The organism is Aliikangiella sp. G2MR2-5 (assembly GCF_015687155.1).
Classification (GTDB): Bacteria; Pseudomonadota; Gammaproteobacteria; order Enterobacterales; family Kangiellaceae; genus Aliikangiella.
This window is the reverse complement of the sequence record NZ_JADPQF010000002.1, coordinates 519045-576715: the sequence shown is the minus strand read 5'-3', so window position 1 is coordinate 576715 and position 57671 is coordinate 519045. Positions and strand designations below refer to the sequence as shown.

Sequence of the window (57671 nt, the reverse complement as noted above, 5' to 3'; positions counted from 1 at the left end):
TATCTGTTAAAAGACAGCATTGAAAGCATCGAGTCGATTGACGGCGATATCGAGCAAGATGTCACCAAAGTTACTCTGGAACAAGCCAACCGCTATGTGGAATGCAAGGACATTATCACGCAGATAACCGTTAAAGGGGTATTGTTCTGTGTGTGCTCGGTCATCCCGTTTTTCTTATTGATGGCCATGGCTCAATCCAGTCAAATGAATCTGAATACAAATACAGCGACCGTTTCCGGGATTGTGATTATGTTGGTCATGATTTCATTTGGTGTCAGCTTTTTTGTCAGAACCAGCCAGTTTACCAGCGAGATGGCGAAAATCGATGATGAGGAGTTTGAGCTTGAATATGGCGTTAAAAGTATTTTTCAGGAGAAGCTACAGCAATTTACTGCGATCTATCATCAGAAGCTTTCGATCGGAATTGCCTGTTTTATCTTGAGTGTCGTACCATTTCTACTAGTGGTTTTCACTTCAGGAGAAAGTGGCCTTATTTTTATGATGCTATGTGTCATGTTTCTGATGGTGTCAGCGGGACTTTATGTTGTTATTCCGGTCACTTCGACGCACAGTGCCTATAGCAGCCTGTTAAAAGAAGGTGATTTTCATCCCAGAGAAAGAGAAAAATATAAACAGGTCGAAGCCCTGGCTACATTTTATTGGCCCCTTTTAGTTGCAATTTATTTAGGGTGGAGTTTGTGGACCATGGATTGGGGAGTAACCTGGATTGTATGGCCTGTGGGTGCGGTCCTTTTTGGGGCGCTTGCCGGACTTATGGGGATGTTGTCGAAGAGTAAGGGCTGATTGGATTAGACCAAGACTTCTGTGAAGGGGGAATGTTATTTCCCCCCTTCTTTCTGATTCTGATTAGGCGACTTCCTCGTGTGAACTGGGTAAGACGCTTAAAATAACTTCTATTGATTTTTCATCTGTTAACAGCACACAGCATTATGATTAGCTAAGACACCATTTGGAAAGCGGTGCTCATAAAGTATCGCATTATCATGAATATTTCTGATATAGACTTGAAAGCTTGATGGCATTGGAAAGTTTAAATAGGCATAACCTGCTCCGTTGGCATATTCATCGGCATCATAATATGCAATAACTTCATACAAAACTTCATTACCCGCATTTGCTTCGACAATATCTCTCATTACACCTTCAATATCTGCATGTAATGACAAATTTGTGCCGTCAGTTAAGGTCACCAGGTTTCTCTGATCATTTCCATCACCACCAAATTGTCGTGCAATTAAATGCCCTCGATGGTGATGATGGGGATGCGCGCCTCCACCCCAGCCGGGAGGATGAATTGCCGGGTTTGCAGGAGTGCCGGTGCCAATGTCTGCACTAGAAATTATGGCTGAAGCCATATGAGGCACGTGAATACCATGCAATGTCGCGTCTACATAATTTAAATTCCGCATTTTAATATATCCCTCTTTTGAATTTCCGTTTTTCGTTACTAGAACTCAAAATAATCTAGACTAAAAAAGAAGACATTGCTGTGAGTTAACAACAATTATCTCTAAATCGGCTAGCTATTGACGTATTTATTTGTCATTGAGATTTGAACATGTGAACTTGAACATGAACAAATGTGGATGTGGATGGAAATTAAAACAGAACTACTAATCTGATATTGTTCAATATGTTTGTTCAGTGAATTTATTTCAGCTTACTCATCAATTCCTCGTATTTCACTATTGCTTTTTTTAGTCGCTTTCTTCCTTGCGGCAAGTTCTCCTTGAATTTTTTTTAGTTTGAGTTCTTGGTCTCGCTTCCTTTGTATTGAGTTGTGCCAAATAAGACCGATTGAAAATCCGAAAACACTGATGGCCATCCAGAAAAGCATGAGTTTGATTCCTTTGATATGATGTTCGTCGCTATTGCTATTTGATGTCTTTAAAGTGGATAGTAAATTGATGGCTAGTAAATAAATTGGGTTATGCGAAGCTTGTCCAACCTTCCATGCTGCAATACTAAATTCCACTTAACATTTTTACTACCCAGTCGCCCCAGACTTGCGATCGAAAAACAGTGTAAATAGAGGTCGCTAAAAGAACAAATAGTCCCAGTGAAAAAAGAGTGCTCCAGTGAAGCCGACGCTCAGTTTTCCAGTCATAGGTAATGATTGATAGATAAATTAAAAATATCATGATTAACATTGCGTATCCGGGCAGTCCCAGAAGATGAATAAAACGATTTAATCCTTCGGGCATCATTTGAATGGCGGCAGCCAGCATAAATCGTTTGTGGTGTGTCGGCGTACGGACATTCAATATCCCCATTACGAAAAGTATTGCAAATATGGCCCACTGAAGAAAAGTACTGCCAATTAATCCACCTGCTCTGGTGCGTGCAATCTCATCGGAAGGATTAAACATGCCGATATCCACCAGACGTTGGTAGAGATCGAGCACCATAATCATACCAGTGACTATTATCGCTATTACCAGCAGCGCACTGAGTTTACCGAGGCGTTTGTGTGTCGCTAAATGACCGGATCTTGATAACCTTAACTGATTAAGGAGTAACAGGTACCAGGCGGCGCTGAATGTTCCGTGTAAACCTATCCATAAAGTAACCCGTCCGAGGTTTTCTGGGTTGACGATCCAGTTAACAATAAACCCGCTAAATACAAAAACTGTGATAAACAAGGCTAGACGCAGGAAAAAGTCTGAATCTTGAGAGGGGGGGCTACTAATGGATAAATCTATTTTATTTATTGTTGTAAGCATAAAAATTGTCTGTTTTTCTTACTTCTACAATGTGAAACGCAGTTGGATATGGATACCATTTCTAGTGTTCTAATTTTCTTGAAATATATGTTAGTTTAATTGTTTTTGCGAATTCTGAAATAATTCAAGTGCTTTAGGATAAGCCTCCAAAAAACTACTTGTCGAGTTGTCTTCCTTTAGTATGGCTTTATATACTTCATTAAATGGATAAAGGTCTTCTAAGTTGCTCCAGCCTTCAAAGTTTACTGAACAATTGTCATCGCCCCCATGAGCTTTCAATATCTTACTTTCTGCTTCGGCTAGCATGTTAGCAAAAGCGTTAAAATACTTAATGGTTTCCGCATCACCTTTTAGATTATACAAGGCTCCAATTCTTGACTTAATTTCTAAGTCTGCAGCGTTCACAATTGAATTATTAGTAGTTAACCATTGAATAAGTTTATCGTTATTTTTCAATTCTGCGCAGGCATCCATTTTATAAAAAATAAAGCTTCGCATGGCTATTGCATGCATTTCAGCTTGGTACTGACTGGTTCGTGAATCCCTTCTATAATCAAAAGGCTTAGGCTTTTCAATATAAGTACAGCCTTCTATAGGAACCTCTCTCTGCTCTAATGTCCAATATTTACCTCGCCTCTCTTTAGAATGTTGCGCCGAGAAGTAATAAGATGTACATGGCTTAATATCAATAGACATGCGCTTTGATGTTATAACATCATATCTGGAAGTTTTAGTTGTTGCTACTTCGAATAAGTGCGGGCCGGGATCAAGCGTGACTCTTTGCTTTTGATGTTGGTTGGTACCGTCAATTGAAATGAATACTACCTCATAGCTTCTTGGATCGGTTTTATCACTTTGATCGCCATAAACTGTTGAATTAGGTTGCTCTTCAGCAAAAATTGCCATTGATACCAATAGCAGTCCAATCATTAAAAATGGTTTCATATGGATTTGTTTTCCTGTATCTAAATTAAATCTATTCCATACTCTTAATAAAATCATTCGCCTCTTTAATCGAATCATTCATCTGCTGGATCAGTCGAGAAACATCCGTCTCAATCCCTTTCAATTCATTCTTGATTGAAGAAACCGCTTTGGCATTCAAGTTATGCTTTAAAAACAACACCTGATCTTTAAATACATTCAACACAGGTTGCATGGATTTCTCAACGCGGCGCATGGTCTTAATCATTCGCGCGTATTGCCTTTTGGTTTCTGTTAAAGATTGCTGGCTTTGTCTTTTTAGTGACGCGCTGGTGTATTCAGAAAGCTCAGCTTCCCACTCATCGAACAACGCATCCGATACGCTTTCAACATTATCAATACGATTGGTCACATCTTCAGCGGCTTCTTTGGCAGCAATGTATTCATCATTTAACTTGTTATAAACAGACTCCAGCTCGCCACCATCAAAATGCACAACGCTTTTAAATTGTTCAAGTGCCGATTGAAACTGTTCTTTGGCTTCTTCCTGACTGTCTCTGGTTTTCTCAACGCGAGAAACCAGAACGTCTCGTTTATGAATGCCTACTTTTTCTAAAGCGCCGTAGTAGGCTGACTGGCAGCCTGATAACAGAGTGGTGAATAGAATGATGCTCAAGAATACTGCTTGATTTCGTTTGTTCATTTTTTTATCCGACAACGTGTAAATTTCTAATTTAAAACCTTAAAGAAAGACAGCTTAATCCACCATCCAGTTTCTGAAACTCTGAAACATCGACTTCCCGAATTTTATATCCAGTCTGTTCAAGTTTCGCTTTAGTTTTGGGAAAACCATTCGGTGTTAATATGGTATCGTTTATCCATACACTATTGCTCGCATAGGCTTCATCGTTATCGATTTCAATCATATCGAACTTCTGAAATTCTTCTTTTGCAACAAACTCACCGGTCGCGAGTAACTTATTATTCTCAAGATAACTGAGGCCGGTTTTTAAATGCAGCATCTCGCTCATTTCCACCATCGAGCCTGACATGCCATATTTTTCCAGATAGCTGATCATCTGTACCGCACCTATTTCATTGGTTCTGTCGGAAAGGCCAATATAAAAATGATCACCCACCATCATAATATCACCGGCTTCAACTGTTCCCGGCGCTTCAATAAATTCTACCTTGTCGTAAAATTCTTCAACAGCGGGGATCATGGACTCAATTTCACCTTTACGTGAATCTGCACCGGGATTTGTGATGATGGCGCAATGCGGGGTCATTAGAGCGACGTCTTCGACAAAACAGGAATCGGGATAACCTTCATCCGGCGGCAAAATGGTGACGTCCAGACCACACTCGATAAGCGCCTCAATATAATCAGCATGTTGCGCTAGCGCCTTTTCGTAGATTGGTGCACCCAGGTTAGCGCTGGTGATGCCTTTGACCATCTCATGGCAGGGAGTTCTAACAATGGCTTTGGTAAACATTCAGGGATCCTTATTATTGAGTATTCAGTTAGTTTTTCCCACTTAAAGGGAAGGGCGTTAAATGACTATACCGAAAAATTGTCTCTTAATACTTTACGAATTAAATTTTGAAAATGAAGCACGCCGGTTTCTCGTTTCATACAAAGTCGGCCCGCTTCATAGCTGCCGGAATTTAATCCTATCTGCACCTTTTCGCAGATCATAATATCTTCATCCTGAACTTCATCACTAAACTCACGGTCTTGTGCGATCAGCTTTTTCGTTTGTTCAGAGTCTAAATCACAGTAGTAGTAATCGAAGACGACTTTGGTTTTATCATGACCTACCGGCAAGATAATATTGGTTTGCAGGCGACCCGGTAAAATATTCAGCATTAAGTTCGGAAAGATACAGTAGTAATGAGCTTTACCTTCGCCATAAAAATTATTCGGATTGTCCTCGCCTTGCCGGTCGAGCGGACTGAATTGATAGCTGTACCACTGGTCCAGAATTGTATCGTAACTTCGATAATCCAGAAGTTTGCTCAGTCCGGGGTGAACATGGGGGAGGTGATAACCTTCCAGATAATTATCCATATAGACTTTCCAGTTGCAGTCAATCACATATTCATCACGATGACTAAAAGTCATCTTTTTTAAATCGATTGGTTGAATGCTAGTTGCTATCCCTTTTAAAACCTCTGCTAGCGGGGGAGGATTGTCTTTGACACTAACAAAAATAAAGCCTTCCCATTCCTCTACCAGCGCCTGTGGTAAATGGTGTTGGCAGACATCAAAGTTGGGAGTGGAATTCATTTCCGGCGCGCTTCGTAAATCACCATTCAGAGTATAGGTCCAGCCATGATATTTGCAACGCAGCACTTTATTATTACCGTTTTCCGTAGCCACAGGTCCTGCTCGATGTCGACAAACATTGTGAAAGGCCTTTAACTGGCCTTCCTGATTTCTAACAATGACCAGGGGCACGCGACCGACTTCACAGATCACCTGATCTCCCGAATTTTGGAGTTGGTCTTTGTGCGCTGCAAGCTGCCAGTTGGCTTCAAAAATTGCCTGGTATTCGAGTTCCAGATAACTAGCGTCGGTATAGAGGCATGCCGGTAAAGTGTGCGCATTGTCTTCTTTCGCTGGTTCGAGATGGTTCAGTATTTCTGCGTTCAAGGTCACGGCCTTCTCCCTGATCCTCTCACTAACCCTCTCTGAGCGGGAGAGGGTTTAGTTATGGATTATTCAATGATTATATTTTTATGTAGCATCAGCGGAAACTTCTTCTGTTGCTTCCTTTTCGTCCAAAAGGGCAGGCTGGGGGATCACTCCAATCCACTCACCGCTTTAATTTCCAAAAAGTCTTCGAAGCCATATTCACCCCATTCCCGGCCATTACCTGATTGTTTGTATCCACCAAAAGGCGTATTGAGATCTCCTGATTGTCCGTTTACATTAATATTTCCAGCACGAATTTTTGCTGCTATCGAGCCTATGCGTGCCATATCACTTCCCTGAATATAACCTGCGAGACCATAAGGTGTATCGTTTGCTATCGCGATAGCTTCTTCGTCGCTGTGATAGGAGATAATAGAAAGTACCGGACCAAAAATTTCTTCGCGGGCGATGGTCATATCGTTGGTGACATTGGCAAAAACAGTCGGTTTAACAAAGTAGCCTTTGTTCAGTCCTTCCGGTTTACCGACGCCACCACAAACCAGCTCGGCACCTTCGTCAATTCCTTTTTGAATAAGTCCCTGAACCTTTTCAAATTGAACCTGGCTAACCAGAGGTCCCATAGTGGTTTCTTCGTTCGCCGGATCGCCGACGATGACACGACTGGCCGTTTTGCTCGCAACTTCGCAGGCGACAGCCATTTTATCGGCCGGTACCAGCATTCGCGTCGGAGCGTTACAGGACTGACCGGTGTTATTAAAAACTGAAAATGCGCCACGTTTAACTGCCGCTTCAATATCCGCATCATCAAGAATGATATTGGCCGATTTTCCACCCAGCTCCTGAGTGACCCTCTTTACTGTCGGCGCTGCATTTTGTGCTACCAGAGAGCCCGCGCGAGTTGAACCGGTGAAAGACATCATATCAACATCGGGATGACTGGAGAGGAGTGTACCCACTCCGGGGCCATCGCCATTCACCAGATTGAATACGCCGGCAGGTACCCCCGCCTTATCCATAATTTCCGCAAAGATATAAGCTGACAAAGGTGCAATTTCTGACGGCTTTAATATCATGGTGCAGCCGGTGGCAATTGCCGGAGCGACTTTGCAGGTGATCTGGTTCATTGGCCAGTTCCACGGAGTAATTAAACCGCAAACTCCGATAGGTTCTTTGTAGATGTGGCTATTGCCCTGGGCATAGTCAAACTGGAACTCTTTTAGTACGCTGAGAGCTGTCTTTAAATGACCAAGCCCCGCACCGGTCTGAGCTTTAGTGGCTAGATTTACTGGAGCGCCCATTTCTTCGCTGATGGCTTCTGCGATATCGTTATAGCGATTTTTATATTCGTTAATAATATTTTCGAGTATTTCTATTCGGTCGCTTTTTGAACTGAATCCATAGCTGGCAAAGGCTTTTTTTGCCGCTGAAACTGCAGCGTCGACATCGGCTTTATCGCCCAGGGAAATTTGTGCACAAACACCTTCCGTTGCGGGATTGATCACATCTAGAGTCTTGTCGGCTGAAGGTAGGACCCATTGCCCGTTAATATAAAATTTTCGATAATCTCTCATTGATATTGGCCTGGATAGATTGAATCTGGTTAACTATTTTGTACACCAAGTTAGCGCTATTTGTCTTGCTAATCAAGCAAACGATCTTTTGACAAAGATGTCATTGGACGGTAGAACAAAAAGAAGAACAAACGCTGAGCAATAATTAACTTAATCATTTGGGATGTATCGATGAGTGAGCAGACAACTGGTGCCCGCAATAAAAAGCAGATAGGCCTCTGGATTGCAACCGCACTGGTTGTCGGCAACATGATAGGCTCGGGGATTTTTCTCCTGCCTGCTTCACTTGCGCCATACGGTGGTGTCAGTATTGTCGGTTGGCTTGCTACCACTTTTGGTGCATTGATGACGGCCCTGGTATTTGTCCGTTTATGTCGTCGTTTCCCAAGGCAGGGGGGGCCTTATCGGTATGCTCTCGAGAATTTTGGACCCCTGGCAGGATTTATGGTTACCTGGTCTTACTGGGTATCCATCTGGTGCGGCAATGCCGCAATTTCTGTGGCTACAGTGTCCTATGCGAGCTATTTTTTTCCGCAACTTTCTAGCAGTCCGCTGCTTGCTATTAGTTGTTCTCTGGCGCTGGTTTGGTCAATAACTTTGCTAAATACCCTTGGTGTCAGAAAAGCCGGTATTTTTCAGTTAGTGACCACGATTTTAAAGTTACTTCCTCTCTTAATTATTGGTCTTGCGGCATTCTGGGTTTTTGACGTATCAGCTTTCAAGCCTTTTAATCCCTCCGGCGAATCTCTTCCTGATGCTATTAATGCGACCGCAGCACTGACCCTTTGGGCATTTCTCGGACTCGAATCGGCGACAATTCCAGCTGAAAATGTGAGACAGCCGAAGAAGACGATTCCTAGAGCAACACTTCTGGGTTTCTTGATCGCAGCAAGTGTTTATATTGCGTCACAGGTTAGTCTGATGAGTGTATTGCCGTCTGATGTGATGGCTCGCTCGGAAGCGCCTTTCGCTGACGTTGCACGTGTTCTATGGGGAGACTGGGCAGGTAGTTTGATTGCATTGGGAGCTCTGATTAGTTGTATTGGCGCACTTAACGGCTGGATCCTGTTGCAGGGGCAGGTGCCAATGACCGCCGCTCGCGATAATTTAATGCCTTCGATATTAAAAGATACGCGGATCCCCGGAGTTTCAATTACGGCATTGGTTTTTTCAAGTTTGCTGATTTCTTTTTTAGTTATTGCGAATTTCAGTGAAGGGATGGTGAGTCTATTCACATTTGCGATTTTGATTTCTACATTGGGTATCTTTATTCCATATCTATTATCGGTTGCCGCTAGCATTCGTTTGACAATCATGGAGTGGAGTGAAAAAAGAAATTACATTTCGCTGCTTTTCTCGGTTTTTGCATTAGGCTACTGTTTGTGGGCCGTGGCAGGAGTCGGTGTCAAAGCAATGCAGTGGGGAGTGGTCTTATTGTTAGCGGGTTTGCCTATTTACTGGTTGGTAACTCGGAGAAGTTAGCCAAATCTTTTCTTTATGGGCGATACTTTGCTTTCAGGCTGCGCCAGCTTGTGCTCCACGGGGAGCTTAGCCATTTTTTGAAAATCCACCAGTAGGATTTTATTTCCTTTTCTGGCTCTTCGGTTTTCGCTTTTACTTCCTTTTTTCTGCTTTCTGTTTTCTGCTCCGGCTCAGGTTGCTCATCTACTTTTTCCTGAGTCTCACGGTTATCTTCTGGAGGCGTTCTTTCGTTGACTTCACCTGAATCATAAGACTCTGTTTCCAAAGTAACAATCTCAAAAACATTGGGGAGCGACTTTACAGTGCCTCCTCTATCCAGATGCTCAAGATTTACCAACATAGCCTTGTTAACCTGTTCTAGCTCCTCTTTCATCGGCTCCGGTAGGTTGGGTTGTAGAAGAATGGCACTGGTATCTTTGATAATTGCCTGGATTTCTTTTCTAACCTGCTTAACACACTGAATTTCCTTTTCCTTAAGAAAGGCTATCTGCTCATTGACAGTCTCCTGTTGGATAGGCAATTTGATCGGAGCAATTGCCATGCCTCGTTTTTTTAAAATAAATCTTAGTGCCAGAGAAGTATTGGTACGCCGTTTGAAGTCGTCGATAAACTGACCAAAGCTTTCGATATTGATATTTTCCAGTTCACTGTCGCGTAGTTTGTTGATATCGATTTTGGCAAGTTTCAGAATCTTGTTAACTGAACTACCGATTTTCTTTTCAATAGTTTCTAACTTATGGAGTAGGCCTGTGGAGTCAGTATCCTTCAATCGCTTCTCGATGGCAGCAAAATAGCTTACTACTTTTGCTGGAAATTCCTGAGATGGTTTAGCCGCTAAAGCAAGCTCACTGAGAGCACTTTGCTGGTTCTCTACACTTGCAGCAATTTTGATTAAGCTTTCAAGAGCTCTTCGCTTTTCGGTGATGGTACTGAGCGCATCAGAGTGGCTGAGTTGACTATCGGCGTTCATATCCCTGCTTTCTGCAATCTGAATTTTTAATGTTTATTAACATAAGAATAGGCAATGAATTAGGAATATGCCGAAATTCATCACTTTTCCTGGGTTAGTTATTAGCCTGTTAGTTGCTTTTTAGCGTCAGTCGCTCAGAGTCTGGACTTTTCTGTAAACAAAAAGAGTGCATTTTGTATTGATTAAAAGTTGAATAAAAATTTAATTTATTGACAGGCGTTACAAAAAGTTTCATTTCGCCGCTTTTGAAAAGAGCTATTACATCCGGCAACACCTGTTTACCTCAAGCTTTGTATACTTTAACTGTACGAAATCTGCCAGTACGTCAATTTATTAAAATCAGTTTCCAGTATGATTGTTCGGAGGTCGAAAATGAAAAAGCTAATTCCAGTTGCTTTGGTTGTCTTTAGTGGTCTTGCCGTTGCCGGTGAAGATGTTGTTTATACCAGTGATGAATATTGTGCCAAACAAGGAGTGAGTCAGACAAAGCACGATAAACAGTATTTAAAAGCCTATTCTGAAAAGCTTGGGTTTGAACACTCAAAACGATTTTGTCGTGAAGTAAACAAGGATAATCGTATTGCACAGTCTAATAGAAAGGATAGAAAGTGGGAGTATGCTTTTAACAAGCCCTACAGAGGTTCAGCTATCAGACTTTCAAAACGACAAATCGAAAAGCTTAAAGCTGCGGGAGTGGATTTTTCCAATATATAGCTTCAAAGTTTGCTTGATAAAAAAAGGGCCTGAATTCAGGCCCTTTTTTGTTGTTCAATAACGCTATTACAGAGTAATAGTGTTGGAGCAAGCGGTTGTAGAGCCTTCTTCACAGATAGTGAAAGTGTAGGTATTACGCTTATTCACACTGTAAGATACGCTACCGTCGTTAGCCGTTGTACCGTTTAGGCTACCGTTTACATAAACATCAACGTTTGCGCCTGTTGCACCGTTCCAGTTCAATGTGATACTACGACCATTTCCTGAACGTGAGCCACTTAAAGTGATGTCTGCTGCAGGTGGCTCGCTGCCGTCGCTTACAGATACCGTCTTTGTGCTGGTATGAGTCGCACCTTCGTTGTCAGTAACAGTCAGGCTAACTGTGTAGTCGCCGCTCGCGGCAAATGTATGGTTAGCCGTTGCGGTTGAAGCGCCAAAGCTCCAGCTGTAAGAAACGATATTGCCGTCACTATCTGAACTCGCACTTCCATCGAAAGAACAGCTTAGGTCAGTACAAGAGAAGTTGAATGAAGCGACAGGTGCAATGTTTCCTGTTGGAGGGTTGCCACCGCCACATGCTTGAGTTGCCAGGTAGTCAGAAGCTGCTTTCGCTTTAACGATACCGTAACCGAAGTAGTCGTCGCGACCTGCGGTCCCTTGGTCTTCTGCTGTTGCTTTCATCGCTTCGCGGATGTCAGTTCCAGTACAGTTAGGGTGATTTGACCAGATCAAGGCAGCCATACCTGAAGCTGCAGGAGTCGCCATAGAGGTACCGCTCATGTATCCGTAATCGCTTGCGCCAACTTTTACTGTAGCAGAGTTAGCTGCAACGATTGCTGCGCGGTCTTCCAATGCTGCACCAACGGCTGGAATAGTAGTCGCGTTGGTATCGCCAAGTGTTCCGTAAAGCATGCCAGCTTCATTGTTAATAACAATAGCACCCAGACCACCAGAATTTTCACAGTTTTGAACTTTGTCGTGGAAGGAAATGTTGCCACGGTCAATTACACAGATTTTTCCGTTTGCGCCATTATCTGTCGCTTCGGCTGTACCCATGAAGTAAGTGCTGCCAGAAGCTTCACCATTGTTTTCCATAGCTGAAGCTGCGAAACCTGCTCCACCGGCTGTCATTGAAGCCATAGAAGCGCCGCCTGAAGGGTAGGTTGATAAAGTATCTACACCACCGGCAGTAACTTCAACACCATAACCGTCGTGGGTTTCAGTGGTTGCATTTTTACCACGACCCGAAGATTTTGTATTTGAAGGGAACTGAGAAAAGTCTGCGATATTGTTGTTAGCGTCATTTGCACCAATCATCATTACAGATTTGTAACCTGCTGGGTATGAGCGAACATTGTTTCCGTCATTACCTGCAGCGGCGACAACCAGACCGCCGTTATTAGTGAAAGTATTGAAAGCATTTTCTTCAGTGCTGTTGGCTCCGCCGCCGCCGAGGCTCATGCTGATGATATTAGCGCCTGCATTAGTACATTTTTGTGCAGCAACAGCCAAGTCAGACGAGTAGCCCCATCCAGAGTTGTTAAATACCTTGATAATGTGCAGTGGCACGCCTGGCGCCATACCAACTACACCAAATCCGTTGTCAGCAGCAGCAATAGTACCTGCAACGTGAGTTCCGTGCGGACCACCGTCTGCATTCCAGTTGCCTGTACCTGAATCGTTATCACCAGTGATTACAGACCAGTCGAAATCGTAGTTCTTACCACCGGTTTCACCTTGAGAACCAGCGATACCTGAGTCGATGATACAAACTTTCATACCTGGCTGAAGCGTTAACTGATCAGCCTGAGATTGATAGACTGCATAAGGAGTTAATTGCTGTACTGTCGCGTCACCCGCATCGTCATTGTATAGCGCCATAGGGTAACGACGTACATCTGCTTCAACCGCCTTGACGTGAGGGTTGTTCATCAAGCCTTTGACTTGAGCCAGATCCATTCCACTGAATTCCGCTGAGAAAAAGCCTTGTCCTTCAGTTTTGAATTCTGCACCCAGTTTTTTAGCTAGTGCTTTTACAACACCCTTTTTAGCTGCATCTACCTGGATGATATAACGATCGTCATCTGCCATTGCTGCGCCGGAAGCGCCTAGAGCGATTAATGTCGCCGCTGATAGTTTGGTTAACTTAGATACCACGTTCAGTCTCCTGATTCTTTTATAAGTTTTGAGAGTTAATGCCGGGAAGGATTATTATTAGAATTTGACTCTAAAGAAGCAGGCGCTGAAATTTATTATTAGGATTTGGATCTCTACAACGATACTACTACTACTGAGCCCCTCCTTAAGCGTTGCCCGATTATTAAGGATAATTCTCAATTTGCGATAGCTGAGATCCGACAAATATTGCTAAAAATCCGTCAAAATGTACTTTTTTGTGTAATATTTACATGTTTTTAAAGGGGTTTTTTAAAAAAACATACTTTAATAAGAGTCGACGATAGTCTTTCGAAAAGATACTGAAGATAGAAAAAAGTGCGTGTAATAATAAATAATTTGATGGAAAGCAGGGTACAAAATCCGACCACCAGCGAGGGATGGCTGTCAGATTTTGTATTCGAAGTTAACTTCTACTTGAATGACTGCTGAAACTGTTTCGGTGTCATTCCATAAGTTTCCTTAAAGCATCGGCCGAAATATGATTGAGAGGTAAACCCGCAAGACTGAGCAACCACGCCAATCTGTTCACCTGTTTCCAGCTGGATTTTGGCCTTTCTCAGTCGATATTGCTTAAGTGCTTCCAGCGGACTGATACCGAGTACGGATTTAATTTTTCGCTGCGACTGGCGCTCACTCATTGCTAATTGACTTGCCAGTTCAACCATTGAAAAGTTGGTATTGGTAAAGTTCTTTTCAAAGACATCTTCCAGTTTTATAACAAATTTGTCTTCAACTGGAGGTGCAGAAGCTTCTCCACTTTGTTGCCATTGCATACTTAGTTTTTGCTGAAGTTTCTGGCGTGAGCGTAGTTGATTTTTGACCCGCAGAGTAAGCTCTTCTGCGTCAAATGGTTTACTCAGATAGTCATCGGCTTCGGCTTCCAGTCCCTTTATTTTACTATCGGTATCACTTCTTGCCGTTAGTAGAATAATCGGTATGTGCGAGGTCATATCGGTTTTTTTCAAGGTTTTGAGCAATTCAAAGCCGTCGATACCGGGCATCATAACGTCGGATACAATGATATCCGGTAAGTAGTCCATTGCCAGTCTTACCCCCTCTTCGCCGTTATCTGCTAAAAGACAGTGGTGGTAAGGCGAAAGGATATCATTGATATGGGATAACATATCGGGATTGTCTTCCACAATCAGCACTGAGTTTTCTGACTTTTGCAGTGGCTTGCGGTGAATTTTTGTTTTAGTTTCAAAAACCTCCGACTGCATACTTTGTTGTGTACTTTTTGACAGCATCATCGGCTGGACCTGCACTTTATCAGCAAGCTGCCGATTGTCGCTCTGTTTGATTGTCAGCGTAAAGCAGGTGCCTTTACCCGGAGTTGAGTTGACTTCAATTTGCCAGCGCATAGCCATACAAAGTTCATTGACTAGCGCGAGTCCTATTCCCACTCCCTGAATATTTTGTGTGGCCTGTGAGTTAACACGATGAAAACGATTAAATATTTGCGAAAGCTGGGAAGATTCAATTCCAACTCCGGTATCGGTTACGCTAATCTTAAAATGATCACCTAGTCGGCTGAGCTCGATTTTTACGCTACCGCGATTGGTATATTTGAAGGCATTGGATAGCAGGTTAAACAGAATTTTCTCTGCTGCCTGCGAATTGCCTTCTACCCAGGCTTCTTCCGGTAGTTTGTAGCTAAACTCTAGTTGCTGATTTTTAGCTATTTCTTCAAACGAGTGACAAACAAAACCCAGCAGGCTGGAAACATTTATAGTGGAAAGCGGGATAGGATCATTGGCAATTCTTGATAATTCCAGCAGCTGTTCCACCATACGGATCATCCGCAATACGTTGCGTTTTGCTGTTTCAAGTTGAGACTTATCTTTATCGCTTTGCTCGTGACTGAGCAAGTTATCAAGAACTCCGTTAATAATGGTTAAGGGCGTTCGGAATTCATGGGAAATATTCTGAGTAAACTGGTCCTTTAGTTGTAACGCTTCTTCTTCGGCCTGTTTTTGTTCACTGATATTAATTAAAGATACTACCAGGTTGCCGCTGGCCCCTCTTTTATCGTGTGACATAGTGACGTGAACCGGGGTTTTTATCTCGTCTTTGGCAATAATATTGGCTTCGATTTCAATTCCGCCTTCAGACTGGGTCAACTTCTGTCTGTAGCTTTGATACGTAAAAAAGCGATTAAGCTCCCCATCAGCTTGAGTAACCTCTATAAAGTTATTGCCAACAAGTTCGTCCTGAGAAAGAGCAAGTAATTGGCAAGCAGCAGGATTACAGGAAAGTATTCTGCCACTTTGATTCAGTGTGAAAATCGCATTGTGTGTTGTTTCCAGTATCGCCTGATTAGAGGCCGCCTGCTCTTTAAGAGATAGTGCTTGTTGTTCCATTCGCTGTTTAAGTGCCGTTAATGCGTGAGCATTCTGGTTCAGTCGACTTTTAAGGTATTTCTCAGATTGAATATAAATATAAAGTTGTACCGCGCTAAGTACCAACATAACGGTAATCCACAGATTGAATACTGATAGTTGGGTAGCGTTGAGAGGGCTAAACCATTCAGGATTTGTAGAGATTAGTTTTTCTAGCAAAAAACAAATCATCACGAAGAGAACCGGGCTGTTTAAAAAATGGCTTCTTGCCGAGCTCGAATCGATGGTTTTTTCGGTGGAGGCACTAATTTTAATATTCAATCCGGCAATTGCTGCGAAGTAGGGAAGATACCAGAGCCAATCTATCCAGCTGCCACTGACAAGCATCAATCTTTCGGCGTAATGCAGGCTTTCAACAAGATCTGCAGCTAACCAGCCGATTGAGGACAAGGCTAATAGAGCATAACCAATCCACAGCGATTTGCGGCTATACCAGGCGAGAAAAATCCAGCGAATAAAAACATAACAATCCATTAGCATATAGAATACAAATGAATATTCTATTTCGCCTTGTTTCAGATTAATTCCCCGGGAATGGGTTAGAACAAGAAAAATAAACGCACCGAGAACAAAAGCGAGGCTTGAAGCCCAGATTACCAAACTTGGAATCGATAAAAGTTGTCGTGCTTCAGTATAAGTTTTGACTTCGATTGCCGCTATCATCAAAGCGTAGTAGAGAAAGTAAGCTATGGCATTCAAGGTTTGTTGGGTAGGCCCTGCAATTTCCGGCCACAGAGTAACTTTGAGTAGACTAACTGAAAACCAGCTGAAAAATGCAGCGCCGAGTAAAAGCCAGTATATGGGATCGACCAGAGTATTAGATTGGCGAAACTCTTTGCCGATAGATAACAATATGATTAGCAAGAATATCGCATCCGCATAATAGTGGCTAAAATCTTGTAGCTGATCTTTATCTGCCAAAGGTAGCAGGTAGATCAAAAACAGCGAAACAGCGAAAGCAACCGTTATCACTCCAAGTAAGTGAGAAGAAAGTAATTGCCTGACCGAAGGAAAGTTATTGTTACTGTTATGGTTCATATGAATCTTTCGTTTATATATTATTATCGTTTTTGGCCATGAATGATTATAGCCAAGTAAAGCTGATTGTTGCCCGGCTAAATAACGCTTTTCAATTTCCCTATTGTTACTCCTTTCATAAAAAAAGCCACCGGTATAAGGTGGCTTAAATAGTGACATGCTTACTTTTTAATTGTTATAACAGGAATCTGAATATTGTTAAGCATTACAGATGAATAATCGGGTCTGGGTTGCCGTCAGGATCGTTTCCTGCGTTGCCTGAAGAACCTGGGTGCCCATTACTCATCATAACAACAGCACAAGCTGCTGGTGATGCCATTGACGTACCTGACATGGTCGTTGTGCCACCGCCTTTCTTAGTGGATAAAATGCTGACACCTGGAGCTGCGTAGTCGACTGGCGGATTGCCATAGTTAGACCATGAAGCGAGATTGTCGTTAGAGTCAGTCGCAGAAATGGTAAAAATATTGTTCCCGTTAGCGCGTGCCGGAGAGTGATTGTTTGCGTGATCGCCATCATTACCGGCTGCCAGAACAAAATACGCGCCTGAACTTTGTGCTGCGTTCTTGACTGCATCATCCAGATCGCTGCTAACGCCGCCACCAAGACTCATATTGGCACAGTCGCCCGGGCTCGCATTGGCAGCAACATGGTCAATGCCTGCGATAACACCGGAAATTGAACCCGAGCCACGTGAATCAAGGACTTTAACAGGAACCACTGTGGCATTGGCGGCGACACCGACAACGTCAATATTGTTGTCTATCGCTCCGATAGTGCCGGCTACGTGTGTTCCATGTCCATTGCCGTCGTTTACACCAGCATTTCTGCCTTTGGTGAAGGCTGAGAAACCTCGTGAAGCGTCAACATTTAAATCTGCGTGGGCAACATCAATACCGGTATCTATAACCCAGGCAGTGCGACCTGTGCCATCGACAGGTCCACCAACACGAGTAACGCTCCATGGTTCCACCTGTGCAGTACTACCGCCACCACCATTTCCTTTTCCAGGAGGAGGTCCTGGATTCATAAAAACAACACCATCTGGAGTCAGGCTTTTTACAGACAGTTCATTTTCCAGAGCTTTGCTGGCTGCGGAGCATGGCATGGTCATGGTAAAACCTTTTATAGAATGCTTATAGGTATGCTTTAGAGAAGCATTCATATTGGCAGAGCGATTTGCCTTCATTAGCATGCCTCTTGCCAGCCCTGATACTTCGTTAGCATTCACTGAGTCGTCCAGACGAACAATACACTGGTTATGTATATTGGCTAGTTCACTGCTTGAGTTCGTTGGCTGGTTTCCGTTTGCCACTGCAGAGAGAGTGACTCCTGCTAGTGCCATCCCTACTGCGCTTGCGACTATTGTTATTTTCATTGAAATGCTCCCTTTTTCAGTCCTTGTGAGTAAGAGCTCTATTTTTATCACTTTTATTGAAATACTAAATAGTAGAGATCCGACAAAAATTGTTTGAGATCCGACAAGCATGCAAATAAAGCTCAAAAATTCGCCATTTCAAGGGAGATTTACTTTAAAAATTGGCTAAAAAACGGTAATCTTTACGTCATATTAGGACTGAAAAACAAATTAATAAAAATATCTCCAATTGATATAGGTTATGTTATCTTCGAATTTGAAAGATTAAATGGAAGATTAAATTGCATATTTTGGTGAATTATTTACAAATTAAGCAATTGAAGTGCATTTTTTGTTGTTTGTCGCTAAACTAATATTCAGCTAGGGATAGAGATTATAATAAAAACAGATAAAAACCTAGTAAAATCAATAAGATATGACGGGATTAAATGTAGTGTATATTTAGCTGTTGTACTTATGACAGAGGTGAATGATGAATTTTATTCAACTGAAGTTAAAAAAACACTCTGCTGCCAAGATTAGTTTTCTAGTCGTTACTGCATTAACTATCTATGCAGTGGTAGTTGAATGGTCAAACTCTCAGGCAACGAACGCTAAAAGCGCTTTGAGCTATATTGTTCAAGGTGAAGGCGCTGCACGGGCTGTAAAGTCGACGGGCGCTCAGCTAACGCATGATTTAAAACTAATCAATGGGGTCGCAGCCAATCTTACTGCGCAGCAAGTAGCACAGCTTGAATCACAATCTTTAAAAGTATCGCCTAACAGTACTCTTGAAAGCACTGGCTGGGCTGTTGGTCAGCGCATTTCTTATACACCTGCTTCGGCCAGTCGCATGACTCGGGCGAGTGAACTTCATGATGCTCGAATTTTTGGGGATGGCGTCACTATGGTGGTTCTGGATAGTGGTGTGAAGAGCATGAGTGGAATTCGTCAGGATGCATATGGTCGGCATCGAGTTTATGGAACTTATAATGCGATCAATAACACTGTCTCCAACAATGATGATGAAGAGAGTGGTCATGGTACGCATGTCGCAAGTGTCGCACTCAATAGTGAGCGTGATTTGGATGGTGGTTTTTATGGAATTGCACCAAATGCTCGCTTGATAAGTGTCAAGGCTTTTGATGCTTATGGAAAAAGTAGTTATGCAGACGTAATTAGAGGCATTGAGTGGTCTATCTATTTTCGAGAAAGATACAACATCCGCATTATGAACCTTTCATTCAGTGCGCCGGTAAGATCTTACTATTGGGACGATCCTATCAATCAAGCTGTTATGAAAGCCTGGCAGGCGGGAATAGTTGTCGTAACCTCAGCCGGTAACAGTGGTGCTACTGCAGGAAATATAGGTGTTCCCGGAAATGTTCCATACGTAATTACTGTTGGTGCTGTTACTGACAACTATACTCCCAGCGATTATAGCGATGACAGATTAGCAACTTTTTCATCCAGCGGTCCAACCTATGAGAGATTTGTAAAGCCCGATGTAGTCGCGCCCGGAGGTCACCTGATGGGACTGATGGAGTCTAAAATGCAATTGGCGACCGAGCATCCTGAATTTCATGATGGCGGTAAATACTTTACCATGTCTGGTACTTCGCAAGCGGCTGCAGTTGTCAGTGGCGTTGCAGCGCTAATGCTGAGCGTTAATCCCGGTTTGACTCCTGACGACGTTAAGTGCCGTTTAATGGCTGCAGCAAAGCCAGCGCGCAATGAAGATGGTTCCTGGGCATACACACCATTTCAGCAAGGCGCAGGACAGGTTGACGCGGTTGCAGCAATTAATAGCACTGCAACTGGGTGTGCTAATGTCGGGTTGGATATTGGCAAAGACCTTGACGGCTCTGAGCATTATGCTGGCACCACTATGATTACCAATGCTGGTGAGTACTATATACGAAATCACGAACAACTAACCTGGAGCGGAGACTATTCTGCAAAGGGCGTTACATGGTATGACACCAGCCCCTGGTATGATACTAGTCCCTGGTATGATATCAGCATGTGGAACGACACCAGCCCTTGGTACGACACCAGCCCCTGGTACGACACCAGCCCCTGGACCGATACCAGCCCCTGGACCGATACTAGCCCCTGGACCGATACCAGCCCCTGGACCGATACTAGCCCTTGGACTGATACTCATGTAGATATTAACGTATGGGTTGACCAAGAGTAGAATTTACTCAATAAATCTGCAAAGATAAAGCCGTGTTTTCACGGCTTTTTTGCTTTTCTGAAGTAGATCTATCAAATGAAAATAAAAATAACTCTTAAAAATTTTTTCCTGTCACTTTGTTTGTTCCCGACTGCATTAGTTGCTCTGGACTTTGAAAATACAAATTTTCAGCATATATCGACAGAGCATGGACTGTCTCAAAAATCGGTTGAAACTATCTGGCAGGATTCCACCGGTTTTTTATGGATAGGGACACAGGAAGGTTTAAATCGCTATGATGGTACTCAAATTAAGACCTATCGGCATGATGCTAACGATAAAAGCAGCTTGTCTCATGATCTGATCCGCGATATTAAGGAAGACGCGAGTAAGAATTTGTGGATTGCAACAAGCGGAGGTCTAAACCGCTTTATTCGTGCCAACGAAAAGTTTGAAATGTTTTCATTAAACACACCCGAAGGTAAAACAATCACCAGAATAAATAAGATCTATGTCGAGTTGAATGGTCGTATCTGGATTGGCACCGAAGGAGGAGGCCTGTTTTACTCTGAGGGTGTAGATCGCAAAGTGACATTCAAACAATATGAGCAAATTCCAGAGTTAAAAAATGCGAGTGTTAAGGCTGTTTATAGAGATTCCAGAGAAAGGCTCTGGGTTGGTACCGATCGAAATGGAGTCTATCTTATTGATCGAGATTTGATTCGACAATTTGTTAGTGATGACAAGGTTGATGATGCTATTTCTCACAATCAAATACGGTCAATAACTGAGGATAGTAAAGGGAAGATCTGGATTGGAACACGTGGCGGAGGTCTTAATGTTTTTAATGAAATTTCCAAAGGATTTACTTCATTTAAAAACAAGGCAAGTGATCCAAACAGTTTGAGCCATAACCGAGTCTATCAGGTATTTGAAGATTCCAGTCAACGCCTCTGGATCGGTACCGATGGCGGAATCAATATTTATAATCGCGAAGAAAAAAATTTCTGGCGCATTAATCATCGCTCCTCTCAACGTTCAGGGTTAAGTCATAATCGAGTACTTTCGATATTTGAAGATCAAGGTGGGATTCTGTGGTTTGGAACCTTATCTGGTCTTAATCAATGGAACCCGCATACGGCGGCATTTCAGCACTATAGAAAAATTATCGAGCGTGCGAACAGCCTGAATAACAATACAGTTTACGCATTTGAAGAAGATCCTGCCGGCAATATACTGATAGGTACTTTTGGAGGAGGGTTAAATATTTTACAACCATCCAGTGGCCAGGTGACCCCATTGGAGCAACGCACAGAAAATCTTCTTAGTTCCAGAAGAATAATGTCTTTGTTGGTTGATCGGGAAAAAAATATCTGGGTAGGATCAATTTCTAATGGTATTGAAGTTCTTGATTCCAGATTTCGTAAAATGGCTCATTACAAGCACAATGATACGGATAATTCGAGTATTTCGGGCGACGCTATTACAAGCCTAATGCAAGATCGTGAAGGAATGATCTGGGTGACGACTTTTGGATTTGGCCTAAACCAGTTTGATCCGAAATCGAAGCGGTTTAAGTATTTCAAACGCTCGCAAAATAACAGTCCTCATATTAATGAGAAATTATTTTTTGTAATGGAAGATAGTGACGGCTATTTATGGGTAGCGAGTGATGGAAGTGGTATTTCAAGGTTTGATAAATCATCAAATGAGTTCACGCATTTTCTACATGATGATACACGACGTAACTCATTATCGGGCAACAACGTGCTAACCATTTTTGAAGACTCTAAGGGGCGCTTCTGGATAGGTACTCTGGGTAATGGATTGAATAGATGGGAGCCGGAAAATAGGCGAAGAGGTGTAGACGAGTTCAAACACTATGGCGTTCAAAATGGATTAAATAGCAGTACAGTATACGGCGTGGTTGAAGATGATTCAGGTGCTCTGTGGATTAGTACTACCAGAGGATTAAATCGTCTAGACACAGAAACCGATCGGATTGAACATTTCAACCTTGCCGAAGAAATTCATCACAATGAACTTAATCAGGGTGCGGCTTTAAGAGCTTCCAACGGAATGCTCTATTTTGGTGGTACTAATGGAGTAAGTGCTTTCTTCCCGCAGAGTATTAAGAAAAATCCGCACGCTCCATCTATCGCTTTAACCAGAGTGAGTAGCGAAAACAAAGTACTGTATTTTGATAAGCCACTGAATGATTTGACCGAAGTTACATTCACGCATAAAGATTATCTGATTTCATTTGAATTTGCCGCGTTAGATTTCGCTCAGCCGGAAAAGAATCAATATAAGTACAAATTGGAAGGACTTTATGACGACTGGATTGATACTCAAAACTTTAACCGCGCGACATTCACTAATTTACCCAGTGGTAGCTATGTGCTAAAGGTTAAGGGGAGTAACAATGATGGTGTCTGGAGTGAAGAATCTATCAATCTCAGAGTGAATGTTCTTCCTGCGCCCTGGTTTTCATGGTGGGCGTTTTCTTTGTATGCGTTAGGGTTTTGTGTGGTGCTTCTACTTATTATTCGCACGCAGGCAAAGAGACTGGCTAATCAGGAAGTCTTCCAGGATATGGTTACAGAGAAAGTTGCGAATAAGACGGCTTTACATGAAAAAAACAATCGCTTTCTGCTTTCTCAGATTGAGCAAATGAAACACAAGGTTAGCTTTGATTCAGAATCAGGCTTACCTAATCAGTTAATGATGAGTGCTTTAGTTAGTCATAGTCTTACTACGCTTGACTTGATGGCACAAGGTGAAAGACTTCTATCCTGGAGTCTTCAGATATCTATTATCGAGCTTGAGTCGAGTTATGCAGAGACTGAAGAACAAAGTCGGGAGCTTTCACGAATTTTTAGTCAATTTCAAAGCAAATTTATTGGAAATGACAATAATCTTGAAGTCTTTCGCTGGGGTAAAAATGCGCTCGGAATCGTCGCGTTGGTTGAGAAAAAATCTCGCTTAATGACAATGGAAACCTTCTGCTTAAATCAGCTACAAAAATTACTTGGTAGCGATGAGGCATTTAGAAGCGGGTGTCAAATGACTATTGTCTCCGTTAAAGCTCCTTTTGAAGGAGTTCAGCATGAAAAGTTAAACGGAGAAAGTCTGCTAATGTTAATTGAACATCTGCTACAACTAATTAAACTATCCGGCAAAGAAATATCGTTAAGAGTTTGTGGCGTTAATCAAAATATTAATCAGGCTAAAATGCGGCAAATAATGGATGCCAGTTCGCTAGAAGAAGTGAGAGAACTTTTTATTTTCGAATGTGATGACTAATGTATTGGTTACGATCCCTCTATTTTCTAATTCTATCTCCCTGGATGCTAATTCAGGCAGTTTATGTTCGAATACGTACCCCGAGATTACCTGAACCTGAAGGTACCAGAATATTTAATCCTGACGGCGAAGGTAGCAGTGTGCGAATAATTATTGTCGGAGATTCTGCAGCGGCAGGTGTTGGCGTAAAGGTTCTTTCTAGCGCTCTTCCCGGGGCAATCAGCGCGGCGTTTGAGCCGCAAACAATTGGCTGGGCACTACTGGCGTCTTCCGGTTTAACAACTAAGAAAACGATCCAGTATTTGAAGCAGGAGTCGACACTGCTTGCTGATGAAGAAGTGTTTTACAGACTACAAGGCGAAAAAGAAAAAAATAGCTGTATCCTGGTTTCGCTCGGTGTAAATGATGTCATTGGCTGGTGCAGTCAAAAGCGTTGGGCGAGATTTCAGGCGGCGCTCGTTAACGAACTTAACAGGAAATTCTCTCCTACGCGCATAGGGTTAACGCTAATCCCGCCGCTTGAGCGATTTCCGGCTTTAACCTGGCCATTATCATGGTACCTAGGTGTTCGAGCACAAAACTTTAATAAGGTACTGGAACGTATTGTTTCTCAAGACGAAAAGCTCTTTCTTATCAAACCGAATCTGGAAGCCAATTTCGAGCATTTTGCCAGTGATGGTTTTCACCCGGGTGAAAAAGGCTACCAGTTATGGGCCGATGCCTTTGTTAAGCACTTCAAGAATTAAGTGTATACAGTTTGGGAGTTTGTTTTGGTTCTTCGACTACCAGTCAGCACATTTATTGTAAACAGAGTTATTTCAACAAGTTAAAGTACCTTCAAGGGAACAACGTCAAGGAAAAGTCATTTCTGTTGCTTCTCCCCTTTTCTCCTCGTGTAATAAAAGCCATAAATATGAAATCTTGAGCTAAAGTTTTTCCTATAAGTACCCGATAAAATAACTTATTGAGATTGATTTCTCGGTACACGATTTTTCCTTTCAGTAGATGATTGCGAAGCTGACTGGAAAAGTGCCTTTTAATAAAAGGGCTGCCCGTTACGAAAGTTCGGGTTCGCAAAGCTACCGGTCTAAGGGGGAACGACCTATGACAGCGGGGTTGCCGAAACGACGCTGTTCGTTTTGACAAGTCTTCTTCATTTTGCCGATATCAAAATTATAACGTTCGCTTTTGACAATCTTGGTCATCAAAAATCGGTTAATAACGATACAAAATAATAGGATATAAAGATGCAGATCAGTTTTGCACAAAAACTCTTTAAAGCTGTTTCCCTGTTTTTTATCTTCCTTGTAATACCGCTGTTTCACTTGAGCGTGAGTGCAGCAGCTCTTAGCGGGCGAGTGCTCGATCAGACTGGCAGGCCAATTGAAGGTGCAAGTGTCAGCCTGTTTGTTTACCAGGGAACGAGTTTGGTTCAGGTTGGAGGACTCCAGGTCGTAGGTGCAGACGGCGCTTACAGTTGGACTATAACTGATGGTGACTATCTTCTCACTAGTTATTTTTATGGTACAGATACTAATATAACTGGCGAGCCTTACACTGCTTCTCGGAACACTGCAGACTTTACTGTTGTTGGTGACACCGTCAAAGATTTGATTTACGACTTTGTACTACTTCAAGGCAAAGTCGTTGACGAAAACGGTATCGGTATTGCAAATGTTGATATCAATACCAGTAAGCAATGGAACGGTCCAGAGGAAGGCGCGAGAGCTAAAAAAAGTTTAAGAAGTGTTGTTCATCAAAATGGGAGCAGTACTACCGAACAAGATGGTAGCTTCTCTCTTCTACTATTTTCAACCACAGACTGTATCGCTTCGGCTCATTATGCTGATGCCGCTGACTGTCTATACGATATAACCTTTACCCCCACCGTAGAGAGTGGATTTGAATCCGCTCAGGCGATAGATTATTCAGTAGATAGCGGGCAAAATCTCAATGTTCAGTTAAATTGGGGTGATCAAATACCACCCCAGATCATAGCTGGCCCATGGATTACTAATCTGACTGATGTGACCTCTGTTGTCGAATGGCAAACGAACGAACCTACTACTGGTCAGGTTAACATCGATGGCGTCGGTACTTTCAATAGTCCCAAATCGAGTAAACTGCATCGAGTCGTAGCAGTCGGCCTAAATGCCAGTACCGCTTATACTGGAAGTGTTACTTCGCTTGACGCGAGCGGAAACTCTGGTCTTTCAGCAAACATAAGCTTTACGACTAACTCTCAGCCAGACACAAGCCTCCCTGTTTTCGCCCAACCTCTATCTTTTAGCGATATTACTGAAACGAGCGTTAGGTTGTCATTTTGTTCAAATGAGCCTGTCACTGCTGTGGTGTCTTTTGATGCAAGCAATTATTCTTTTGCGCTGCCTCAGGTTTGCCATGAATTAACGGTTGATTCTCTCGAAAGTAATCTTCCGTACGTTGCTAAAGTTTCAATTACTGATAGTGCCGGCAACGGACCAATTAATAGTGTTGAAAAAGCAGTTACAACTTTGTCATCAGCAGACACTCAAGCTCCGCGAATTATTTTAGGCCCAATTGTAACGGATATTAGTGATCAGGGCGCGACAGTACGCTGGAAAACTGATGAGCCATCGACAAGCGATTTAACTTTGAATGATGATACTCACTATCAAGTTTTTGTAGACGCTTCACTTAAGTTGGAGCACCAAGTTATTCTAAGTGGATTGAACGCTAGTACCAGTTATAGTTTGCAGGTGTCCTCCAGGGATGGAGTGGGTAATGGACCAGCTTATTCTTCGATAGAAAATTTCGAAACGCTGGCTGTAGCAGATATTCAGCCTCCAATTATTTTCGGCAGACCGGTCGCTCGAAATATCACAAAAACAAGCGCAATCATTCAATGGCATACGGATGAAACTGCTTCCGCTTCTGTACGATTGGGTACCTCTGCTGACACTCTTAATAGAGTGGCAACCAATGCTGCATTTTCTTCGAAACATCACGTGCTGCTATCAGGTTTAACGCCCTCTACTGAATATTTTTATCAGGTGGTCTCGAGCGATTTGAGTGGCAATCAAGTTGAAAGTAACGTTTATTCTTTTAGAACTCATAAGGATTCATCGGTACCTGTTGAAAATGAAATCACTACTCTTACGGTTGAACGTATTAGCGCTCATAGTGTCACTGTCAACTGGACTACAAAACTTGCTTCAGATAGTCGTATTGTGTGCGAGTCTTTACAAGGTTCGAATGAAGCCAACAAAGTTGAAAGCGTTCTTTCTCACCGCTTGAGTTTATCCGGATTAACTTCGAATACTCAATATCAATGTACGGTTTACTCGGAATCTATTGACGGAAAAATAGTTATCGATGTATTTGCGGTGACAACTTTGGAGCTTGGAGATGTGACGCCTCCTAGCTGCAGCACTTCGCCCATAATTAATAGTTATGGAAGCATGGCAGAGTTTCATTGGCAAACTGACGAGATAGCCAATGCCGTATTGATTTATAGAGACGTCGATATATTGCACTGGACAAAATTAGTCGCCGATGATGCTGAGCAAAGTGGCGTATTTATCTTGACTGGATTAACCGGCAACACTGAATATGAATATCAACTTGGTCTAACTGATCCTGACGGAAATGATGCATATTGTAATTTGACAACTTTTAACTCTGGCGATCAATCTCCACCAGCCCCGGTTTTTTCTGTCGAGCCTTATGTGGAAAATGTCAGTCAGTTTTCAGCTACACTAAAATGGGAAACAAATGAAATATCCATCGCTGAAATTTTAATTGGTGAAGCGAGTGACTCCCTTGAACTGACACAATCGGTTGGACGATGGAAAACTATTCATCAATCTGAACTCGTTCAACTTGATCCAGCAACGACTTACTTTGTTCGAGTGATTGCCTACAACACTGAGGGCGTCTCGACCAATAGCTCAATTATAAGTTTCACTACTCAAGACTTACCGGAACCGGTATCAATCATTCGCGGCCCAACAGTAACCAATATTACTGATACCACTGCAGTTGTAGAGTGGGAAACTGATAGGACAGCTAACAGTGTTGTTTCAATTGACGGAGGCGCAACTTTTTCTAGCAATAAGCTGGTGAGAGAACATAGTATTTTATTGACGGGGTTAACTCCGGCCACAAACTATACTGCCTGGGTGGTTTCGACAGATGAATACGGTACAAGTAATGATCCAGTTTCTGCAAACTTCACGACTTTGTTGGATGCAGATATTGTTCCCCCTGGTTTTGTTTTGAAGCCACAAATTTTAGGTATTACCCATAATCAATTTACTGTTCGATTTTGTGCCGATGAACCAGTGACAGCGCAGCTCTCTCTTGACGGCAATATCATTAATTTGGAAGGTGAGTCCAAGTGTCATCAAAAAACTTTAACGGGACTAACGCCTGGCACAAGTTACGAACTAATCTGTAGCATCTCTGATTTAGCCGGCAATGGTCCTGTATCGAGTGATCCTCAAACTGTAACCACCTTGTCAGATCTAGACTTAACTGCCCCGGAAATCATTAGTGGTCCGTTTGTTATTGAAATAACTCACAACAGCGCAATTGTTATCTGGACTACCAATGAAAAAGCAACTAGCGGAGTTAACTATACCGACGGTGTAAATCAATTTGAAATGGAAGATACTAAGCTGGTTGACAAGCATCAAATGGTATTGACAAATTTAACGCCTTCAACGACCTACACTTTGAATGTATTTTCTTCTGATGTCGCTGGCAATGGTCCAACTATCTCAGAAGATGTGACTTTCACTACGCTCGGAATTGGAAGCGGAGGTGGACTATGGATAATCACTGGTCCGTTTGTTGATGATATAACTGACTCGAGTGCTGTCGTGCTATGGCAAACCAGTGGATATGCATCAACAACTTTGATGCTTGGAGAATCTTCTGGCAATCTCACTAAGTTCTATTCAATAAGCGGATTGAGAACTAACCATCAATTGCCACTTACTCAGTTAAAATCCAATACCACTTATTACTTGCGTGTAACCTCAGCAACATTGTCAGGCCTTAGTGTCACCAGCGAAGAAATATCCTTTACCACACTCGACAGTGGACAAATTTTGGAAATAGTTAATGGACCAGAAGCATTTGGAATTTCCGATAGCGCTATGACAATTTTCTGGGATACTAATTTAGTTAGCGACAGTCATGTGGTCTGCTCCACAGGGTTAGAGTCTTTTGAAAATGGTGATGAAAATTTATTGATAAATCATGGTTTAACAATCGCAGGCCTGAAGGCTCTCACCAATTATGAATGTACTGTTACTTCAAGAACACTCAGTGGTTTGACAGCGAGCGAAACTTTCTTTGTAACTACCGATGATGGTCCAGATCTTGATGCGCCTGAATGTAGCGGTGATCCAGTAGTGACAGGGTTCGGGGAAACAGCAGAAATGATGTGGGCTGCAAATGAGGTTGCCAGTGTTAGCGTTAATTATCGAGTGAAAGGTGAAGCTAACTGGCAGCAATCGACGGACTTTAAGTTTGCTCGCGATGGCCTAGTGTTATTAACTGGCCTTACGCCTCAAACTATCTACGAACAACAAGCTACCTTAATTGATACTGCTGGTAATGTGGGTATATGTGGATTAGGCGAATTTGATTCAGGAGAGGGTATGCCTGCGCCTGAATTTACATTGCAACCCATTGTCAGTGATATTACCGAGACAACTGCAATTGTTTCCTGGGAAACGAATATTGCAACAAGTGGAGAATTGTTCTTTGGTGTATCGATTACCAATTTGGATCAAAAACGAGTTGACAGTCGATTAGTCACAGAGCACCAGGTTATATTAAGTAATCTTCTAGCGGGTCAAATTTATTTTTTACAGGTTGAAGCAACAGACCGTTATGGAAACATGGTCGCAAGTGAAGTTGTTCAATTTACAACGCTGCATCCTAATCAAGATTTCGATTACGATGGCATTTTAAATTGGCTTGATAATTGTCCTTATACGCCAAACTCCGATCAGCTCGATACTGATAGCGATGGAATGGGAGATGTGTGTGATGACAACAACAGCGATGAAATTCCTCCGACTGATTTTGGTCCTAACTTAAAAGGTATTGTTACCGGAGAGGGTACTCCAATCCTTGGTGCAATCGTTAGCCTTTACAATCAACAACGTCAATTGATTTCGAGTGAAATCACTGCACTGGATGGTAGTTATCAATTTAAATTCGTTGAACCAGGAGACTATTATATTGGTGCTACACCACCAACAGATAGTGGATTCAGTGCAACGCCATTGGAATTACTTCAAGTTAAAGATAGCGACTTTGTTCATTGGATTACCTTAATCGGTGATGCAATTAAAGTGACCGGAACAGTCAAAGATAGCCAGGGTAGGGTAATCGACAACGCAATTGTTAGTTTGCATTTACAAACGAACTCCAATCAGGTTGGCGATCCAGTTATCACAAATAATCAGGGAGAGTTTTCATTCGATGTGGCTCCTGATTATTATCAATTTAGAGTGATGCTTGATCCTTTTGGTAATGGTTCACAACAAATGTCAAGCTATCAAATTCCTGATTTTTCTGCTGTCGTTTATGCGCCACAAAATGTAGAGGTCAGCGAGTCGACTCAAGTTGATATTGTCTTACCTTTTGCACTGCTAACCGGTCAGGTGGTTGACGGTGGAGCGAACCCTGTCGCTGGAGTAGAAGTTAAGATAGATCATCAATCACAACAAGGTTTTACCAATTATTATTTACAGTCCTTTGGCGAGAGCACCGGTAGTAATGCAGTCACTGATGCAAGTGGTAATTTCCAAATGGCCTTGTTTACTAATCAAGCCATCGATATTTCACTAGTGCCTCCTTCGAGCCGTTCAGATTTGGCTGCGACTAGCATTAACGCCTACCACATTTCTGCGGATACAAACGATACATTTACGCTAGTTAATGGCGTAGCCTTATCTGGATATTTGAGAGATAGCAATGGCGTTGCAATTGATAATACAAAACTTACTCTGCATAAACAGGATGGAGGCGCTCAAGTCGGTCACGCGATTTACACCGATAACAATGGTTTCTATCAGTTCCAGGTTGAAACCGGAACTTACAAAGTACAGCCACATTTAAATCCCTACGGTGCCAGTGAGAAAGGTGGAAGCGTGCCCACTTATCCATTGCCTGATTTTGCGACTGTCCGCTTTGCCGAGGAAAACATTGTTGTTGCTGGAGCGACCAATCAAAATATTAATTTGCCTTTAGCACTTCTGACCGGAACTACTGAAGATGCATTAGGAAATCCTGTATCTGGTGTTAGCCTGAAAATAAGCCACATAGAGCGTCAAGGTTTAGCGCCCGATTGGACAGAGTTCTTCCTGGAAAGTCACGGCCGTTCTAGCTATACCAACGCAAAAAGTGATGTCAGTGGAAATTTCACAGTGGCATTGTTTACCGATCAAACTTTTGACCTAATTCTAGAGCCGCCATTTGCAAATCGTACATTGGCAGCAACTAAAGTGTCGGACTTTTCAATAAGTGCCGATACAGTGCAGACTTTTGTTATTGCCGAAGCCTTGACTCTCTCAGGTTATTTAAGAGATGCACAGGGGTTAGCAATTGATAACACTTTGATCACTGCTCATGACAAGTTGAATAATCAAGTTGTCGATTTACCTCAAGTAACCGACGCGACAGGATATTTTGAATTTAAAGTTTCTGCTGGAGACTATAAATTACGTCCTTATTTACAGTCAGAGACTCAGCAAGGCGCTGGTACTTTAATTCCTGATTATTCTGTGCCTGATTTTGCAGCGGTTTACTACAACCCTCATGAGGTCAGCATTACCGCTGATACTCAAATTAATATTCTGCTTCCTATGTCTCTCATTAGTGGCAAGGCTTTAGATGCAAATGGCGTCGCCGTTCCTGGAGTTAAGCTACGTGTTGAGCACGCTTATGCAAAAGATGGTGTGAGCTATTATTTAGAAAATTCCGGTGATGGTGCCAATTCAAATGCAATTTCAGCTGCTGATGGCCAATTTGAATTTCCAATATTCCACCGTCAACCAACAGACGTTTCTGTCAATCCGCCGGCGCTTTCAGGATTTGCAAATACTAACGTCACTCACGAAATTGATCGGGATGTCACTGAGCATATTTTCTTAATGCATTTTGATGCGAACGCACCCAAAATAGTTTCTGGTCCCTGGATTAGAAAAATCACTGATACTAGTGCAATGATTGAATGGCAAACTGACAAACCTGGAACAAGTGTTTGTGATTTATCTAATGGTTCGCGATATCAATCTGCGACTTTAACGACTCTGCATAGCCTGGTAATGGACAACCTTGATCCTGAAACTCTTTATTCGGCAGACGTTCACTCTGTAGACAAAGAGAACCGGGCTTCGGAAACCGGGCAGACAAGTTTTACGACCTTAGCAACCCCGGATCGTATTGCGCCGATATTTGTTGAAGGTCCTTTAACTGATCAAATCAATGACCAAGGATTAAATATTAATTTCTGTGCTGATGAACCCGTAACGGGAACACTATCTGTTGATGGAAATACTATTAGCTTTGACGAGTTAGCTGTATGTCACTCTATTCCGGTAAGCGGCCTAAATGGCAATACTAGCTACGAATTTACTGTTGATATATGGGATGACGCTGGCAATGGTCCAACGACTAGTGGTGTGCAAACAGTTACAACCTTGCCAACGCCTGATCTTGAAGCGCCAGTGATTCTACTAGAGCCAATGGTAATCAATATTTCCGATACAGAGGCAACAGTGATCTGGACAACAGACGAGCCTGCAAATAGTGGCGCTTCTTACAATGATGGAACCTATTATCATGTTGTAACCGATGAAAACTTTGTAAAAGAACATTCATTGTCTCTAACTGACTTGACGCCAGAAACCACCTATACACTAACCGCGTCTTCAACTGATGCTTCAGGAAATGGACCCACTTTAAGTGCACCAATAACTTTCACAACGCTGGCGTCTCCAGACACTGAGCCGCCTTGCTTAGTGGGTAAACCAATGATACAAAACATTACCCATCAAAATGTTGTGATTCGATGGAGAACCTGTGAACCAGCGACCACTAGTTTGGTTTATGGAACGAGTATCGATGCTCTAGACAGCAGCGAGTCTAGAAATGGTCTACGACTGCCACACAATATCGCAATTACCGGACTACAACCAGAGACCGAGTACTTTGTTCAAATTCAAAGTCAGGATGCTGCAGGCAATCAAATGCAAAGCGACATTTTAACTTTTAAAACGAAAAATATAGGTCACCAAGGTGAACCTCACTTCATGACCAATGTTGCTGTTGAAGAGTTAACCTCAAATAGTTTAACCGCTAGTTGGGCTACCGATGTTAATGCTGATGGTCGTCTTGTTTGTCGTAGTGGAAGCGAAACTTTGGAAGCGAGTCATGCTAAAAGGACTAAGTCTCATTTGTTAACATTGACTGATCTAACTGCTGGTACTAGTTATGCTTGCTCAGTTTATTCAACCGATCACCATGGCTTTACTGTTAGTCAAGAGATTGAAGGTGGAATTCAAACGCCACTGGCGACAGCGCAAATGAAAGTGAGTCACGGAGCGATTATTTCACAGGCTGTACCTACTCCAGTTAACGCTGTTCAAGTTACCGGGGCAGGAAGTTTGGCCGTGGTTGAAGTTTCTAGTGACGAGCTTTCTGCGATAGAAGTTAGTTATCGACCTGTTGGCGGTAGCCAATGGCAAATCGCCGGAAGCATGGGTATTAAAAGAGAGCATTGGTTAGTTATTCCCGGGCTTATATCAAGTACTGACTATGAAATGACCTATCGTCTGATTAATTTGCAGGGAGAGTCTTACACGAGCTCACTTACCAGCTTTAATTCAGGAGTCGGTGGTGATATTGGCGCGCCTGTTTTTGCTTCACAGCCCGTAATTAGTGAAATTTCTTCTGATGCTGCGAGTATAAGTTTTGCCACTTCTGATTACGCCTTTGCTCAAGTTTCTTTTGGACATGATCCTTCTTCACTTCAATTGAAAGAAGCGAATACCGAAGCAAGTGAAAATCATTTAGTTCGATTAACAGGATTGAATTCAGCGACCTACTATACCGCTTATGTAACAGCTTACAATGTGTTAGGGCAAGCTGTGGAAAGTCAACAAGTGACTTTTGTTACATCAGCATTGAGCGAAGTTGCAGATAGTGACGGTGACGGTATTCCTGATGTTTGGGAAATCGCTAATAATCTGGATCCACAAGATGCTTTTGATGCCAGTGAAGATGCTGACGCTGATGGCCTGACTAATTTGGAAGAATATAATGCCAACAGTGATCCATTCAATTCAGATAGCGATGCTGATGGAATGCCTGATGGCTGGGAAGTTGACCATGCTCTTGATCCAAACGATGGCAGTGACGCCAGCGGTGATCGCAATGGCGATGGTCAGTCCAATCTTGACGAATACCTTGATGCGAGTGATACCGAAGCACCTGCAATCAGCCTTTCCGATGAAGTGACTATTGATGCGACGGGACGATTTACCGCAGTTCCCCGAAATGGTGTGAGTGCTTTTGATGCTGTAGACGGAAGTGTAAGTGTGACTTTAGATTCACCAGATTATCTCCCAGCAGGCAGTCATTTGATCTATTGGAGCGCGCTTGACTCTGCAGGTAATCGAGCGATCCGGTCGCAGCGAATTAACATACGCCCAATCATTTCAGTTGCTCACATGCAGAGCGTTGCTGAAGGTAGTCGGGCGATAGTTGAAGTATTTCTTTCCGGGGAGGCTCCTGCTTATCCGGTAACAATTCCGGTAAACTACAGCGGAACTGCAAATACCTCAGACTTCCAGAATCCGCCTAAGGAAATTGTGATAAACGAAGGAAAATCAGGTTATCTTTTTATTGATGTTATTAATGATGGTAGCGGAGAAAGTGATGAATCGATAATAGTGGAATTGGGGGCTGCTGTTAACGCGATAAGGGGGCCAAATTCCACTCACCAAATTATTATTAGTGAAAGAAATCTTGCGCCTAAGGCTATATTAACTGCAAGGCAGAATGGAGAAGTTGTAACAACGATTACCAGAGATGGCGGTGAGGTGGTAATCAGTGCTCAAGTGAGTGATCCAAATAATGCAGACAGTCACACATTTAGCTGGAGCCAGACAGATAGTACTTTGACCGATCTGGATAATTCAGTTGATAGTTTTACGATTAACCCTGCTAACTTGACCCAAAAGGTTTATCAGGTAGCCGTTGAGGTTACTGACAATGGGGCTCCAGAGGAAAAGGGGTTCGCGCTCAAACTCTTGAAAGTCATTAATACCGCACCGGCACTTTCGTCTACAGAGGATTCCGATGGCGACGGTATTTTGGATTCGGCTGATGGTTATCAGGACGACGATGGGGACGGAGTCGCTAATTATCTGGATTCGACCGAAGATAGTTACGCGATTCAGTTACTTGCTAATACCAGCAACATAGATGGAACCTTCTGGGTTGAAACTGAGTCCGGATTGTCGGTTGCGCTAGGTGAAATAGCGTTAAACAGCAATCATGGCGGCGCATCTATCAATGAACAGGATATCGCTAATGTGACACCCTACAATGATCATGGAAGTGACGATGGGTTTACCAATTTAAGTTTGGTTAATTTCATTCTTAGCGGATTGAATCAACCCGGTGACTCAGCCTATATCATTATTCCGCAACTAAGTAGTATTCCAAAGGGGGCTGTCTATAGAAAACTTCACCCGGATAATGGATGGACATATTTTGAGATAGATAATAATAATGCTTTATTCAGCGCACCAGGGAATGAAGGAATTTGCCCCGCGATAGGTGATGCATCCTATACCACTGGACTCAACGAGGGCCACTGGTGTGTACTGATGCTGATAGAAGATGGCGGAGTTAATGATGCCGATTCCGCAGCAAACGGTGTAATTGTGGATCCTGGAGGAGTGAGCCTACTAAATAGCACTCCGATTGTGACTATCGCACCAATTGGAGACTTGACCGAAGGAGATACTATTATGTTATCGGGTAGTGTAACCGATAATGGCAATCAGATAGTCAACTATCGATGGACGAAAAATTCAGGGCCTGCAATTACAATTAACAATGCAGATCGACTTTCGGCAAGTGTGGCTAATGTGCCGGAGGGGAGTTATCAGTTTACATTAACCGTTGTTGATCAACATAATCGCAAAGCCTCGGCGAGTATTAATGTCGTTGTTGGCGAAGAAGTTCAGACCGGTGGCGGAGACACAGAGAGCGCAACAAGCAGCGGCGGCGGCGGTGGTTCATTGCCGCCCGCAATCATAGGCGCGATTCTTATGTTTGCTATTTTCCGCAGAGCGGAACGAGCAGCTAACTAGATCAAATATTTCAAGAGCTTCTTTTTTCCCCCATCCCCTGGGGGATTTTTTTATGGTTAACTCTAATCATGAAGGTTTATCGAACGTTATCCATTTCCTTGAACTGAAATTAGAGATTAAATCAGAGTGCTTCTTTATTCTATGAAAATTACAAAGCCTGCCTTTAAATTGAATGACTATGTCAATATAAATGAGATACCTCTTTGTTTATCGTTTTGACTTTGAGATATTGTTCGGTCAATGTTTGACCAAAAGTTTCATTTTGTAAACTTCAAATGTTATCGATTTGTTACAGCCCAGTAAACTAGGCACCTATCGAATTTCAGCAAATTATCCTGCGTAGAATTTATCGTTCAACTACTTATAATAATTTTCGATAAAACAAAGCCGAAATTAACGATAAGAAGAGGTGAGTAATGAAAATACAATCAGTATTTAAACTCGTTGTGTGCCTGGCGTTATTTCAATACAGCAATATGCTTTTGGCGGAACAGCGTATTACGCACGACGTCGATTTTGAGCTGGAAAATGTGTTGGAATATGACCGATTAATCGATCAAGAGGGACTAACTGCCTGTGATCGATATTTTGGTTGGTCTGGGTTAGAAGCTGTAAAAACAAAAGAGCAAAAGCTACTCTGTGGCAAATACCAATTTTTATATGAGCATTGGAGTACGGTTGGAATACCAAAAACTTTGCTGCAGTTTAATGAAAAATGGTATCCACAATTTTTTGGAGACGAGTTGGAAAAATTTGGCTATTTTGCCGATCAAAATGTTAAACGTATAGTCAGTGATATTGTGCCAGTAAGCTCAGGAGAATGCGTAAAAACGAAACAAGTTTGTACATCAGAAATTCTCGGTGTGTGCCTAAATTGGGAAAAAAAATGTACTACGACGGCTGCTCAGGATGGTTGGCAAGAAATATTTGAACTCGTTGAAGATGATCAGCTTCCGGTTGGTTTTCAACTGGGTCCAAAACGCGCCTTAGGTTTTGAGTCTGCCTCGTTTGCTTGTGCCGGTTGTCATATGGGAACTCTCAATGATGGTCGTTATGCCATTGGAATGGCTAATAAAAATTTAAATTATGGACAAGTCTACGCTGGCTTTAATACGCCGCTTCAAGCATCGGTAATAGGATTGGTGGATTTGTTAGAAAAACCGGTTATCGGAGAAGTGATCAAATCTTTTATTGGTGATGCTCTACCTGAAGATTTTATGGAGGGGCTGGCATTGCATCCGGGTATGGCATTTAATAATCCTGGAACTGATTTTTCATTTTCTAACGAATTCTATCCGAAAATGATGCAAGACTTAAAATTAGGTACATGCTATCACAAAGAAAGTGGAGAACTAATTCGTTGCGATCACCGTAGTGAAGAGCGTGGTCCTGAACATTATCGTGCGCAGGCTAAAGCGATGTTTACCCAGTTACAAAAAGAATTTGATGGCATTACACCAATTAAAAAACAAGATTGGCCAATGGCAATGAGCGAATTAATGGGCGTAGCCTATTGCATGCCCAAACCATTTAAACCTTCGGATTGGGGGGGTGATGATTCGTTAGAGTGGGCACAGTTTGATGTGAGTCTTTCACTAGAAAAAACAGCTAATAATATGATGGAAGCGTGCCGAGGCTTACGTTGGAACGTTTATTATTGGCAAGAGTTTGTTGGCTATCTGTTAAGTATGACAAGCGCTGATACTGGAGCGGTTGCTTTCCCGAGTTTAACCGATCAGGAAATGATGATTAATGCCGGATTTAATGTTCTGGATTTTTTAATTCCACCACAATCTGATGATGGCGTTTATACTATCAGCAGAATACCAAACGTTGTTGGCATACCCAGTCATGAAGAATTGCTCGCACACGGCAATATGAGAACTGAATCTGGCGAAGTGACACCTATGCTGAGTTTAGCCGGAAATGTAACCAGTTTAGAAAAGTTTGTTAGAGGTTTTATATTGCTCAGTGGCTCAGTAGATCCACGTTATGTGACTTGCGAAACGCCTGATATTGTCGGCAACTGGGATGCTAAACCGGATAACACTTGTGAAATAATTGCTGAATCAATTCAGCCTCTACTCGATTATTTGTTGACCCTGGAGCCTCCTAAAAGACTTGGAGAAGAAGTTGCTGTCAATCAACAGGGTAAGGCATTATTTGAAAAAGAATGTAGTTCTTGCCATGGGGGGCCAAAATTTGAAACAACTGGTGTGTTTTTATTTAGTGAGGTGAACCGCGAGGGGACTGCCGATATTGATTATTGTCTTGAGGGGCAATTGGCAATTGAGTGGACCGATGACACTGTTGCTAAGCCAATTTACAATCATTGTCGTCCGCTTTACGATACAACAGGTTCCGTTAATTATCTTGGTTTTATTGGCACCGATCCGACCTATTCACAGCTTGGAAAGCCTAATCCCATAACAGGAAAACCGAGTGAAACCCCGGAGCTTGAAAGTGATACAGTGGCTTCACAAGGGGTTAAGGGACAAAGATTGGTTGGTGTGGGTTATAAATCAGAATTATTTCATCATGGACAACTTCATTCTTTAGATGATGTTTTGTGTAAAGATAATACGGTAAGAGCAACATCAGAATTAAGAGCAAAGACGGCATGTTTAGTTTATGACCTTGATTCTGAAGAAGGCTTAAAAGCTTATAAAAATGGACAGCCGATTTGTAAACAAGAGTGGTATCCATACTCAGGTCACGAATTTGGTTGTGCGCTCAATTCTAGTGAAAAACAAAACTTAATAGAGTATTTAAGAACGCTATAATTTTTTTATGAAGGTGTTGTGATTTTCCGCTCAAGAGCATCAGGCGAACAATAAATATATTTCGTTTGATGCTCTTGTCGTATTTTTACTGGCCTTCGAAGAGCTTGAACTGCTTGAATTTGAACGGTTATGTATTAAATAGCTATTGCATCAATTTCCGGGTTTCAGTGGAATGACCATCTACTATTGATTGACTATAACGAATTGCTTTTTTTTTAATCGCTATCTTCGCTCTTTACTTCAATAACTTCAATAACTTCAATCGCGAATAAAGTTCATATTTTTTTTAGCTCAGGATTTGATTGAAAAATCCAACGTTTGTTTTAAAGTTTCAAAATTATCACTAACAGAAATAGTTTTTGATTTAAGAATTTTATCAATTGTATTTTTTGTTACAGTCAAATCACACTTTGGGATTTTAGCTAAGGGGATCGATAGTGACACAAGATAAATCTAATTCTAAAAATAAAAGAAAAAGTATCTCTCGACGTGATTTCAACAAAAAAACATTACAAGCGGGTGTGGCCGCTGGATTGTTAACTAGTGGGCTGACTTCAAGTTTTGCAACTAGCAATATTGAGTTTGTTAATGAAGAATTTGAATTTATAATTGTTGGCTCAGGAGCTGGTGGTGGACCTCTAGCTGCAAACCTTGCACGTGCTGGTCATCGTGTTTTACTACTTGAGGCAGGTGATGATGACCCCAGTGATGATACTTATAATATTCCGGCCTATCACCCACGGGCCTCGGAAGACCCTAAGACTAGTTGGGCATTTTTCGTTAAACATTATTCTGATATTACAAGGCAGCGAAAAGATTCAAAATATGTAGAAGGTCAAGGTATATATTATCCGCGAGCCAGCACGATTGGTGGTTGTACAACACACCATGCCATGATCACGATTTACCCTCACAATAGTGATTTTAATCGAATAGCTGAAATAACAGGAGATTACTCCTGGGATGCTTACAAAATGCGGCGCTATTTCGAAAGGTTAGAAAAATGCCAATATGTGCCGCGCCCATGGTTTGGTCACAATCCTTCTAAGCATGGATTTAAGGGATGGCTGAGAACTAACGTGCCAGATATTCGCATACTTGCGGAAGATCCTGTTATCCGCAGTATGGTGCAATCGGGATTAGCTGAAGCGGGATTAGATGAAGTTATCGAAGAATTATTAGCTGGCAATCCTCTCGATATTAATCATTGGCGGGTTGCGTTTGGCGAAGAAGGTGCTTATTTACCTGCAATGTCGACCAGCCGATTTAACAAAAGACAAGGTGTCCGAGAATACATACTTGATACGCAAGCATTATATCCTGATAAGTTAGTGATTCGAACTGGCGCTCTGGTTTCTCAAGTTCTATTTAATGAAGAAAACACTGCAGTAGGGGTAGAGTATTTGGAAGGTAGTCGACTATATCGAGCTGATCCTTTGCATGAACTTTCGAGTACCGGTACAAAAAGACAAGTGAGAGCTAGTCGAGAAGTTATACTCTCGGGCGGTACTTTCAATAGCCCTCAGATGCTTAAGTTATCTGGTATCGGATCGGCTGAAGAATTACAACAACATAACATCGACATTAAAGTAGATTTACCTGGCGTTGGAAAAAATCTACAAGATCGCTATGAAGTAGGTGTAGTAAACCGACTAACAGAAACTCTGCCTTTACTTAAAAATTGTACCTTTGGTTTTGGAGATGATCCCTGCATGACTCGCTATAAAGAACGTTGGTGGAATGCAGGCCCCTACGCCAGTAATGGAACAATGTTATCACTGGTTAAACGTTCTAAGCCTGAAATGAAAGACCCTGACCTGTTTATTTTTGGGATTACTGGCCGATTTAACGGGTATTTTCCTGGCTATTCTTTTGGTCATCCAGATATTTTAAAGGAATACTCATGGTTGGTTTTAAAAGGTCATACCAATAATAGTGCTGGAGAAGTTACTTTGAAAACGGCGGATCCTCAAGATGTGCCGGAAATTAACTTTAAATACTTTGACGAAGGCAATGACGCATCAGGTGATGATTTGCAAGCAGTAGTGGAAGGGGTAAAAACCTGTCGCAGCATTATGAGCCGAACTCCGGCCAAAAAATACCTGAGTCACGAAGTGATCCCCGGTGAAGATTTCCAAAGTGATGATGAAGTTAGAGAGTTTATAAAAAACGAAGCCTGGGGACATCATGCTTCTGGTACCAATAAAATGGGAGTTAGTGGAGATCCAAATGCCGTTGTTGATAGCAACTTTAAAGTGTTTGGAACTAAGAATTTAAGGGTGGTTGATGCTTCGATATTTCCTTATATTCCTGGTTTTTTCATTGTAACGTCAGTTTATATGATTAGTGAAAAAGCAACTGATGCTATTCTGGCCGATGTTAAGGCTAGCGTTTAGCAAGAGTCGCTTGCGATCATTGATGAAAAAATAGTATTCCGACTAAATAGGGTGATCAAGGGCAGCGGTTCACTTGAATGCCCTTGGTTTCGGTGTCCCTAAGTATTTTTTATCGAAAATTTTCGACTTAGCGATGTTATCCAATTCTCTATATTTCCTCAAACCTCTAGAGCAACCTCTTTATTGTGATTTTTTACAATGTACATTAAAAATATGGGGGGTAAAATAATCCGTAGTTCAACTAAAAGAGTTTGACTCCACCAGCCTTCATTTATTTTGGAATAAATCTGCTACTCATCAGTTTAATAACTATTAATATATTTTTCTTTCTGTTTATGATTCATAATGTCAATTTATCTTCTTCTAAAAAAACTAGAGTTATTATAGGCTCATTGCTGGTGCTTCTGGGTGTATTACATTTTTATAATTTTCCAAGCCAAACTATAAGTGTATTTGACAAGTCCGTTAGCTCTGTATTCTTTTTTGCTTTTGGTGTTATAATAATATTGCATTCCTACACAGCGAAAATTGATCTATCTAAAAAAATAATATTTATCAATAAAAAATTAAATCTATTTCAAAAGCCTCAATCTTTATCCATAAAAAAGATAGAATATCTTACTCTCGAGAAATATAAAGATGAATACTCCGACAGTAATCGTACTCGCTATAGATTGATCACGAATAGCAAAGATATTATTTTTGAAAATTATCCATATAAGTTTGCCTGGGCAACGGCTAAAAATATAGCTAAAATTCTTAAGGTAAATTTAACCAATAGGGTTTTTCGCAAACCATTTACAAGGTCGTTTCAGGATTTAGAAAAGCCTTTTGTCAAATTTCACAAAAATAAATTAGACTACAAGACTAAAAGTAATCAGTTTGGCTCTAACTACGTCCAAACAGAGAGCACGCCACAAAAAATGATGATTTGCTACAAAGCTCATTTCGATGAACTGACCAGAATGGTTTCGCCCATAATTTTAGCTTCTGTCTTGGCGATAACCTACTTTTCTTTTGAATACATCCCGATTTTTATTTTTTTAGTTATATTTACATGCATCTTAGTCGAAATATCATTAAGTTTTTATGGCAAGTCAAAAATTGCTATTAACAACAAATTTATAACTTACCGGCAAGGTTTTTCTTTAACAAGAAGTAAAGTTCAAATACAAAACATAATCGAGTTAATACCAACAAATGAATTTTTGTATATTATCACCCAGAATAGTTTTATTTCGATTAAATTAACCGACAATGCGTTCGAAGATGAATATATCTATAATATGTTGGAGAAGAAAATATTTGCCTCTGTCAACAGTCATGATTTTTGACAATAATGTTGAATTTTTGCAGCTGAGTCTCCTTTTTATTGGCTTAAGTCAGCTTAACTACTAGAAGGTACATAAAAAAAGGCTCCATATGGAGCCTTTTGATATTTCAGTGATAAGACTAAACTTATCGAACAATATCCATCTCTTTAATCAGGTTGGTCGCGCCGTCTACATGCTCCATCATCCAAAGCATGTAACGTGAGTCAACGTGAATTGAACGGTTGAGCTGTGGATCGTAGTCCCAGTCTCCAATGATACTTTCGTAAACACCGTCGAACACTAGTCCAACAAGTTCTGCTTTTTCATTCAGTGTCGGTGAACCTGAGTTACCACCAGTGATATCAAGTGTTCCCAGGTAATTAACAGGTACTGAGTCAATATCTTTCTTGTAGTATTTGCCGTACTGCTTTTTCTCAACCAGGTCCAAAACCTTTTTAGGAGAGTTGAAAGGCCACTCACCGGTTTCTTTTTGTAACAGTCCTTCCAGTCGTGTAAACGGAACTGCGTACAGGCCATCTTTAGGTGAATAGCCTTTAACGTTTCCGTATGTCACTCGCAAGGTACTGTTGGCGTCCGCATAGATTGGAAGATTTTTCGCTTTATTATAAGCAATAATCGCTTCCATATATTTGGGGCGAACCGCATTCAGCTTACCAGACAAATCTTTTTCTTCATCTTCCTGCGCCTTACGTGCTTTGAAAGTTTGTACAGCATACTGTATGAATGGGTCATTACTTTTTTCGAAATCTTCTACAGATTTATTCATCCATTCAAGGCGTGTAGCTTCGTCACCAAGTTTAGTATGGGCATACATTTTAGATAGTTTTTTATCTAGTCGAGCTTCACTAAAGCCGTCGTCAATATTAAAGAAACGATCAATATCCTTAATTCTTTTATCGGCAGGTAACTGTGCGTAACGTGTTAGCAGGTTCATCAACATTGCTTGATCAACTTTTGCAACATATCGTTTGCTTATACGCTTCATTGATTGGGTGAAGTTGTTTAGATCACGCTCCTGATAACCTGATTCTCGCTCCATATCAGGCTTTTGTTTTTCCAGAGCCAAACGATAGAGTCTGGTAGATGCGTTTAGCATACTTGAAATGCCGGCATAGCCAAGGATTGTGTCACGTTTATAGTTCGCGTGGCTCTCAGAAACTAGATTATCCAGTTCATTAATGGCACTTCCATATTTCTTTTTGCGCGAATTATTTTTATTTACCCATTTGCGTAGCTCTTTATCCAGAGCTGATTTACGTTGCTGTGTCGTCCCTTTGTGATAGCTTTCCATCATGCTGCCGCGATTTTTCTCGTAGTTGGCAAGACCTGCAATCAGACTTTCGTAACCAATTCGCTCGTTACTTCCTTCTTCTGAGTTGGTTTTGATGGTGTCTATTAAAGAGCCCATCAGTTCTTTGGTCAAAGGATAGCTTTCTGTGAACGTATTTTTTACTTCACCAGCTGTGCGGTAGCGATTAGTGCGCCCCGGATAACCAATTACCATAATGTAATCACCATCATCAACGCTTTTTGCACTGACTTTTAAATGATGCTTAGGTTGGTAAGGTACATTGTCTTCACTGTAGTCAGCGGGTTTACCGTCTTTCCCGACATAAGCTCGGTAGAAGGAATAGTCGCCGGTGTGTCTTGGCCACATCCAGTTATCGATGTCTCCACCGTATTTACCCACGCTTTTGGCTGGCGCGTGAACTAAGCGAACATCGCGGATCATGAGTTGTTTGAAAAGGTAGTACTCGAGTCCGCCGTGGAAGTTGACTACTGAACATCGATAATCTTTATTTGATTCACACTCAGCTACCAGCTTTTTCTCGACACTATCAATATGTTCATAGCGTTCAGTTCCACTCATTTCGTCATTAATGCCGGCTTTAATCTGATTGGTAACATTAACGATATTTTCGGTTACATAAATTCGAGATCCTGGAGTTGCCTGAAGCTCTTCACTTAATTTTTTAGCCAGGAAGCCATTTTCAAGAATGTTATTTTCTTTTGTTGAGTTATGTACAATCGAACCATATGCGCAGTGGTGATTGGTAACAACCAGTCCTTTGTCTGAAACGAAAGAAGCTGTACAGCCACCCAGGCTGACAATAGCTCCCATTGGGAATTCAGTGAGATTGGTCAGATTTTCCGGATCAAGTTTCAAGCCTGCTTTTTTTAGATCTTTCGCAATTGCCGGGAGTTGATGGGGTTGCCACATACCTTCGTCGGCAACAGCAACATTCAACCCCAAAGCTGCAGCCAGTAATATTAGTTTTTTCATGTCGTACTCTTATTATTAATAAAAATGTGTTTTGTTCCACGACGCATGATAAAGGGCGCGAAGTTCAGCGGCAAGGCGCCGGAGCAAGAGAAATGTGTGTAAATATTATATATCTCGAATTGAAATTGTAACTCATTGTTTTTGTTTGATTTTAAAATCATGGTTTACGCTTCATACTGTTCCGACTTTCCAATTTGGAAAGAAAAGACTTTCCATGACGGAAAGTTACTGCTATATTACTTTCCATGATGGAAAATAAAGAATAGAGATAAACACAAGCAGAGGTGAGTAAATATGAAACAAAATAGCGGGAATATTTCAGTCGAAGAAGCAAAAGACGCATTGATGCACCTGGACAATGCCAACCAGCTCGCGGAAAAATACCTCAGGCCGCCGCTCGTCTTTCGGGTAGTGATGACTTTTATTATCGGTGGTTTGACTTATGCTGCAGCTATGAGTTCCGGGAGTAGCCTTTGGACGTTTGTCTGTTCTATTTTTACGATCGCTTTATTGGTGACCATGCTGGTTCATTACTTTTATCTACGTTCTCAGGGGGTGAAAGTAAGGATCTGTCCGCTCACACGGTTTGAACGATGGTTTTCTTTTGTCAGTGGTTTTGTAGTGGCGGCTATCCTTGTCGGAGCGATGCAATTGGAAAAGGCCGGATATTCCTGGATTCCAATAGTAAGTGGCACTATTAACGGCTTGCTTGCGTATTATATGTTTAGCAACTTTACCGCGTCAGGTGCAAGAATTAAAAGTGAGGGGGAATAATGAAAGAACACCAGTTTGATTCGATCATTCATGCGCCTAACCGTTTACAAATTTGCGCTCTTATAGCGCCAAATAGCTCCGTCGAATTTTCTGTCATTAAGGAGCAATTGAATGTGAGCGATTCTGTGTTATCCAAGCACGTTAAGACCTTGGAAGATGCCGGTTATATCCAGGTTGAAAAGAAAATAGCTAATGGTCGGCAACGAACCTGGTTGTCGCTGACAAAAGCTGGAAGAGGTGCTTTCGATGGACATGTAGCTGCTTTGCGGGAAATTGTTGGGTAACGCTTTCCAGCTACTATGATTAATCCTGCAAGGCTTTTAGAATGTAGTTTTCTAAAAGCTCTTTTGGTCTTCCTGTACTTTCGTTTCCAGTGAATACAACCACAAGATCCAGTGTTGGGAAAATGAAGATATATTGACCTTTAGCGCCCATGGCGGCGTAGTAACTGACAGCCTTTTGGTTTGACCTGAATCGCCACCACCAAAAACCGTAGCCTTCGCCGCCAGTCTGGGCTCGAGAGACTTGTTCTGAAGTTGAGTTTTTTATCCAGTCTGCAGAAATAATCTGCACACCATTCCATTGACCCTGATTTAAATACAGTTGGCCGAACTTAGCCATATCTCTGGGCAGCATTTCTGCGCTTAAGGCTTCTCCTGAAGAAGAATGGCCCCAGGTTACCTGTGTGATACCTAAAGGCTCGAACAGATGGGTAACTGCAAAATTGTCGATACTGGTATTGGTTACGTTTTCCAGAAGGGTGTGAGCGACAATATTGAGTCCGGTAAAATAGGAAAAACGGGTGCCGGGTTGGTGAATGACCTCTTGTTTCAAGGTATAACGTGTCCAGTTGGCTTGTTGATTTAGAATGTGCGAATTGCAGTCGCCTTCAGTTCCATCGGTGCACTCCATACCGGACTGCATTGTCATCAGATGTTGCAGAGTAAGCTTGTCTTTATCGTTACTCCAGTCAAGCTGGTGGTATTCAGGGAGGTGGTTGTAGATCAATTCTTGTGGCGAAGAGATAAATCCATTTTGAATTGCCAGTCCGACAAGCGCCGAGTCGATGCTTTTAACTGCTGATTGAAGCTCGTGTTTTTGCGAGTGACCATAGCCGTTAAAGTAGTGTTCAAGAATAAGGGATTCGTTTTTGACGATGATGACGCCATCTATTTCGGGGTAGTTACCGCCGATAATTTGATTGATTAACGCTTCCAGCAAACTAACATTGAAGCCTACGCTGGCTGCGTCATTGACTTCCCAACCGTCACTGAGTTTTTGTGGAGGAGAGTATTGGTATTTAGCTGGTGTTGGCTCAGAATCGCTTGAGGAGCCGCAGCCAATGGATAGGAGTAAAGCGATAACCGCTAGCCCCGTTGCCAGATACGATCGAGTAGGATAATTCATTATCGCCGTCCCTGTTTTATTTTGATTCACGCTTAGCCTAACTGATTAAGCCGCGGACGGACAAATTGAATTTGTTATTAGTTTTCTTGCAGTCGCGTCTAGTGCGTTTCAGCTTAACTCGATTCAGGCTAGTTTTTATCTGCTTTGGTTATCGCTAATTTCTCCGAAATCCAGTCTCTAATGATTGTATTAATGCTTGTCCACTCCTGATAAGTTCCCGGTCCATGTCCCATGTTGGGGTAAATAACGAGCTTTGATTCAACGCCATTATCCAATAGGGCCTGATTGAGTGTACGGGCAGAGGCAACAGTGCATATACTATCTTCCTCTCCATGAATGATTAATGTGGGTGCCTTCGCATTCTTTATGTATGTGATAGGGGACGACTTGCGGTAAAGTTCCGGCTGTTCCCAGGGAGTAGCGCCAAAACTGAACTCTCGGGTTGTCGCTTTACCATGCTCGTGAGAATAATGAAGTTGCCAATCAACGATACCGGCACCAACTACAACTGCGCTGTATTCGAGGTCATTATGAGCTAACAGACTAGCGGCGAGAAAGCCTCCATAACTCCAGCCAATGATTGCTATTTTTGAGTCGTCAATATTGTATTTTTTGGTGGTAAACTTTATTCCTGTGACTACATCCTGTCGATCCAGTAGTCCAGCTTGTCGATAATGAGCTTTGATAAACTCATCTCCGTAACCAGTAGAGCCTCTGTATTGGGGATTGAAAATGATGGCGCCTTTTTGGTTCAGCGCCAGCGTAGGATAAGCAAAGTCTTCCAGTGACTGTCTATCCATCGCACGCGGACCGCCATGAATAGCAACTATAAGCGGGTATTGCTTATTCTTGTCATAGTTGGGTGGCAGGGTAATCAGGCCTTCGATAGTTGTGCCATCAGAGCTTTTCCATGACACCACTTCCTGCATTCCGAATTGTTCATTTTGCACTGATTTTTGTGTATTGCTGAGCGGTAAAGGAGCCTGATTTTTACAGGATTTAAAAGCTTCGCTTAACTGGCCATATTTCTCGGCGATATAATAAAGGCATTTTCCGTCTGCGCTCATTTGAACATGATTGACCGTTGGCAGAGGAACATCCAGCTCTTTCGCTTTACCGGAGAGGCTTATTTGGTAAACCTTTCTTTCCAGTCTATCGTCAACCAGTGTCAGAATAGTATTATTTTTAAAATCACTAAATTTAACAAAGTTATCAATTGAGCCGGTTAAGTTAGCAATTTTTTTTGATTTCACATTTACTGTATAAAGATCAGTTGGCGTATTCGATATTGCTTTATCGAGTTGCGAACTAAATACGATTGTTTGCGCATCAGTCCAAAACAGTGAGCTATGGTCGCCTTGTTTGGTAACGATTGCAGTCTTCTTTTTGTTTTGAATATTGAGGCTGATAATTTGTGATTGATAAGACGACCAGTCCCTGCCTCTTGGATATTCGATTACCGCAAGGTTTTGATTGTCAGGGCTCAAGCTGAAATCGCTGATCGACTCCGATGTTTTATAGGTAAAAACGTCCCTGGAAGACCGAAGATCCAAGATCCTGATTTCACTTTCGGTATTCCTCACCTGGTTCGGAAGTTTGAAAGGTGTTTTTTCGGTTTCAACTTCGTTTGTTTGAAGTGTTAAGAGATAGTTACTATCTTCTGACCATTTAGCGGATTCAAAGCTCTTTTCCAATTGATAGATTGAAGACAGCCCTTTGCTTAAATCAAATTGAACGACTTCGGGATTGCTTTTCTCGGCGGCAATCCAAACGAGCCTATCTGAGTTTGTCCATTTGATTGAGCTAAACGCACTGTCTGAAGCCAGGTCTTGTGAGTAAAGCATTTTGCCCGAGCCATCTTTTATTTCCAGTCTTACTTCTGACTCCTTGTTTGTGTAGCGCCACGACTTTATTGCGACGTTTTGCCCGTCAGGAGACACAAATATTGCATAAGGAATAAATATATCGAATACATTGCTCGAGTCTTTAGCCTTTAAAGGAGAAGTACAAAATAATGTGAAAACAAAAAGTAAAGTAGCAGTAGTTAAAATCCGTTTCATATGAAGTCCTAATATATAAAGGAGCATTTTACTGGAAAGTTACAGATAACACGGATGTAAAAGGGCTTTTTGCGACATATCTATTTTGTGTCATCTTTTATATTTATTTAACGTATAATGGGTTTCTGAAATGTTTTTTCGTCTTTCTCACTGATTTACAATTTTTCTAACTTTTATTGAGTAGTATATACCGAGGCTTCTGGTATTTGACATCTATAGTTTGTCGCCAAATGGGCTGCAAAAGATACTAAACCGTCTCGATATGGGTGTGTCATACTAATTTCCTTTTTTTTTTTACAGTATGCAATAATACTGGGTAGTAAACAATATTACTTAATCAGTCTAAATGCCGCAGACATATTACAATGAAATAAGGTAAAAAATAATGAGCTCAAAGGACGATAAACAATTACCCTTGTTTGATAGTTGCTCGACGAAAGTAGGCAAGTTACCGCATCCCGAAGAATCCCATTCGGATCAAGTATCACCATTTAGTAAATATATTGTCTATGTGGACGAAAGCGGTGACCACAGTTTGCAGAGTATCAATGAGCAATATCCATTATTTGTTTTGGCTTTCTGCGTGTTTCATAAAGGGCATTATAGCGAAGCGATTGTTCCTGCTCTTGAGAAGTTTAAATTTAATTACTTTGGTCACGACCAAATAATTTTACATGAAAACGAAATTCGCAAAGAAAAAGGAAGTTTTAATACATTTAAAAGTCGACAAGAAAAGTATGATTTTCTTGGTAAACTCACAGATATAATCGAATATAGCAATTTTATTTTAATCAGTTGTGTAATCGATAAACGCGAACTTAGAAAGCAAGGTGATACAGATGCTAATCCCTACCACATTGCCCTAGGACATTGTTTAGAAACGCTCCATGAGTTTTTGCTGGAAAAGAAACAGCACGAAAAAAAGACGCACGTCGTAGTTGAATGCAGAGGTAAAAAAGAAGACTCAGAATTGGAATTAGAGTTTAGGAGAATTTGTGATGGCAACAACCGATTCAGCTTGCCTTTGACTTTTGAAGTAATGTTTTCTGACAAAAAAGCAATGTCATCTGGTTTACAATTAGCTGATTTAGTTGCTCGCCCGATAGGTTTAAATGTTCTTCGCCCAGAGCAAGAAAATAGAGCATTTGAAGTATTGAAGAAAAAATTTTATTGTGATGGTGGTAGAGAAAATGTTGGCGTCGGTTATCGCGGAGTAGGATTAAAAATTGTCCCACCTCCAAAAAGCGAAAAGCCCCGATGAAACTCACCGAGGCCTAGACGCCGATCGGGCACCCCCAATCCACTTATATTTTATTGTAAACCCACCTAGGACTGAAGACAATATATTTTTGTTTATATCCTGTGTATAAGTTCACTCAGGATGAGATAGAAAGTCGATAAAGTTTAGAAGCACAAACAAAAAAGGCCTAGCCGAAGCTAAGCCTTTAGAATCATGGTGGCCCGGGGCAGAGTTGAACTGCCGACACAAGGATTTTCAGTCCTCTGCTCTACCAACTGAGCTACCAGGCCACAATTCTTTTCGCTGTCAGACCATATCAGGTAATATGCTCTAGCGCCAAAGAGCGCGTATTAAACTAAGATCGGGATTTAAAGTCAAGCAAGATCTTTAATATTTTTCGAAAAATTGTCGATAAAGTATTTCATGGTCAAATGCTGACCAGAACAAGCTTGTAGACTAGCTTTTCTCTTCTGGCGGAACATAGCCTTCAATCTGATCATAGTCTCCTCCGAACAGGAATTTCTCCATTTCACCAGTTAAATATTTACGCGCTTCAGGATCCGCCAGGCTCAGCTGTTTTTCGTTAATTAGCATTGTCTGATGAGAAATCCACTGTTGCCAGCCTTCTTGCGAGATGTTTTCCAGAATGCGCTGACCCAGCTCTCCTGGAACCGGCGCAAAGCTTAGTGGTTGGCCTTCTTTTTGTAGCTTTTGACAAAATACCATGGGATTAGCCTTATTCGTTTCTATGATTCGGACTGCTGAAAATGGGCGTTTAGAAACTTCCTGATAGGAGTCGGAAACGCCAGCTCATCGAGTTGAGCGACATTATGCCATGCGAGCGTTTCATTTTCTTCGACTTTCTCTATCGGCGGTTGCTGTGGTTGGTCTACAACTTCAGCCAACAAATGGAAGTGAGTAAAGGTATGTTTAAACTCGCCAACCAGGGTTGAATCGTTGCTTCGGTTAACTTCCGGTAAGCACCAGAGTCCACCCCAGATCCCGCTGGGAGGTCTTTTAACCAATAATACTTGCCCTCCTGGATTCTGAGTTAGCAAGTAGGTTTGCTTTTTGGTTGGGATATCTTTTTTCGGCTTTTTGTGAGGATATTCCTGCGTTTTCCCGTGAATAAACGCCAGACAATGAGAATTCAGCGGACACATATCACACTGTGGTTTGCTTCGACTGCAAAAGCTGGCTCCCAGATCCATCATTGCCTGATTGAAAGGTCCGGTATTTTCTTTTGGGGTGTAGGTTTCAGTGAGTTCCCACAAGGTTTTGGCGACTTTGCTTTGTCCGTACCAGCCATCTACTAAAAACACTCGTGATAGTACTCGCTTGACGTTACCGTCAAGAATCGCGGTAGGTTCTCCGCGTGATAATGACAAAATTGCGCCGGCGGTCGAGCGGCCTATTCCTGGCAGCGATTCAACTTCTGCCAATGTGTTGGGAAAACGACCCTTCCATTGCTCGACGATTGTTTGTGCACAGCGATGGAGGTTGCGGGCCCGAGAGTAATACCCCAGACCTTGCCAATAATGTAAAACTTCATCTATCGGCGCTTCCGCCAAGGCTTTAATACTCGGGAAGCGTTGCATAAACTTCCGGTAATAGGGGATAACCGTTTTTACCTGAGTTTGTTGTAACATGACTTCCGATACCCAGACTCGGTAAGGCGTCGGATTTTTTTGCCAAGGTAGATCCTTTCGGCCATGTTTTTGATAAAAAGCGAGTACTTTCCTGGCAAAAACTTTAGGGCTAACCAGTGAAGGCGAACGAGATGCTTTTATCTCAGAAGAACTAATTGATGATTGACGGGATGCAGACAAAATAATTACCAGTTAAGCCGAGCTAAAGAGCGTGCTAGACGATATCGTAATAGAATGGAATGAAAATCGATAGCGTGAGCCACATGGCTACCGCAAGAGGAATACCGATGCGCATAAAGTCAGAGAACTTATAGCCACCGGCATTCATTACCAGCAGGTTGGTTTTATAGGCCATTGGTGTGGCATAGCTAAAATTGGCACCAAATAAAACGGCCACGACGAAGGGCTCGGCCGGGAGTCCCAACTGGCTTGCAACCGAAATGGCAATCGGGGTGCCTATTACTGCTGCAGCATTGTTGGAAACAATATTGGTTAAAATGGCGAGCAATAACATCAGCGCGCTTAAAATCACCGGTGGCGGCATACTTTGCGTTAAAAATAGAAAAACCTGTGCCAGATAATCGGCACCGCCGGTTTTCATCAGAGCCTCACCTAATGCAAGCGAAGCGACAACAATCAATATCACCTGTGTGCTGAGCGAACGGCCTGCATCGGACCAGGCGATACAACGGGTAATTAATAGCAACATTACCCCGACCATGGCACTAATGGCGATCGGCAGTAACCCTACTGCCGCAAGTCCGACAACCAAAGCCATAATGCCCAGTGCAACGGGGGCTTTTTTGGTGTGCGGTAGATCGGTCGTCGCATCAAGAACTAAAAGGTCGCCTTGATTTTTCATTTTGGCGATTTGATTACGAGCGCCTTGTACCAGCAAAATATCACCAACCTGGAGGGTGACATTGCCAAGTTTGCGATAGAGATCGATCTCTTTTCCTTCACGATGTAGCGCGACGGCCACCATCTTATACTGGTCAATAAATCGGACATTTTTCAAGGTCGAACCGGCCAACGGTGAACCGGGCACCACAACGACTTCAACCAGTTGTTGATCTTCAGCGGTCAGCGGGTGTTCGTCATCGACGGCCTGTTTACCGACAAATAGCTGCGCCCCCAGAGTTTTTTCATACTCTTTCAGGTTTTCCGCTGTATCGGAAACGCGGATTCGGTCTCCGGCTTTCAAAACAACGTCGGGCATAGGCATAATGCGAATGTCAGAATGGGAGCCCATTCGTTGAATACGTTCAGCTTTTAAGGCGCCATTAGTGTGCTCAATCAGATCGGCCAATGTTTTGTTAACTGCAAAGCCATCTTCCGCTACCGTCAGGTGAGCAGTAAACAGACGCGGTGCGGCGCTTTCTAAAATGGATTCGCGGGGAGGTAACATTTTGGGAGCAACCAGCCACAGGTAAATAATCGCAACGACTCCGGCAACCGAAGCAGGTACAACAAAATCGAAAAGTCCCATATGGCGCATTCCTTGTTCTGCGGCAACTGCGACAACTAACAGGTTGGTGGAAGTACCAACTGTGGTAGACATGCCCCCGACCAGAGTCGCAAATCCCATAGGCATCAACATGCCGGATGGTGATGTATTGTTGCGCACCGACACGCTGATTAATATCGGAAGCAGCAATACTACGATCGGAGTGTTATTCATAAAGGCCGAAAGTATTGCTGCGACCAGAAGGGTAACTAACAAGGAAAGTCGGGGGTAAAACTTCCACAGGCGTCCAAGCAAACGACCGACAGGTTCGAGCGCACCGGTACGAACGAGGCCCTGTCCGGCAATCATGAGTGCACAAACGGCTATCAATGCTTCGTGACCGAACCCGTAAAACAAATGAATGGCTTCCAGGTGGGTACCATCTGGCTCGTGATAGGGAAATATTTCAAAGCCGATAGCCACCAGAATCAATACCCCGAGGCAGCTGGATTCCAGACGAATATCATCACGCCGAAACAAATAGAGGGCGACTACTGTGAGAAGCAGTACCGCTAGTGCGTGATAATTGGGAAGCTCTGGAAACATGTCTTGGGGAAAAGTTGATTGATTATGATAGGTTTTTTTCGTGTTCTAAGCTAAAACTATCATCTTTTTTAAAATGATCAATAATTTTATTTTGGTATATTCATATTACCAAAATGCTATCCAAGGCTTTGTGGGCTGTAGAAAGTACGAACTCCGAAAGAGAGAAAAAAGCACTCAAAACTAATTTTAACCGCTCTCGTGGCCTTCACAGCTCAGTCACTGATATAATTGCAAGCTATTTTGACAATTTCGAGATCTGGCGTGGAAGAGTTTCATCGAAAAATTCGCAGTTTTGTCCGTCGTGAAGGCCGAATGACGGCAGGGCAGGCGCAAGCCTATGAAGAGTTGATGCCTAAATATGGATTTGAATTTGAGCGAAAATTGCTCAATTTTGCTGAACTGTTTGGCAATGAGAATCCAATAACCCTTGAAATCGGCTTTGGTATGGGAGCTTCACTGGCTGAGCAGGCCAAGCTGAATCCTGAACGCAATTTTCTGGGGATTGAAGTTCACAGGCCGGGAGTTGGTGCGCTGTTATCTAGAATTAAAGAAAATGGTGCAACCAATGTCAGAGTGATCGCTTTTGATGCGGTTGAAGTGCTTGCACAAATGATTGGTGAGCATACGCTCGATCGCGTTCAACTCTTTTTCCCCGATCCCTGGCCAAAGAAACGTCATCATAAAAGAAGGATTGTTAAACCGGAATTTGTACAGCGACTGCAGAGTAAGCTTAAAGTTGGTGGTATTTTTCATATGGCAACCGACTGGGAAAACTATGCGGAACATATGTTAGAAGTCATGTTGGCTGAGCAAGGCTGGAAAAACTTATCCTCCAGCAACGATTATGTCCCCAAGCCCGATGATCGTCCAGTTACCAAGTTTCAGGCAAGAGGCGAACGACTGGGGCACGGCGTATGGGATTTAATGTTTGAAAAGTTAATGCCAGAAAAAGAGGAAAAATAGTGTTTACCAGAATTTCCTGCAAAGAAGCCGCCGAGCTGATTGAAAAACAAGAGGCAACAGTTGTCGATATTCGTGATCCCGGCAGCTTTGCCCAGGGACATATTCACGGCGCTACTCGTCTTGATAACCAGAACCTGGCTGAATTTATTGCTAATGCAGACAAGACTAAGCCGCTGGTTGTTTGCTGTTATCACGGCAATTCCAGTCAGGGAGCGGCTGATGTATTAAACCAGCAAGGATTTGCCGAAACTTATAGCATGGACGGAGGAATGAGTGAGTGGGTGCTTACTAGACAAGTAGAATTAGGCTGATTAGAAGTTGGCCTGCAAACCTGACTGTGAAAAGACTCGCTTCAAGCCAAGTCGTTCAAAGGTGTTAACTCCCCTTTTACAGGGGAGCTGCGAAGACATTGTCGTTAAAATTGCGCAGATGGTTAAACCATCTCCAGAACTTTGCTGACTAGCTTTCGGATCCCGGAAGCGGCTTCGGATATATTTCCTGCTAGCATATAAGCCGGTGTGCTCACCACTTTGCGCTCCTCATCCACCACAAACTCGTTGACCGGGCAGGAAATGTGCTGTCCACCCATTGCTTCTATTGCATTTGCCGTATCTGCATCATTACCAATTGTTAGGTGCGCCCCTTCCCCATAAATCCGTGGAATCATCGCGGGTGCGATGCAAATAAAACCAATTGGTTTTTGATTTTGAGCAAAATCTTTGGCTGCGGCCATTACATTCGCATCAATAACACAGTCTTTGCCTTTAAATGCAAAGTCACACAGGTTTTTCGCCGCACCGAAACCGCCAGGAAAAAGCAGAGCATCATAGTCACTGGCTTTTAACTGTGTAATCGGTTTTACATTTCCTCTGGCAATCCGCGCAGATTCCACCAGAACATTTCTACTTTCCTCCATTTCATCACCTGTAAGATGATTGACAACATGATATTGAGGAATATCTGGAGCAAAACATTGATATTGGGCCCCATTTTCCTCAAGAGCCAGCAGAGTTAAAACACTTTCGTGAATTTCTGCGCCGTCAAAAACACCGCATCCGGATAGAACTACCGCAACTTTTGCCATGGGTTTCTCCTTATTAGGGCAGTACTCGGTCTGCGTTTTATCCTAGGATTAACTGTCACTTTTATCAATCTGGTAACTGCTATATTTTTATGGAAACCGGTGTCTATTCGACTATCGGCCCTAAACCAGTCAATTTGAGCCCAAATATTGACCATTATTTGGGCAAATAGCAGGTAAATGGTTTGATTCATTGGCGCTGCTTTGAGAAAATACGCCCCGTTCAAAATCCCGCTGTTTTAGCACCCCACGATTTAGGAGTCACTATGCCATCTCGATTTGAATTAGCTAACGCTATACGCGCTTTAAGTATGGATGCGGTTCAGAAAGCAAAGTCCGGTCATCCTGGCGCGCCAATGGGAATGGCTGATATTGCCCAGGTGCTCTGGTGCGATCATCTAAAACATAATCCAAATAACCCTGAGTGGGTTAATCGCGACCGTTTTGTATTATCCAATGGTCATGGTTCAATGCTGATTTATTCATTGCTACATCTTACCGGCTACTCTGTCAGCATCGACGATCTCAAGGCTTTTCGTCAGCTGCATTCAAAAACGCCTGGTCATCCAGAGTTTGGCTATACTCCCGGGGTTGAGACCACAACAGGTCCTTTAGGACAAGGTATTGCAAATGCTGTTGGTATGGCGATTGCTGAAAAAACGCTTGCTGCTCAGTTTAACCAACCGGGCTACGATATTATTGACCATCATACTTATGCTTTCCTTGGAGATGGGTGTCTGATGGAAGGTATCTCTCATGAAGTCTGCTCTCTGGCGGGTACGCTTGGTCTGGGCAAGTTAATCGCATTTTATGATGACAACGGTATCTCGATAGATGGTGAAGTAGAAGGCTGGTTCACTGATGATACTGTAAAACGCTTCCGTTCCTACGGGTGGCATGTTGTTGCGGATGTTGACGGTCATGATCCAGAAGCTGTCGAGCAGGCAATTCAGGCGGCAAAATCAGAAACCGGCAAGCCGACATTGATCTGCTGTAAAACCACTATTGGTTTCGGTTCTCCAAATAAGGGTGGAAAAGAAGACTGCCATGGAGCGCCGCTTGGTGAAGAAGAAATTGAACTGGTTAGAAAAGAACTTAAGTGGCCTCATGCTCCGTTTGAAGTACCTTCAGAAATTAGCAGTCAGTGGGATGCGCGTGAGGCTGGTAGTGCGCTTGAAGCAGAGTGGAATGATACTTTTATTGCTTATCGTGAGGCACATCCGGCGCTTGCAGCAGAGTTGACCCGCCGATTAAGTAATCGCCCGAGCTCTGATTTTGAAGGGGCGGCCAAGGCGTATATCGCCAAAACACAAGCCGATGCTGCGAATGTGGCAACGCGTAAGGCTTCACAAAATACCATCAATGCCTACGCACCATTTATTCCAGAATTTATTGGTGGAAGTGCGGACCTTGCAGGCTCAAATTTAACGCTTTGGGAAGGTGCCAAGGGAATCGATGCCAACGATGCCAGTGGTAACTATCTTTTCTACGGCGTACGTGAGTTTGGTATGTGCGCGATTATGAATGGTATTAAATTGCATGGCGGTTTCATCCCGTTTGGTGGAACTTTCCTGATGTTTATGGAATATGCGCGCAACGCAATTCGTATGGCCGCATTGATGAAGCAGCAGGCGATCTATGTCTTTACTCATGATTCTATTGGTCTGGGCGAAGACGGCCCAACGCATCAACCGGTTGAGCAACTGTCTTCTATGCGCGCAACGCCTAACCTGACTACAT

The 57671-nt window shown here is 42.4% G+C and carries 35 protein-coding genes, 1 tRNA gene and 1 riboswitch (2 of these 37 cut by a window edge); of the genes, 16 read left to right on the top strand and 20 right to left on the bottom strand.

What is annotated here, in order from left to right; translation table 11 throughout:
• Positions 1–804, top strand: the 3' portion of a protein-coding gene (locus IYN84_RS09810; RefSeq protein ID WP_196139020.1) for a helix-turn-helix domain-containing protein. Its footprint begins 177 nt before the window's first position; 804 of the gene's 981 nt are visible here — the last part of the coding sequence; its start codon lies off the left edge, out of view; it ends in the stop codon at positions 802–804.
• 128 nt (positions 805–932) lie between these two features.
• Here IYN84_RS09810 and IYN84_RS09805 read toward each other — a convergent pair whose 3' ends face one another.
• The 8 genes from IYN84_RS09805 to IYN84_RS09770 all read right to left on the bottom strand — a co-directional run bounded on the left by IYN84_RS09805 (position 933) and on the right by IYN84_RS09770 (position 7898).
• Positions 933–1430, bottom strand: coding sequence for a DNA/RNA non-specific endonuclease (locus tag IYN84_RS09805; RefSeq protein ID WP_196139019.1), 498 nt, complete (start codon positions 1428–1430; stop codon positions 933–935).
• Between the two features lie 251 nt (positions 1431–1681).
• Positions 1682–1996 (bottom strand): hypothetical protein, encoded by a 315-nt coding sequence (locus IYN84_RS09800; protein WP_196139018.1) that lies wholly within the window; start codon positions 1994–1996, stop codon positions 1682–1684.
• Positions 1986–2744 carry a hypothetical protein gene (locus IYN84_RS09795; RefSeq protein ID WP_196139017.1) on the bottom strand — a complete coding sequence of 253 codons (759 nt, stop codon included), beginning with the start codon at positions 2742–2744 and terminating at the stop codon, positions 1986–1988. The genes IYN84_RS09800 and IYN84_RS09795 overlap by 11 nt, the downstream gene beginning before the upstream one ends.
• Before the next feature lie 90 nt (positions 2745–2834).
• The gene (locus tag IYN84_RS09790; RefSeq protein ID WP_196139016.1) at positions 2835–3746 is read right to left on the bottom strand and encodes a hypothetical protein; all 912 of its coding nucleotides are present in this window, start codon (positions 3744–3746) and stop codon (positions 2835–2837) included.
• Positions 3721–4371 (bottom strand): DUF2959 domain-containing protein, encoded by a 651-nt coding sequence (locus tag IYN84_RS09785; protein WP_196139015.1) that lies wholly within the window; start codon positions 4369–4371, stop codon positions 3721–3723. Before IYN84_RS09785 ends, IYN84_RS09790 begins: the two co-directional genes overlap by 26 nt.
• A 31-nt stretch (positions 4372–4402) precedes the next feature.
• Positions 4403–5164, bottom strand: a complete 762-nt coding sequence (locus tag IYN84_RS09780) for a dimethylarginine dimethylaminohydrolase family protein (RefSeq protein WP_196139014.1) — start codon at positions 5162–5164, stop codon at positions 4403–4405.
• Positions 5165–5229: 65 nt separating this feature from the next.
• Positions 5230–6330, bottom strand: a complete 1101-nt coding sequence (locus IYN84_RS09775; RefSeq protein ID WP_210330368.1) for an aromatic ring-hydroxylating dioxygenase subunit alpha — start codon at positions 6328–6330, stop codon at positions 5230–5232.
• Positions 6331–6473: 143 nt separating this feature from the next.
• Entirely contained in the window at positions 6474–7898 is a 1425-nt protein-coding gene (locus tag IYN84_RS09770; protein WP_196139013.1) for an aldehyde dehydrogenase family protein, read from the bottom strand.
• Positions 7899–8069: 171 nt separating this feature from the next.
• Between IYN84_RS09770 and IYN84_RS09765 the strand changes: the two genes are divergently transcribed.
• Positions 8070–9380 (top strand): amino acid permease, encoded by a 1311-nt coding sequence (locus tag IYN84_RS09765; protein WP_196139012.1) that lies wholly within the window; start codon positions 8070–8072, stop codon positions 9378–9380.
• A gap of 13 nt (positions 9381–9393) precedes the next feature.
• Here IYN84_RS09765 and IYN84_RS09760 read toward each other — a convergent pair whose 3' ends face one another.
• A complete protein-coding gene (locus IYN84_RS09760) occupies positions 9394–10350 on the bottom strand; it encodes a hypothetical protein (protein ID WP_196139011.1) in 957 nt (318 codons plus the stop codon).
• Between the two features lie 372 nt (positions 10351–10722).
• Between IYN84_RS09760 and IYN84_RS09755 the strand changes: the two genes are divergently transcribed.
• On the top strand, positions 10723–11064 hold the full coding sequence (locus IYN84_RS09755) for a hypothetical protein (RefSeq protein WP_196139010.1): 342 nt from the start codon (positions 10723–10725) through the stop codon (positions 11062–11064).
• Between the two features lie 66 nt (positions 11065–11130).
• Here the strand turns inward: IYN84_RS09755 and IYN84_RS09750 are convergent, their stop codons facing one another.
• From IYN84_RS09750 to IYN84_RS09740, 3 genes are all read right to left on the bottom strand, one after another.
• Complete coding sequence (locus IYN84_RS09750; protein ID WP_371734846.1) at positions 11131–13221, bottom strand: S8 family serine peptidase; 2091 nt, start codon at positions 13219–13221, stop codon at positions 11131–11133.
• Positions 13222–13652: 431 nt separating this feature from the next.
• Positions 13653–16679 (bottom strand): response regulator, encoded by a 3027-nt coding sequence (locus tag IYN84_RS09745; RefSeq protein ID WP_196139009.1) that lies wholly within the window; start codon positions 16677–16679, stop codon positions 13653–13655.
• Positions 16680–16884: 205 nt separating this feature from the next.
• A complete protein-coding gene (locus tag IYN84_RS09740; protein ID WP_196139008.1) occupies positions 16885–18057 on the bottom strand; it encodes a S8 family serine peptidase in 1173 nt (390 codons plus the stop codon).
• A gap of 469 nt (positions 18058–18526) precedes the next feature.
• Here IYN84_RS09740 and IYN84_RS09735 point away from each other — a divergent pair, with 469 nt between their 5' ends.
• The 7 genes from IYN84_RS09735 to IYN84_RS09705 all read left to right on the top strand — a co-directional run bounded on the left by IYN84_RS09735 (position 18527) and on the right by IYN84_RS09705 (position 42420).
• A complete protein-coding gene (locus IYN84_RS09735) occupies positions 18527–20236 on the top strand; it encodes a S8 family peptidase (protein WP_196139007.1) in 1710 nt (569 codons plus the stop codon).
• Between the two features lie 75 nt (positions 20237–20311).
• A complete protein-coding gene (locus IYN84_RS09730) occupies positions 20312–23521 on the top strand; it encodes a two-component regulator propeller domain-containing protein (protein WP_196139006.1) in 3210 nt (1069 codons plus the stop codon).
• Positions 23521–24267, top strand: coding sequence for an SGNH/GDSL hydrolase family protein (locus IYN84_RS09725; RefSeq protein ID WP_196139005.1), 747 nt, complete (start codon positions 23521–23523; stop codon positions 24265–24267). Before IYN84_RS09730 ends, IYN84_RS09725 begins: the two co-directional genes overlap by 1 nt.
• A gap of 290 nt (positions 24268–24557) precedes the next feature.
• Positions 24558–24645: riboswitch (cyclic di-GMP riboswitch) on the top strand.
• Positions 24646–24768: 123 nt separating this feature from the next.
• The gene (locus tag IYN84_RS09720; protein WP_196139004.1) at positions 24769–35907 is read left to right on the top strand and encodes a fibronectin type III domain-containing protein; all 11139 of its coding nucleotides are present in this window, start codon (positions 24769–24771) and stop codon (positions 35905–35907) included.
• Between the two features lie 416 nt (positions 35908–36323).
• Complete coding sequence (locus IYN84_RS09715) at positions 36324–38690, top strand: hypothetical protein (RefSeq protein ID WP_196139003.1); 2367 nt, start codon at positions 36324–36326, stop codon at positions 38688–38690.
• A 437-nt stretch (positions 38691–39127) separates the two neighbouring features.
• On the top strand, positions 39128–41086 hold the full coding sequence (locus tag IYN84_RS09710) for a GMC family oxidoreductase (RefSeq protein WP_371734844.1): 1959 nt from the start codon (positions 39128–39130) through the stop codon (positions 41084–41086).
• Between the two features lie 251 nt (positions 41087–41337).
• Complete coding sequence (locus IYN84_RS09705) at positions 41338–42420, top strand: hypothetical protein (protein WP_196139002.1); 1083 nt, start codon at positions 41338–41340, stop codon at positions 42418–42420.
• Between the two features lie 124 nt (positions 42421–42544).
• On the opposite strand, the gene IYN84_RS09700 is transcribed toward IYN84_RS09705, so the two are convergent.
• Entirely contained in the window at positions 42545–44704 is a 2160-nt protein-coding gene (locus IYN84_RS09700; RefSeq protein ID WP_196139001.1) for a S46 family peptidase, read from the bottom strand.
• Between the two features lie 294 nt (positions 44705–44998).
• On the opposite strand from IYN84_RS09700, the gene IYN84_RS09695 reads away from it, so the two are divergent.
• Both IYN84_RS09695 and IYN84_RS09690 read left to right on the top strand, forming a co-directional pair.
• On the top strand, positions 44999–45478 hold the full coding sequence (locus IYN84_RS09695) for a hypothetical protein (RefSeq protein ID WP_196139000.1): 480 nt from the start codon (positions 44999–45001) through the stop codon (positions 45476–45478).
• A complete protein-coding gene (locus tag IYN84_RS09690) occupies positions 45478–45762 on the top strand; it encodes a transcriptional regulator (RefSeq protein ID WP_196138999.1) in 285 nt (94 codons plus the stop codon). Before IYN84_RS09695 ends, IYN84_RS09690 begins: the two co-directional genes overlap by 1 nt.
• Positions 45763–45781: 19 nt before the next feature.
• Here IYN84_RS09690 and IYN84_RS09685 read toward each other — a convergent pair whose 3' ends face one another.
• The gene (locus IYN84_RS09685; protein WP_196138998.1) at positions 45782–46885 is read right to left on the bottom strand and encodes a serine hydrolase; all 1104 of its coding nucleotides are present in this window, start codon (positions 46883–46885) and stop codon (positions 45782–45784) included.
• Between the two features lie 128 nt (positions 46886–47013).
• Complete coding sequence (locus IYN84_RS09680) at positions 47014–48945, bottom strand: S9 family peptidase (RefSeq protein WP_196138997.1); 1932 nt, start codon at positions 48943–48945, stop codon at positions 47014–47016.
• A gap of 385 nt (positions 48946–49330) precedes the next feature.
• Between IYN84_RS09680 and IYN84_RS09675 the strand changes: the two genes are divergently transcribed.
• Positions 49331–50206, top strand: coding sequence for a DUF3800 domain-containing protein (locus IYN84_RS09675; RefSeq protein WP_196138996.1), 876 nt, complete (start codon positions 49331–49333; stop codon positions 50204–50206).
• A gap of 193 nt (positions 50207–50399) precedes the next feature.
• Here IYN84_RS09675 and IYN84_RS09670 read toward each other — a convergent pair.
• The 4 genes from IYN84_RS09670 to IYN84_RS09655 form a co-directional block, all read right to left on the bottom strand.
• A tRNA-Phe gene (locus tag IYN84_RS09670) sits at positions 50400–50475 on the bottom strand.
• 166 nt (positions 50476–50641) lie between these two features.
• Complete coding sequence (locus IYN84_RS09665; protein WP_196138995.1) at positions 50642–50911, bottom strand: oxidative damage protection protein; 270 nt, start codon at positions 50909–50911, stop codon at positions 50642–50644.
• Positions 50912–50931: 20 nt separating this feature from the next.
• Positions 50932–52014 (bottom strand): A/G-specific adenine glycosylase, encoded by a 1083-nt coding sequence (gene mutY, locus IYN84_RS09660; RefSeq protein WP_246722767.1) that lies wholly within the window; start codon positions 52012–52014, stop codon positions 50932–50934.
• 34 nt (positions 52015–52048) lie between these two features.
• Positions 52049–53887: an SLC13 family permease gene (locus IYN84_RS09655; protein ID WP_196138994.1), complete on the bottom strand. Its 1839-nt coding sequence runs from the start codon at positions 53885–53887 to the stop codon at positions 52049–52051.
• A gap of 240 nt (positions 53888–54127) precedes the next feature.
• On the opposite strand from IYN84_RS09655, the gene trmB reads away from it, so the two are divergent.
• Both trmB and glpE read left to right on the top strand, forming a co-directional pair.
• Positions 54128–54850 carry a tRNA (guanosine(46)-N7)-methyltransferase TrmB gene (gene trmB / locus IYN84_RS09650; RefSeq protein WP_210330367.1) on the top strand — a complete coding sequence of 241 codons (723 nt, stop codon included), beginning with the start codon at positions 54128–54130 and terminating at the stop codon, positions 54848–54850.
• Entirely contained in the window at positions 54850–55161 is a 312-nt protein-coding gene (gene glpE, locus IYN84_RS09645; protein WP_196138992.1) for a thiosulfate sulfurtransferase GlpE, read from the top strand. Before trmB ends, glpE begins: the two co-directional genes overlap by 1 nt.
• A 122-nt stretch (positions 55162–55283) precedes the next feature.
• Here glpE and elbB read toward each other — a convergent pair whose 3' ends face one another.
• Positions 55284–55934: an isoprenoid biosynthesis glyoxalase ElbB gene (gene elbB / locus IYN84_RS09640; RefSeq protein ID WP_196138991.1), complete on the bottom strand. Its 651-nt coding sequence runs from the start codon at positions 55932–55934 to the stop codon at positions 55284–55286.
• A gap of 263 nt (positions 55935–56197) precedes the next feature.
• Between elbB and tkt the strand changes: the two genes are divergently transcribed.
• Positions 56198–57671, top strand: the 5' portion of a protein-coding gene (tkt, locus tag IYN84_RS09635) for a transketolase (protein WP_196138990.1). The gene runs 518 nt beyond the window's last position; only the first 1474 of its 1992 coding nucleotides appear in the window; it begins with the start codon at positions 56198–56200; the stop codon falls past the right edge of the window.

Coding starts and splice junctions, on each gene's coding strand:
- IYN84_RS09755 (WP_196139010.1), top strand. CDS start 10,723: ATGAAAAAGCTAATTCCAGTTGCTTTGGTTGTCTTTAGTGGTCTTGCC.
- IYN84_RS09695 (WP_196139000.1), top strand. CDS start 44,999: ATGAAACAAAATAGCGGGAATATTTCAGTCGAAGAAGCAAAAGACGCA.
- IYN84_RS09685 (WP_196138998.1), bottom strand. CDS start 46,885: ATGAATTATCCTACTCGATCGTATCTGGCAACGGGGCTAGCGGTTATC.
- IYN84_RS09725 (WP_196139005.1), top strand. CDS start 23,521: ATGTATTGGTTACGATCCCTCTATTTTCTAATTCTATCTCCCTGGATG.
- IYN84_RS09760 (WP_196139011.1), bottom strand. CDS start 10,350: ATGAACGCCGATAGTCAACTCAGCCACTCTGATGCGCTCAGTACCATC.
- elbB (WP_196138991.1), bottom strand. CDS start 55,934: ATGGCAAAAGTTGCGGTAGTTCTATCCGGATGCGGTGTTTTTGACGGC.
- IYN84_RS09770 (WP_196139013.1), bottom strand. CDS start 7,898: ATGAGAGATTATCGAAAATTTTATATTAACGGGCAATGGGTCCTACCT.
- IYN84_RS09790 (WP_196139016.1), bottom strand. CDS start 3,746: ATGATTTTATTAAGAGTATGGAATAGATTTAATTTAGATACAGGAAAA.
- IYN84_RS09745 (WP_196139009.1), bottom strand. CDS start 16,679: ATGAACCATAACAGTAACAATAACTTTCCTTCGGTCAGGCAATTACTT.
- IYN84_RS09740 (WP_196139008.1), bottom strand. CDS start 18,057: ATGAAAATAACAATAGTCGCAAGCGCAGTAGGGATGGCACTAGCAGGA.
- IYN84_RS09680 (WP_196138997.1), bottom strand. CDS start 48,945: ATGAAACGGATTTTAACTACTGCTACTTTACTTTTTGTTTTCACATTA.
- IYN84_RS09700 (WP_196139001.1), bottom strand. CDS start 44,704: ATGAAAAAACTAATATTACTGGCTGCAGCTTTGGGGTTGAATGTTGCT.
- IYN84_RS09690 (WP_196138999.1), top strand. CDS start 45,478: ATGAAAGAACACCAGTTTGATTCGATCATTCATGCGCCTAACCGTTTA.
- IYN84_RS09715 (WP_196139003.1), top strand. CDS start 36,324: ATGAAAATACAATCAGTATTTAAACTCGTTGTGTGCCTGGCGTTATTT.
- IYN84_RS09780 (WP_196139014.1), bottom strand. CDS start 5,164: ATGTTTACCAAAGCCATTGTTAGAACTCCCTGCCATGAGATGGTCAAA.
- IYN84_RS09795 (WP_196139017.1), bottom strand. CDS start 2,744: ATGCTTACAACAATAAATAAAATAGATTTATCCATTAGTAGCCCCCCC.
- IYN84_RS09735 (WP_196139007.1), top strand. CDS start 18,527: ATGATGAATTTTATTCAACTGAAGTTAAAAAAACACTCTGCTGCCAAG.
- IYN84_RS09720 (WP_196139004.1), top strand. CDS start 24,769: ATGCAGATCAGTTTTGCACAAAAACTCTTTAAAGCTGTTTCCCTGTTT.
- IYN84_RS09655 (WP_196138994.1), bottom strand. CDS start 53,887: ATGTTTCCAGAGCTTCCCAATTATCACGCACTAGCGGTACTGCTTCTC.
- IYN84_RS09665 (WP_196138995.1), bottom strand. CDS start 50,911: ATGGTATTTTGTCAAAAGCTACAAAAAGAAGGCCAACCACTAAGCTTT.
- IYN84_RS09785 (WP_196139015.1), bottom strand. CDS start 4,371: ATGAACAAACGAAATCAAGCAGTATTCTTGAGCATCATTCTATTCACC.
- IYN84_RS09765 (WP_196139012.1), top strand. CDS start 8,070: ATGAGTGAGCAGACAACTGGTGCCCGCAATAAAAAGCAGATAGGCCTC.
- IYN84_RS09805 (WP_196139019.1), bottom strand. CDS start 1,430: ATGCGGAATTTAAATTATGTAGACGCGACATTGCATGGTATTCACGTG.
- IYN84_RS09730 (WP_196139006.1), top strand. CDS start 20,312: ATGAAAATAAAAATAACTCTTAAAAATTTTTTCCTGTCACTTTGTTTG.
- IYN84_RS09675 (WP_196138996.1), top strand. CDS start 49,331: ATGAGCTCAAAGGACGATAAACAATTACCCTTGTTTGATAGTTGCTCG.